This is a genomic window from Geodermatophilaceae bacterium NBWT11, from assembly GCA_014218215.1.
Taxonomy (GTDB): Bacteria; Actinomycetota; Actinomycetes; order Mycobacteriales; family Geodermatophilaceae; genus Klenkia.
In genome coordinates, this window is sequence record CP043652.1 from 459,163 (window position 1) to 515,860 (window position 56,698).

Sequence of the window (56,698 nt, forward strand, 5' to 3'; positions counted from 1 at the left end):
CCTACCGATGCCTTCGCCAACTTTCCACTCCCTGCCATGACCCCCCGCTTAGAGGCGGCGGGACGGACCCTGGTTGACACGAGGTCGCAGATAATGCAAGATCGCGAAATTGGCGTCACCAAACTCTACAACTTGGTCAACGACCACGCGGTGAGCAGCGACCTTGCCGTCGATCAACTGCGGAGCGCGATTGTGGAGGTCGACTACGCCACGGTGGCCGCTTATGGGTGGGACGATCTACCATTGAGCCATGGGTACGACAACAGCACGGAAACCCAACATCGTTTCACCATCGATCCCATCGCAAGGCTTGAGATATTAGATCGATTGCTTGAGGAGAATCATTGTCGGGCCGGTGTTCTGCGCGGCGAAATCGGTCAACAGCCGGTGATTTTTGGTGAGTAGCGCACCGTCGGCTTACGTTCGTGCAGGGCTTGCCAATCTGCTTCAGCAGGAATTGCTAGGCCCAAGAGGTGATCCTGACGAGGAGATCTCAGCGAGCCCTCGTGCCATGTACGCCGTCGGCGGGCTTGCGCCAGTCACCATCGACCCCGCGATCGCTCGTCAGCAAGTTGATGCGGAGGCGGCGTTAAGCCAGGGAGCCGATGGCGCGCCGATGCAGGCGATCAGTGATGTGGACCCGGAGCACTTCGGTCAGCCTGGCGTCCCCGTGCCGACTGACGAAGACGTCGCGACCGCGGACTCCGATGACGAAGAGGACACCGGCCCGAAGGGAGCCCTGACGCATCCCTCGTCGATGGGACTGCGGTTTCAGGTGCCCGTCGATGTCGGCACGCTCGTCGTGATCGCCGCGTGGGGCCGCTACGAGAGCTTCCAGCGCCTGAACGAGGAGACCGGCAAGAAGCGCACGTGGTTCCGGCGCACGCCCTTCGAGTTCCCCAAGGAGCTCGACCTGGGAGGCACCACAGCCAGGCGAGCGGACGTTCTCGACCTCGACACCGACGTCACTCTTCGCGTCGAGGTCTTCCCGCTCGGTGACCGACTGGTCGTCGAGCTGGCGCTCAGCAACGACCGCGTCACCGGTACCGACGCCCCGCCCGGAGACTGGCTGTTCCAGACGAAGCTGACCGTCACGGCGAAGCACGGTTCGGCGTGCTTCTTGCCGAGCCGCGACGTCCTCGAGCCCGGCTACCGGGAGCCCGACGAGGAGCGGCAGCGCCTCGACCTGCAGTACAAGCACAAGCTTGAGTACGCCGTTGGCCGCACCTGCTCGGTCGACTGGGACGAGGTCTCCGAGACCCGCCGCGCTCGCCAGGTCACGACCACGTGGCTGCCGACGGCCGACGTCCCGCAGACCGTCGCCGGTGATGCCGGCGACACCGTCACGTCGATGCGCGTTCTCGCCGAGATCGACGCCGGGAAGATCCGCCGGGCGCTCGAGCCGATGATCGCCGGCTACGCGACGTGGCTCGCCGGGGACCAGGAGCTGGCTGCCGCCGCGCTCCCCGACCACCTACAGCAGACCGCGACCGAGGCAATCGCCGAGGCAAAGGTGGTGGCCTCTCGGCTGGAGGCTGGGTTGCTGCTGCTGGAGAGCGACCCGGACACGCTGACGGCCTTCCGGTTCATGAACCAGGCCATGCGCAACCAGCGCATTCGCTCCCAGGTCGCCGCCGCACGAGCGGCCAAGGTGGGAGTTACGATCGAGCAGGCACTGGCCCAGGTCGAGGCCAGGGGCGACAGGGCCGCCTCGTGGCGGCCGTTCCAGCTCGCCTTCATCCTCATGCAGCTGCCGGCGCTGGTGGACCCGACCGATCCCTATCGGAGCGGCGACGACTCCCGCGTCGAACTGCTCTTCTTCCCCACTGGTGGCGGCAAGACCGAGGCCTACCTCGGCCTAGCAGCCTTCACCTTCGCGATCCGGCGTCTCCAGGGAACTGTCCAGGGCGAGGACGGGGAGCTGGACGGCGGCGACGGGGTCGCCGTCCTCATGCGCTACACGCTGCGTCTGCTGACCTCCCAACAGTTCCAGCGCGCGGCCGCGCTCGTGTGCGCGGCGGAGCTGATCCGCCGGGAGGACGAGATCACCTGGGGCACCGAGCCCTTCCGCATCGGGCTCTGGGTCGGCAGCAGCGTCAGCCCCAAGCGCTACGCCGAGGCCGAGGCGCAGGTGAAGCTGGCCAAGTCCGAGGACGGTCGCGCCCACGGCCTCACAGTCCTGCAGATCAAGCGCTGTCCGTGGTGCGGGACGCCGATCGACCCGAAGCGCGACGTCGACGCCGTGGCCACCACCCAGCGGATCCACGTCCACTGCGGCGACCGCGACGAGGAGTGCCCCTTCTCCACACGCGGGCCTGACGACGAGGGCCTGCCCATCCTCACCGTCGACGAGGAGATCTACCGGCACCCGCCGACGTTCCTGCTCGCCACCGTCGACAAGTTCGCCCGGCTGGCGCGTGAGGGCGAGGCGGCGAGCCTCTTCGGCTACGTCGCCGAGCGCTGCCCCCGCCACGGCTACCGCCACCCCGACGCGCGCGGCGACTCCTGCAAGGGCCAGAAGCACAACGCCGTCACCAAGGGCGGCATCACCTACCCGGCCGTCGACGTCGAGCCGGTGTCACGCCTCCGCCCGCCGGACCTGATCATCCAGGACGAGCTGCACCTCATCACCGGAGCACTCGGCACCGCGGTCGGCGTCTTCGAGAACGTCGTCGACGTGCTCTGTTCCTGGTCCAGGGACGGCGATGCCGTCCTTCCGCTGATCATCGCCTCCACGGCGACCGTCCGGAAGGCCGAGGACCAGGTCCGCAACCTGTACGGACGAGGCGTCGATGTCTTCCCGCCGCAGGTGCTCGACGTCCGGCAGACCTTCTTCTCGAGGGAGCTGGTGGTCACCGAGGACGACCCGGGGCGGAAGTACCTCGGCGTCTGCGCGCACGGCATCCGGCTGACCCTCGCCGAGATCCGCATCGCCGAGGTGCTCCTGCTCGCCGGGCAGATGCTGCTCGACGAGCACGGCAAGGCGGCCGACCCGTACTTGACGTCGGTCGCCTACTTCAGCGCGACGCGAGAGCTCGCCGGCATGCGGCGCTACCTCGACGACGACGTCACCACCCGCGTGTCCGGCAGGACTGAGCCGTTCCCGCGCCGCACCACGGACTTCTCCCGCCTGGCGATCGGGGAACTGACCTCGCGCATCTCGGCGTCGGAGATCGGGGCCACGCTGGACAAGCTCTCTCTGGAGTTCAACCCGGAACGCTGGAGCACGAACGGCAAGAAAGCGTTCGCCGAGGCCATGCAGGCCGGCAAGGTCAAGGGCGGGTACGACGAGCGGCCGTACGACTTCGTGCTGGCCACGTCGATGCTGCAGGTCGGTGTCGACGTCCCCCGCCTGGGCCTGATGCTCGTCGTCGGCCAGCCCAAGAACACCGCCGAGTACATCCAGGCGTCGTCCCGCGTCGGTCGTGATCCGTCCCGCCCCGGGCTGGTCGTGTCGCTGGCCAACTGGTCGAGGCCGCGGGACATGGCGCACTTCGAACAGTTCCGGCACTACCACGAGACGTTCTACGCGCAGGTGGAGGCGCTCAGCGTCACCCCGTTCTCCGAGGCCGCTCTCGAGCGAGGGCTCATGGGTGTGCTCGTGAGCGCGGCCCGGGTGATGGACGTCGGCCGGCCGAAGTCGCTGTCCCCCGAGCTCGGCGCCGGCCGGATCATCGACAGCGCGCAGCGCCTGGACGAGGTCATCGAGCGGCTCACCGAACGGGCAGCACGTGCCTACACCGAGCCGGACTTCGACGAGCGGGTACGTGCCAAGCTGATCCAGCGCAAAGACCGCTGGCTCGAACGTGCGATCGAGGAAGGCGGCGGCCTCGTCTACGAGCGTTCGACGGACAAGACCCAGGTGACCAGCCCGCTGCTGATCAGCCCCGAGGTACGGACCACCACGGCCTCCGAGAAAGTCTTCGTCGTCGCCAACTCGATGCGCGAAGTGCAGCCGGAGATCAATCTACTGGTCAGCCCGAGCCCGAGTCATCTCGCTGCCAAGGAGCCCGTCGACGCTCCCGGTTGGACCTTCCATCCCCCCGCCGAGGAGGACGCATGACCACCGTGTCGGACGACCCGACCGCCGTTGACGACTCCCCCTCTCCCGACGCCCCCGAGGCGGCGGTGGCCACCGTCGAGCAGGAGCTCGACCCGATTGCCGACGTCGAGACCAACAAGCCGAAGAACCGGGCAAAGGTGGGCGCCGTCCGGCCCTCTGCACTGCTCTACACGCAGGGCATCGGCTCGACGGTCGACCTGCCGCACCTGTCGGTCATGCCGCACGGACTCGACGACTGGGAGCGCATCTACCGCCGTCGACCCACCCCACCGGAGACCATCGTCGAGCCCCGCCTGCTCCAGGTCGTCCAGGCGCACCTGGGCAAGACCATGCACGAGCTGCGCAAGCCCCCGTGGGCGTCCGCCGAGATCGGCCAGAAGGACTCGGCGACCGACCTGGGGATTCCCGGGCGCGTCTTCCCCCAGTGGCTGCGGTGCACCGGCTGCGGACTGCTCGGGCAGGTGTCGGACGGTGCCAGCTTCGAGTACCGGAACACCAACCCGTTCCGGCCGGACCAGGCGGAGTTCCTGCACCTCAAGTGCACTGGCTGGTCCAAGGGCGGCACGGTGAAGCGCAAGCCGCGAGACCGCACCGCAGTGCCTGCCCGCTATCTCATCGCGTGTCAGAAGGGGCACCTCGACGAATTCCCCTACGTCGCCTGGGTGCACCGGGGAGCGGCGTGCCCGTCCGCTCCCCGACCGCGGCTCCGCATGCAGGAGTGGAAGAGCAACCTCGGTCCGGATGTCCGGATCACCTGCCAAGCGTGCAAGGCCTACCGCGGCATGCTGGACGCGACCACTCGCGCAGCCGCCGCGAATCTGCCTCGCTGCCGCGGGCGACACCCACACCTCGACGCCTTCTTCAAGTGCCAGGAGCAAGGAAGGCTCATGCTGCTTGGCGCCGCCAACCAGTGGTTCTCGAACACGGTGAGCGCCCTGGCCCTGCCGCGCGAGGACGAGGCGTCGGCATCCGAACTGGCCCCGGCCATCGCCTCCCTGCCCAAGAAGGTGCTGGACGGCGTCCATGGTCCCGAGAGCCTGGACCTGTTCAAGCAGCTCGCGGCCATGAATGGCCTCGTCGGCCTGGACGACGTCGACGACGCCGTCCTCTGGGAGGCCTTCCAACTCGCGACCGGACAATCGACGACCGCGGACGACGCCGAGCATGCGGCCGCCCGACGCGATCCGCGGACTCTGCTGGCGCCCGAGTGGACCGTGCTCAGCGACCCGTCGAAGTTCACCAAGTACAGCGGCTCCCCTGACTTCAAGGCCGCGTCTCGCGACGTGGCTGCCGAGCTGGACCCGCTCGTCACCGGCGTCGTCGCCGTCGAGCGGCTCAAGAAGGTCAACGCCTTCATCGGGTTCACCCGGATCGACGCCTTCGACCGCATCGACGACGCCTCCGACCGCGTTGCCCCTCTCACCCGCACTGGCCAGCCGTCGTGGGTGCCGGCCACAGAGGACCGTGGGGAGGGCGTGTTCATCCAGTTCGACGAGGCGCGCGTCGCCAGCTGGGAAGCCGACGTGCTGGGCCGTCCAGTCTGGCAGCGCTACCGAGAAGCGCACCGGCTCAACTTCCTGCGCCGGACCAGCAAGACCGCAGCGGAGATCGATCCGGACGGCCGCTTCCCGTCCCCGCGCTACTGGGCCATCCACACGCTCTCGCACCTGCTGATCCGCGAGATGGCGATGTCCAGCGGGTACGGCTCGGCCAGCCTGACCGAACGTGTCTTCGCGTGGCCCGGCAACGACGACGCCCCACCGGCGGCTGGAGTGCTCGTCAGCACGACGTCCTCGGACAGCGAAGGCACGCTTGGCGGCCTCGTCGAGCTGGCCAAGCCGGCGAAGCTGCAGAAGGTCGTCCTGGACGCCCTCCGCCGCGGTACCCGCTGCTCGTCGGACCCGATCTGTTCGCACCGAGCGCCAGGCGGCAAGGAGGACTTCCTGCACGGGGCGGCTTGCCACTTCTGCCTGTTCGTCAGCGAGACCAGCTGCGAGCGGACGAACCGCTTCCTGGACCGACGGATGGTCCTCGACCTGGTCGCCGACCCGAGCACCTGGACGTCCGGGCTGTTCGCCGAGCTGTGCGAGGAGGACGCCGGATGACGGCCGCCGCCGACCTGGGCGCCTTCCTGACCAAGGACGAGGCGAGGCGGATCGGCGGATCTCTCGACCTCGGCCACGGACTCCTCCACCAGGCCGTCAAGAGCGTCCACGCGGATCGTCGTGAGCACGCGCTCGAGCTTCTCCACGCCGCGCTCGGAAATCTCGCAGGGGACGTCCGCGCCCTGTCAGTTGTGCTGACGGCCTTGAGCGGGGTCCCGCGCGCCGCTCGACCGCAACTGGTGTGGACGTCCCCGAGCCTGCCGCACAGTGAAGGCCGCACGACCTTGGCCGCGTCGCAATTGATCAACGAAGCACAGTCCTACGTCTACGCCGCCACCTATTCGGCGACCATGGGTTCGTCGTACGTGGCGGCGCTCCGGGAGGCGGTCGGCCGCGGCGTCGCGGTGACCCTGGTCGTCGACCAGGCGCGGCAAGCGAAGACAGCCACCGCACTCGCCGGAAAGCTGTCAGGCGCCCGCATCTGGACGATGGCACCGCCTGAGGTGGGTGTGTACGCCATACAGCACGCGAAGATCGTGATGGTCGACGGGCTCGCGGCACTCATCACCAGCGCGAACTTCTCGTCCGCCGCGGCGGAGGCGAACCTGGAGTGTGGCGTCCTGTTGCGCGACGCCTCCGTGGCTTCGTCGATCAAGATTCACCTCGACCAGCTGCGCGAGAGCCACTTCTTGGTGGACTACACAGCCTGACCCAGGTGGGGACGCGCCGTCGACCGAGCCTCCGCCGTGGAACGCTGTGATCGTGATGGCGAGGACCCCCCAGCCCGGCCCGCACCCCGGGTCCTCCAGTGCCGAGATGTCTCGGCGTATGAGTGCTGTCAAGAAGCGCGATAACGGGCCCGAGATGGCCGTCCGTCGATTGCTTCACGCTGCCGGTCTTCGCTACCGAGTGACTTGGCCGGTTCCGGGCCAACGCCGGAGAACGATCGACATCGCCTTCACCCGCGCACGGCTCGCCGTCTTCATCGACGGATGCTTCTGGCACGGGTGCCCCTTGCACGCGACCTCGCCGAAGGCCAACGCAGCCTGGTGGGCCGAGAAGATCTCGACCAACCGAACCCGTGACGCGGACGTGACCTCGCAACTGGAGGACATGGGCTGGACAGTGCTGCGCTTCTGGGAGCACGAGGTGCCGGAGGACGTCGCGTCGGCCATAGTCGGGCGGCTCACAGCCCCCGATGGGGCGGCGAGATCAGGGGGCTGAGAGCACCACGTGCTCGTCGAGTGCCGACATGAAGTCCCCCGAGTAGCGAAGACTGCTGCGCAGGAGCCGGTCGCGGAAGCCCTTGGTCGCTCTGTGCGACAGGGGCTCTTGACCGTGAGTTCGGAGGACGTCGGCCAGGTGCTGGTAGCCAGCCAGCGGCGATCGTGGCCACTCGGAGACCCGGACGTCCCATCTCTGCTCTGCGTGACTGCACGCGGCCTTCGGCCAGACAGTCCCGTCGACGTGTGGCTTCCTGTCCGGACTGGCGGCCGACCCACCGGCCTCGAGCATGCCTTCCCCGATCCATCGCGCTACCGGGACGCTGACGGCGTTGCCCACCAGCTTCCACCGGTCGCGGGTCGGCGCGTTCGCGGTCCACCCGGCGGGAAACCCTTGGAGTACCTCCGCGGCCTCGATCGACGGGCGCACGATGCACGTTCCCGGCTCGCTGTCGCACATCCACACCGCTGGCGGGCTGGGGATGCTGACGGTCGTAGATCCCTTCAACGTCGGCACGGCGTCGATCGCCCACCCGACGCCGCGATTGCCCTCGGTCCAGTAGAAGCCGTATGCACTGTCCCGCGCGGCTCCGGAGGCTGCGCCGTCCGGATCCTCGGACGGCACGTCGTCGCGGAAGAGGACCGCCGCCGGGTCGTGTATGCGGGATGCGAGCAAGTACACGCGCTTGCGGCGCTGCGGCAGCCCGAAGGAGCGGGAGTCGATGGTGCGGTAGGCCCATGCGTAGCCAGCGGCCTCCAGAGAAGCGGTGATCTCTTGGATCGCCGCGCCCCGGCCGAGGCGGAGCATGTTCGGAACGTTCTCGATCAACACCCACTCGGGGCTGGCCTTACGGAGAAGCTGGAGCACGTGACGGATCAGGCCGGAGGCCAGGCCTTCCAGACCTGACATACGGCCTGCTTGCGACAAGTCGGTGCAGGGGAAGCCGGCGGTGACGATCGTGGCGTCGCGCAGGTCCCGCAGTCCGACGACGTCGCCGTTCAGATCGGCATCCGCGAAGTGGTGAGCCAGGACGGACCTCGCGGAGGGCCACCACTCGAAGAGATCGGACGGCTCGTCGATGCCCGCCTGCTGGAGCCCGAGCTCCATGCCGCCGACCCCGGCGAACAGTCCGAGGATCGAGTGAGCCACGACGTGCACCCTCCCACGGCGAGCCCGAGCCGCGCTGCTTCGCCACATGCGACACGGCTGCTCCAGCCTCCGTGTCGCAGAGTCCCCCCGTGCTTGCTGAACAGCTCGGATCAGTAGAGGCTCCGCCCGTGACCGGATCAGTATCGGAGCGGTACGTCAGGGCAGCCGCTCTCGACTGGCTGAGGGATGTGACCCTCGACGGCACCATCCCGGTCACCCGCGCTCAGCTGCGGGACGACTTCCGCATCGCCGGCGACCGGTTCCCGCTGGTGGACGCTGGGCGTGGAATCCGGCGCCCGAGAGGGTGGTCGTCGGCACTGAGCATCCTGACGGCGGCGCCGGAGGGTGCGCCGTCCCGCCCGTACGACGACTCGGAGGGCGCGGACGGGCTGCATCGGTACAAGCTCCGCCGGGATCAGCGAGGCGCTGCGGAGAACGAGGGACTGCGTCGCGCGATGCTCGAGCAAGCGCCGCTGCTGTGGTTCTACGGCATCCGGCCTGGCATCTTCCAAGCCATCTTCCCGGTCTACCTGATCGGTGAGGAGCAGGAGTTGTCGCAGTTCGTCATGGCGCTGACGGAGGAACAGCGCCAGGTGCAGCCGGGCAGTCGCGTCGAGGAGGCGCTGCGGAAGTACCTGATGACGATGACGCGCAGACGCCTGCACCAACCGGTGTTCGCCAGCCAGGTGATGGTCGCCTACGAGACTCGGTGCGCCGTCTGCTCGCTGAACCATCGGGAGCTGCTCGACGCTGCTCACATCATCCCCGACTCGCAACCCGGCGGGGACGCCGTCCTCCCGAACGGTCTGGCGCTCTGCAAGCTCCATCACGCCGCCTACGACCGGAACATCCTCGGTATCCGTCCTGACTACACGGTCGAGATCCACCGTCGACTGCTCGACGAGGTCGACGGCCCGATGCTGCGCCACGGTCTCCAGGAACATCATGAGCGGCCGCTGATGACGCTGCCGTCAGCCAGACGGGAACGGCCAGACACGGACCGGTTGATGGAGCGCTATGCACAGTTCCGCGCGGCTTGACCTGGGAGGGCGTTGCCCAGCCACCGACCTCATCGGTTCGGAGCGTCTGCTGACTCCCTGACGCCCAATCGCGTCTGCAGGCGACTGCGCAGGAGACCCTTTCGGATCTCGTAGAAGTCCATGAACCCGGTGACGTCTTCCGGGAGGGACCCGAGATCGTTCTGCTCGACATAGGCCGCCCTCTTCTCCGCAGACTCGAATGCATGATCGAGCCAGGCCGCCGGCAGGACGGCTTGCTTCTCGATGTTCGCCAACCCCTGGAGCAACTGCAGGTTGGGCAGACGGTCGACCGCATCCATGAAGACGTCGAGATGCTGTGGAGTTACCCCTGCTTCGGCAAGCCGCTTGCGGGTGAACCTCGACCGGGGGAAGACATGATCCTCGTGGAAGACCTTGCTGAGGTCGAGGCCCGGGTACAGCATCGCGAGCACCGGGAAGGTCCTCTGGCCGCCGTACTTCAGCTCGAGCAGCTCGTCGATCTCCGTGGCCTCGAACTCCAGAGACTTCCCGATAGCAGCCATCTCGGCCTGGATCGACGCAACGGGGAAGGTCCCGCCGTCGTGGGCATCTATTGCCTGCCGTATCCGGGTCAAGGTCGTGTCGAGGCCCGATCCCCAAATTCCCCGCTTCATGAGCGATCTGTTGATCCAGGCTTGCAGACGGGCTCGATCCTCTGCGCTCGCCGTCGAGTCGAGGTAGGCGTCATCGAGGTTCTTCGACGCGATGAAGTAGGCCACCGGGATCACGACGCTGTGCGCGGTGAGGCTCCGCGTGGACAAGCCGAGGCGACTCAGCAGCGTCGCCGCCCGCAGGAGCGCGGCCCTGGTGGTACCCCAGGCGGCCTCGACCTTCTGCATGTTCTCCCGCGTGAAGTTGGAGACACGGAAGCGCAGATCAACCCCTGCGACCATCAGAGCGGTCTTGAGGACGACGTCCTTAGAGAAGGAAAACTCGCGAGATCCGCCAGTGTTCAGTTCCTGCACCAGCGCGCGGACCTCTTCGCGAGCGTCGTGTTCTTCCCACTGGTTCGTCGCCATGGACAACAAGAGGTCCGAGTAGGAAAGAGTCGTGCCGCCGCTGTTGACCCTGACGAAGATGTCCAGGACCTTGTCTGCGTCCTGAGACCCTTCCAGGTAGTAGTTGATAGGTTGCTTGACCCGCAACGCCTCGTAGAGCTCGTACAACCGGTTGTAGGCACCGGTTCCGTTGAGGTCGATTCCCCGTGCGGCCAGGGCATTCATCAGCGCGGGCCCAGCGTCCCCGAGGCTGAACACGTCGCCGACCCTGAACCACTTGGCCGGCTCCCCGTCGAGCGGCTTCGCCTCTTGGTCGGCGAGGAACCGCAGGTCGTAGCGAAGCGACAGGTCGCCGTGGTCTGGGTCTTCGAGGAGGTTCAGGTAGAGCCGCTTCTTCGGGAAGGCGTCGGGGCTGTTCCACCAGGCGTACTTCTTCTTCTCCGCGTGGCTCCCGTAGACAGCGATGTTGAGCGCTGTGAGCCGCTGCTGGCCGTCAAGGATCGCTACCGTCGGCCGTCCTGAAGGGACCGTCGCCTTCGATGCGAACGGGTGGTCCCGTTCGTGGAAGTCGGTCAGGAAATCGTAGAACACGTAGTCCGAAGCGGTAGTGGCCTCGACCTCCCAGAACAGGAAGGACCCGATCGGATAACCACGCATCAGGCTGTCCATCAGCTGACGGATCTGGTCCGGTCCCCAGACGAACTCCCGCTGGATAGCCGGCAGCAGGTACCGCTTCTCATGGATGCCCGAGAGCACGTCCTGAACGGTCACTGGTGTCTGGAAGGCCATTGGTTCCCCCGGTTTGATCGGAGCGTTCGACCTACGCCGTCGTCCGCGCTCATCTCGTTCGCTGATGTAGTCGAAGTCGACCATAGGGGACTCCGCCTCGGGACTCAGGCTGAACGCTCAACGCTTGTTCCGGCCCGAAAAACCGACCATCGCTCGCCCCTGCGGGCAGTGCTCAGCAGCCGCGCTTCGAGCGCAGCGGGGCAGGGCGGGCTGAGCTTGACGCCGCGCGACCGGGCGTGCGCATGTCGGCGCCCTGACGCCTCGACGCCTCGACGCCTGGACGCCTGGACGCCTGGATCTAGGCAAGTTGACAGCAGCACTATCGATAGTAAGATTATCGATTATGCGGATTGCAGAGCTGGCGGGGGCGAGCGGGGTGAGTGCCACCTCGATCAAGTGGTACGTCAGCGAGGGCCTGCTGCCCGCCGGCGAGCGCACCGGCTACAACCAGACCGAGTACACCGAGGACCACCTCACCCGCCTGCACCTGATCCGCAGCCTCATCGAGGTCGGCGGGCTCAGCGTCGCGGCGGTGAAGGACGTCCTGGCCGCCACGGACGACCCCGACCACCCCTTCGGCAACACCCTGGGCATCGCGCAGGCCTCGCTCCCCCGGGTCGCGACGCCGCCGTCCGAGGAGTCCCTGCACCAGATCCGCGAAGCGGCGGACGCGATGGGCTGGCAGGTGCACGACGGCAACCCCGGACTGCCCGCGGCAGCCGCCGTCCTCGACCGGTACAGCGCCCTGGGTCGCGGCGACCTCGCCGCCACCTTGCCGAACTACCTCCGCGCCGCCGAGATGGTCGCCGAGGCCGACCTCGACGCCGTCACCAAGAACCTCGACCAGGGGCCGGCGGTGGCGGCGCAGACCGTCGTTGTCGGCACCGTGCTCGGGGACGCCCTGTTCGCTGGACTCCGCCGCATGGCGCAGGAGAACGAGTCCGTCCGCCGGTTCGCACCCACCCCCGGGAGCCCCACATGACCGCCGTTCTCGATCGCCCCGCCGTCCGGACCCTCAACCGGCCACTGTTCGGGCTGGCTGCCCTCATGGCGGCCACCGCCGTCGTCACCGCCGCGCTGGCGGTGGTCGACCCGGTGCAGATCACCGGCAGCAACGGCTGGTTCAAGCCGCTGAAGTTCTCGGTCTCCATCGCCGTCTACGCCCTCACCCTGGCCTGGCTGCTGAGCCTGCTGCCCGAGCGCCGTCAGCGGCTGGGCCGGCTCGGTGCGTGGGTCGTCGTCGTCGCCATGGTCGTGGAGATGCTGGTCATCACCGGCGCCGTCGCGGCCGGCACGACCAGCCACTTCAACATCTCCTCCCCCACCGCGACCGCCCTCTGGGCAGCCATGGGGACGGCGATCGCCGCCGTCTGGCTGGTCACCCTCGTCGTCGCGGCCCTGCTCTGGCGACTGCCCGACGCCGACCCCGCCCGGCGGCTCGCCATCCGGGCCGGGCTGGTCATCGGACTGGCCGGCATGGCGGTGGCCTTCTTCATGACCTCGCTGACCAGCGCCCAGCTCGACGACTTCGCCGGGGTGGCCGGCGCGCACGCCGTCGGGGTCGCCGACGGCGGGCCGGGCCTGCCGTTCCTCGGCTGGTCGACCGTGGGCGGGGACCTGCGGGTGCCGCACTTCGTCGGCATGCACGCCCTGCAGGTGCTGCCGCTGCTCGCCCTGGGGCTGGAGCTGCTGTCCCGTCGGATCCCCGCGCTGCAGGCTCCCGACGCTCGCTACCGCGTCGTCGCGATCGCCTCGGTCGGGTTCGCCGTCCTCGTCGTCCTGCTGACCCTGCAGGCGCTCGCCGGCATCCCGGTCACCGAGCCGCTGGGGTTCCTCGGCTGACGGGTCGTCAGCGGCCGGCTGCCTTCGCGGCCTCGCGCCAGCGCCGGCGTGCGTCGCTCACGTAGCCGTGCAGCGGGTGGGCGGTGTTGTCGGCCAGGTTGAGCGGCGGCTCCAGCTCGGCGATGACTGCGGCCTCCACCGTCCACGGCTCTGGGTGCTCGGCCCAGGTCAGCTGCAGCGTCTGGGCCATCCACTCCGACAGCGCCAGCTCGTCCCGGTTCACCAGCACCGGCCGCGAGGTCCAGCGGCTGCGCCAGCCCTGCTGCTCGCTCAGCAGCGCCGCCAGCGACCGGCGGAGCGTCGAGGAACCCGTCGTCCCGCGGATGTGGTTGCCCACCACCCGCGAGCGCAGCGTCGCCTGCGAGGTCGGCCCGCTCGGCGCGATGCCGATGTACAGCAGCTGCACCGGGGCGCTCGGGTGCTTGGGTCCGGAGACCCCGGGCAGCGCACCGAACCGGCCCCACCAGGCGTAGAGGCCGGGGACGGCCGGCACGGCGGTCGGCGCCTCCGTGACCGGTACGGGCTGTGCGTGCAGAGCTCTGACGACGGCGTCCACGGCGTCAGTCAACCCGGCCCGCCGGGAGCACCGCCGACTCGACTGCTCCTAGGCTCCGTGCATGGCCACACCGCAGCAGCCCCGCCCCCTGCCCGTCCGGGTGCTCGGCGGCCTCGGCGTGCTCGGCATGGCCAGCCCGCTGGTCTGGGTGGTCGTCCTCGCGGTGCTGTGGCTCGTCGCGCGTGACCGGCTCAACGGGGGCCTGGTCTTCTACGTCTTCGGCTCGACCCTGCTGGCGATGATCGTCGGGGTGCTGCTGTTCGCCTGGGCCGACCGGCTCGACCAGCGGCGCCTCCACCCGGACGGTGGAGCTCGCGCGGACGACAGCGAGGTCGACGGGCAGTCCTGAGCAGCACCGCTCCTCGGGCAGCGGGACCGTGGGGGTGTCCCCGCGGGGACACCCCCACCCCCGTCAGCGGTAGACCAGCGACCCGTCGTCCAGGTCTGCGCCCGGCAGATCGTCCTTCTCCACCGCGTGCTCCTGCAGGCCCAGCCACGGCTCGTGGTCACCCTGCTTGGGCATCAGCTGCATCGACCGCGCCAGGTAGCCGGGGTTGAAGTTCGCCGGGTCCACCCACGGGCCGAGCGTCATGTCGCCGTCCTCGGGCCGGAGCTCGGGGACGACGGTGCTCGCACCGTGCGTGCTCATCTCGCCGAGCAGCCGGCAGACGACGTCGCTGATCATGTCCGCCCGCAGCGTCCAGCTGTGCCGGAAGTAGCCGAACACGTAGACCAGGTTCGGGATGCCGGTGAACATCATCCCGCGCCAGGTGACGGTGTCGGCGAAGTCGACGGGCTTGCCGTCGACGGCGAAGGCGATGTCGCCGAACACCGACAGGTCGAAGCCGGTCGCGGTGACCACGATGTCGGCCTCGAGCGTCTCGCCGGAGCTGAGCTTGATGCCGTCGCGGGTGAAGGTCTCGATGGTGTCGGTGACCACCGAGGCGCTGCCGTCCTTCAGCGCGTCGAACATGTCCCCGTCGGGCAGGACGGCGATGCGCTGTTGCCACGGCCGGTAGGTCGGGTTGAAGTGCTTGTCGATGTCCATCCCCTCGGGCAGCAGCGGGCGCATCGACTCGATGAGGAACGTCCGCAGCTCCTCGGGCTCCTCGAACGACATCCGGGTCAGCTCGTTCATCTCGGTGATGTAGGCCCGCCGGAGGATCTCGTGCGTCCACTCCTCGGGGGTGTCCAGCCCGCGCAGCGTCGTCGCCAGCTCGTGGGTCTTGGGCCGGGCATAGAAGAACGTGGGCGAGCGCTGCAGCATCGTCACGTGCTTCGCGGTCTTCGCGATCGCCGGGATGAGCGTCGCCGCCGTCGCCCCGGAGCCGATGACGACCACTTGCTTGCCGGTGTGGTCGAGGTCCTCGGGCCAGGTCTGCGGGTGCACCACCTGCCCCTGGTAGTCGTCGATGCCGGGCCACTGCGGTGTATAGCCCTGATCGTGCTTGTAGTAGCCCGGGCACATCCACAGGAAGTCCGTGGTCAGCCGGCTCTCGACACCGCTCGCGACGTCGGTGACGTCGACGGTCCACCGCGCCTCGGACGACGACCACTGCGCCGCGGTCACCCTGTGCTCGTAGGAGATCTTCGAACCGAGCTTGTTCTCCTCCACCACCTCGTCGAGGTAGGCGAGGATCTCTGTTGCCGTCGCGATCGAGGGCCCGCGCCAGGGCTTGAAGCGGTAGCCGAAGGTGAACAGGTCGCTGTCGGAGCGGGCGCCGGGGTAGCGGTGCGTCCACCACGTGCCGCCCTTGTCCGGCAGCGCGTCGAGCACCCGGAAGCTGCGGTCGGGGAACCGCTCCTGCAGGTGGTAGGCGGCCCCGATGCCGGAGATCCCCGCCCCCACCACCAGGACGTCGACGTGCTCGGTGGCCGTGCTCTGCTCGATGGTCGTCACGTGCGGTTCCCCCTCGGCTGTGGCCCTGCCCCGCCGCCAGGCCCGGTTGTGATCCAGGTCTCACGCTCCACTTCCGAGACCCGCTTGTCCACCCCCTGTCGGCGCGTCAGCGCAGCCGGGCCGCCTGCCGGGCCAGGTGATCCCGCTCGGCGGTGTTCGTCGCGACCCGGACCGCCTCCGCGTACAGCTCCGCTGCCCGGACACGGTCGCCGTCCGCCTCGTGCAGGTGCGCGGCCACCGCGGCATACCGCGGCAGGGCGGGGTCCAGGGGCGCCAGCGCCGCGAGCCCGGCCCGCGGCCCGTCGGCCTCGCCGACCGCGACCGCCCGGTTGAGCCGGGCGACCGGGTTGCCGGTCAGCGCGACCAGCTCGTCGTACCACTCGACCACCTGCACCCAGTCGGTCTCCGCGGTCGAGGGGGCGTCGGCGTGCAGCGCCGCGATCGCGGCTTGCGCCTGGTACTCCCCCAGCCGGTCCCGGGCCAACGCGCCCTGCAGCAGGGCGACCCCCTCGGCGATGAGGACCGTGTCCCACAACGACCGGTCCTGATCAGCCAGCGGCACCAACGACCCGTCTGCGACGAACCTCGCCGGGCGCCGAGCGGTATGCAGCAGCATCAGCGCCAGCAGCCCGGCCACCTCGGGGTGGTCGATTGCCGCGTGCAGCTGCCGGGTGAGCCGCACCGCCTCGGCGGCCAGGTCGACGTCCCCGGAGTGGCCTTCGGTGAACACCAGGTACAGCACCCGCAGCACGGTCCCGACGTCGCCCGGGGTGTCCAGCCGGGCGCCGTTGATGGTCCGCTTCGCCCGGCTGATCCGCTGCGCCATCGTCGCCTCTGGCACCAGGAACGCCGCCGCGATCTGCCTCGTCGTCAGCCCGCCGACCGCGCGCAGGGTCAGCGCCACCGCCGAGGACGACGACAGCGACGGGTGCGCGCTGAGGAAGTAGAGCTACAGGGAGTCGTCGGTACCGGGCACCTCGCCCGGCTCGACGTCCACCGTCTCCTCCCGGCGCCGGCGGGCCGTCTCCCAGCGCTGGGCGTCCAGGAACCGCCGCCAGGCGACGGTGACGAGCCATGCGCGCGGGTCGCGCGGCGGGTCGTGGGGCCAGGTGCGCAGCGCCTCGACCAGCGCGTCCTGCACGGCGTCCTCGGCCGTCGCGAAGTCCAGTCCGCGGCGGATGAGGACGCCGAGCACCTGCGGCACCAGCGCCCGCAGGTCCGGGCTCACTCGGTGACGGTCGGCGCCTCGGACATGAACGGGCGCAGCTCGAGCCACTCGTGGATCGGCTTCCCCCCGGCACCAGGCGCCGCCGACAGCTCCGCGGCCAGCTCCAGCGCGCGGTCGTAGGAGTCCACGTCGATCGCCATCCAGCCGGCGATGAGGTCCTTGGTCTCGGCGAACGGGCCGTCAGTGACCGGCGGCTTGCCCTCCCCGTCGAACCGCACCCAGGTGCCCTCCTGGGCGAGCGCCTGCGCATCGACGAACTCGCCGTTCTCCTGCAGCCGGGCGGCGAAGTCGTTCATGTACTGGATGTGCGCGGTGACCTCGTCGGTCGTCCACTCCCCCATCGGGACGTCGTTGCTGGGAGCCGGGGCGCCGCGGTAGTGCTTGAGCAGCAGGTACTTGGCCATGAGGTGTCCTCCTCGGTCGCGTGCGGCCCATCCTGGTCGCCTCCACCCCTGGGACGGAACCGATGGGCCATCCTCGACACGCAGGCTCCCGCCGACACCGAGGACGTGCCCGTGCCCACGGTCGACCAGCACCTCGCCGAGCTCCAGCACCCCCGGGCGGACGACGTCCGGGCGCTGCGGACGGCGGTGCTCGCGCTCAGCCCGGACATCACCGAGCAGGTGAAGTGGAACGCGCCGAGCTTCGTCGTCGACGGGGTGGACCGGGTGACCTTCCGGCTGGCGCCTCGCGACCTCTTCCAGGTCGTCCTGCACCGGGGCACCGCGATGCGGGACGACGCCGCGACGTTCGTCTTCCACGACCCGACAGGGCTCGTGCGGTGGGCCGCACCCGACCGCGGGGTCCTCGACCTGACCGCCCCGGGTGCGTACGCCGAGCGCCGGGACGCCGTCCTCGGGCTGATCGGGCGCTGGATCCGGGCCTGAACCCAGCGGCTCCCGCACCGGGGCCGTCTACTGGACCCCATGCCCTCCCGCAGCGTCCTCGTCTCCGGCGCCAGCGTCGCCGGCCCCACCGCAGCGTTCTGGCTCGCCCGCGCCGGGTTCGACGTCACCGTCGTCGAGCGCACCGACGCCCTGCGCGAGGAGGGCCAGAACGTCGACGTCCGCGGCGCCGCCCGCGAGGTGCTGCGCCGGATGGGCCTGGAGGACGCCGCCCTCGCCGCCACCACCGGCGAGCAGGGCACCGCGTTCGTCGACGACCAGGGCCGCGACGTCGCCGCCTTCCCCGCGGGCACCGACGACACCAGCGGGCCCACCGCCGAGCTCGAGATCCTCCGCGGCCGGCTCAGCGAACTGCTGTACGAGCACACCAAGGCTGACGTCACCTACCTGTTCGGCGACCAGATCGCGAGCCTCCAGCAGGACGCCGACGGGGTGGACGTCGTCTTCGCCTCGGGCCGCGAGGAGCGCTTCGACCTCGTCGTCCTCGCCGAAGGCGTCAACTCCCGCAGCCGCCGGCTGGTCTTCCCCGACGCCCGCAAGGACCACCTCGGCATGGTCATCGCCTACCTCACGATCCCGCGCCAGGACGACGATACCGACTGGTGGCGCTGGTACGTCGCCGGCAAGGGCCGCGGGGTCAACCTGCGCCCGGACGACGTGGGCAGCATCCGCGCCTCGGTGAACCTGATGACCGACGTCCGCGGCCTGGACGAGCTCGACCGGGACGGCCAGGTCACCGTGCTGCGCCGCGCCTTCGAGGACGCCGGGTGGGCCGCGCCGCGCATCCTGGCCGCCCTGGACGACGGTGCACCGTTCTACTTCGAGGACCTCGGCCAGATGCACCTGCCCAGCTGGACGGCGGGCCGGGTCACCCTGCTCGGCGACGCCGCCTGGTGCGCCACCCCGGTCAGCGGCATCGGCACGACGCTCGCGCTCACCGGCGCCTACGTCCTCGCCGCCTCGCTCGCCGCGACCGAGGACCACCGCGCCGCACTGGCCGACTACGAGGCGACGATGCGGCCGTTCGTGGACAAGGGCCAGTCGCTCCCGCCGGGCACCCCGGGCCTGGCCAACCCGCAGTCCCTCGCCGCCCGCCGGGTGCTGTGGACCGTGCTGCGCGCCGTCGCCAGCCGCCCCGCCCAGCGCCTCGGCGCCCTGGCCGGCCGCTTCTCCCCGCCGGCCGACGAGTTCGAGCTGCCCCCGATGCCCGCCCGGTGACGCCCGTGGTCAGCCGGCGAGCTCCGCTCGACGGGTACGCAACAGGTCGGCCAGCCGGGCCGTCGCGGCGTCGTCGAAGCCGATCTCCCCGACCCGGTCGATCCACGGCTCGACGGCGGTGACGATCCGGTCGAGCGACCGGTGCACCACCCGCTCGGGCAGCCCCCAGCGCTGTGCGGCGTCCAGCCACCACCGGCGGCCCAGCCGGTTGGCCCGCCCGTACAGCGGGACGGCCATCGGGTCGGTCCAGCCCGTGTAGGGCTGGGTGCAGAGCAGGTCGTAGGCCGGGGTCACCTCCCACAGCCCGTCGGGCGCGGCCCGCATGGACAGGTTCTTGCCGTGCAGGTCCCCGTTGCCGATGAGATAGCTGACCGCGGCGGTCTCCAGCACCCGGCGCAGCGCCAGGGGGCGGGAACCGCCGGCCTGCTCGACGGCGTCGGCGAGAGCGAGCGCGGCCTCCTGCAGGGTGATCCGGTACTTCGCGGCCGGGTAGCGGCCGAGCACCTGGCAGGCGTCCTCCTGGGGCAACCGCCGGACCGGTGCACCGGGGACGACGACCCGGTCGAACCGCTCCACCAGCAGCCCGGAGCGCCCGGCCGCGTCGGTGAGCAGCCGGTGCGCCGGCACGGGCAGCCCGCAGGCTGCCGCCAGGGACAGGAAGAAGTGCTCGTTGGCGACCAGCTGCGGCCAGCCTGGCGGGTCGAGCTTGAGGATGGCCGGCCCGGCCGTCGTCCCCAGCGGTGTCGACATCACCGCCGCCGACACCTTGACCTGCACCCCGGGCAGCGCGACCCGGTCCAGCGCGGCGGGGTCGGCGGAGGTGGCCCGGGCGAACAGCGCGGTGAAGTCCACGTCGGGGGCGGCGGTGTCCAGCAGGGGCTCGGGGTCGACCGGGGCCGCGCCGTGCGGCAGGACCCGGACGTCGCCGATCGCATCGGCCCCGACGAGGAGCAGCAGGGTGAGGTGGTCGTCGGCCGACGTCCGCGCGCCGCTGGTCAGTGCCTGCAGTCGGGCACCCTCGGGCAGCAGACCGGCGAAGAAGGGCGGGACCGATCCAGATCCGGCGCGGACGGGTTCCCCGGTCAGCGGCAGGGAGAAGGCCACGGGGCGGGCGTCGGGGTCAGCGAGGTGGGCGGCGTCGTAGCTGAAGACGACGTCGTCGCCGTCCCGGCGCAGCTGCCCGACGAGCCGGCCGCCCTGCAGGACGTCGGCCACCTCGACCTCACGGGGGTCGCTCACCGGGGCGCCACCGTCGGGTCGAGCAGCAGGACCTCGCGGGCCGACCGCAGTGCCGGGCGGGGTCCGACGCCCAGCCCCAGCCCGAGGGCCTCCAGGACGGCGAGCGCCACCACGAGGGTGACCGTCTCCCGCCCGGCTTCGAGCCCGCGGACGGAGGAGACCCCGACACCGGAGAGGTCGGCCAGGTCGAGCTGGGTGAGGCCGAGCTGCAGCCGCCGGTCCCGGACCAGCTCGCCGGCCTCGGCCAGACCGCCGGTGGTCAGCCGCTGACGACGACGGGGAACGGACACGAGGCTCCTGTCGTCGGTAGAGCAGCGATAGCGGGCCAAAGGGCCCACGGGGGATATCGGCATCACCTTATCGCTGCTTTAGCAACGAACAACGACCATCCAGCTCGATCACGCTCCGATCACGACCTTGTCGTTGCTCCAGCAACGCCGGAACCACCGACGCGCCCGGGTCGTCCTCACCGCATGCGCACCCGCCTGCTCGCCGCCGTCCTCGGAGCGGGGCTCGTGCTCACCGCCTGCGCCGAGCAGAGCAGCGGCAGCCCGGCTCCCCGGGTCCAACTGCCCACCGGCGCCGACGACCTGGTGCTGCGGATCGCCTACACCGGCGGCTACGTCACGCCGACCACGACGGTGAGCCGGTTGCCCCTGGTCGCGGTCTACCGGGACGGCCGGGTGTTCAGCGAGGGCCCGGTGACGGCCATCTACCCCGGCCCGGCGTGGCCCAACGTCCAGGTCGGCCAGCTCGACGAGGCCCAGGTGCAGCGGATCGCCGAGGCCGCGATGGACGCCGGGGTGGCCGACACCGCCGACCTGGGCTCCCCCGGCATCGCCGATGCCCCGACCACGGTGTTCACCCTGGCCACGGCCGAGGAGACGTTCACCCGCGAGGTGTACGCGCTCCGGGAGGGGACCTCGGGCCCCGGTGTCACCCCCGAGCAGCAGGACGCCCGCGCCGCCCTCACCGAACTGCTCGACGAGCTGACCAGCTCGCAGGACCCGACCACCGCCTACGAGCCCGCCGCCGTGGCCGCGATCGCCGAGCCGTACCTCCCGCCCGAGGACGCCACGCTCACCCGCGACCCGGCGGCCTGGCCCGGCCCGACGCTGCCCGGCGACCCGGTCGGCCCCGGCATCGGCTGCGTCGTCGCCGGCAGCGAGGTCACCGCCGCCGCGCAGGCCGCCGACACCCTGACCCCCTGGACCAGCGAGGGGCAGACCTGGACCGTCACCTTCCGGCCGCTGCTGCCCGGCGAGACCGGCTGCGCCGACCTGGGCTGAGGCGTGGCGCCCGGGCGGCGACCGTCCTACGGTCCACGGGCATGGCGACCGAGCTGACCCCCGAGGTCCGGGACTGGCTGCTGGACGGCGACCCGGCCATCCGCTGGCAGGTGCACCGCGACCTGCTCCGCTCCCCCGCCGAGGTGGTCGACGCCGAGCGCGCCCGCGTCGCGACCGAGGGCTGGGGCGCCCGACTGCTCGCCCTGCAGGGGGACGACGGCCAGTGGGCCGGCGGCGCCTACTTCCCGGACGACGCCACCGCGGCGACCGAGCCGGGCCAGCCGTGGACGTCGACCGCGCACGTCCTGGAGCTGCTCCGCCGCTTCGGGCTGCCCCCGGAGGCCGCGCGGGAGGCCCTGGCCGCGGTGGCCGAGCACTGCCGCTGGGAGCACGACGGGCAGCGCTTCTTCGACGGCGAGGTCGAGCCCTGCATCAACGGCATGACCCTCGCCGTGGGCGCGTACTTCGAGCAGGACGTCACCGGGATCGCCGCCCGGCTCGTGGCCGAGCAGCTGGCCGACGGCGGGTGGAACTGCGCGGTGGAGACCGGGTCGACGCGGTCGTCGTTCCACACCACGATCGCCGTCCTCGAGGGGCTGCTGGAGTTCGAGCGCCGCACCGGTGACGCGGGAGCGAGGGAGGCACGGCTGCGCGGGCAGGACTACCTGCTGCAGCGCCGGCTGCTGCGCAAGGCCTCGACCGGCGAGCTCATCGACCCGGACTTCACCACCCTGGCGTTCCCGCCGCGCTGGTACTTCGACGTCCTGCGGGCCCTGGACCACCTGCGCGACGCCGGCACGTTCCTCGACGAGCACTGCCGGGAGGCCGTGGAGGCGGTCGCGGCCCAGCAGGGGGACGACGGCCGCTGGCTGTTGGCCCACGCCCACCCCGGCCGGGTGCCGTTCGAGCTGGAGCCCGTCGGAGCGCCCAGCCGGTGGAACACCCTGCGGGCGCTGCGGGTGCTCGCCTGGTGGGAGGGCCGCTAGACGCCGATGTCCTCGTTCCACAGCGCGGGCTCCCGGGCGATGAAGTCGGTCATCAGCGCGATGCACTCGGCGTCGTCGAGCACCACGACGTCGACCCCGCGCGAGCGGAGCAGGTCCTCCCCGCCGATGAACGTGCGGTTCTCCCCGATCACCACCCGCGGGATGCCGTAGAGCAGCACCGCGCCGGTGCACATGTCGCACGGCGAGAGCGTGGTGACCATCGTGGCGCGGGCGTAGACCGAGGCCGGGAGCCGGCCGGCGATCTCCAGGCAGTCGGTCTCCCCGTGCCGGATCGCGCTGCCCAGCTGCACCCGCCGGTTGCGGCCGACGGCGAGCACCTCGCCGTCCACCACCAGGGCTGCGCCGATCGGCACCCCGCCCTCGTCCCGGCCCAGCCGGGCCTGGGCCAGAGCCGGTGCGAGGAGCTCGCTCACACGCCCAGGTGGGCCAGCGCCTGCTGGAGCAGCACACTCTGCCCGTTGGCCAGCTCGGACATCACGGTGGGCTCGCGGACCTCCTCCGGGGAGAACCAGGTGAGCTCCAGGGCGTCCTGCTGCGGCGAGCAGTCACCCTCCACCGGCACCACGTAGGCCAGCGACACCGCGTGCTGGCGCGGGTCGTGGAACGGGGTGACGCCGGGGGTCGGGAAGTACTCGGCGATGGTGAACGGCTGCGGCGCCGGGGGCACCCGCGGCAGCGCGAGGGGGCCCAGGTCCTTCTCCAGGTGCCGGATCAGCGCCGTCCGCACCCGCTCGTGGTAGAGCACCCGGCCCGAGACCAGCGCCCGCTTGATCTGCCCGTCCTCCCCCGCGCGCAGCAGCAGGCCGACGCCGGTGACCACGCCGTGGTCGTCCACCCGCACCGGCACCGCGTCGACGTAGAGGATCGGCAGCCGCTCGCGTGCGGCGTCCATCTCCTCGCGGGAGAGCCAGCCGGCCTGCGTCGCGGTCGTCACGTCGGTCATGGCCACTGTCTATCCGATGCGCACGCCGACGGGGCGTCGGGGCTGTGTGACGCTCGACGACACGACTCGTCGGACGCCCGCGTACCGGTTCTCGGCGTCTCCCGTGTCAGGATCCCCGCCGTCGCCGTCCACGGGGGAAGGCGACGACCAACGGGGGAACCACCATGCGCCGCACCGTCCTGCCTGCCCTGCTCGCGCTCGCCGTCCTGGCGGGGTGCTCCAGCGACCCGGAGCCGGCGGCCGCACCGGCCAGCACCCCTGCGGCAGCCACGACCACCGAGGCCCCGGCACCGGCGCCCGCTCCCGCCCCGGCGCCCGCCCCGGTGACGACGACCGCGGCACCCACCACGGTGGCCGCCCCCACCGTCGACTTCGCCATGCCCTCCCTCGTCGGCCTGGACCTGCAGACCGCCCAGGACACCATCCAGACCTTCGGCGTCTTCCTCTCCGTGTCCCACGACCTGCTCGGGTCGCGGAACCAGGTGCTGGACTCGAACTGGATCGTCTGTGACCAGAACGTCGCACCCGGCCAGCAGGTCACCGGGGACGTCGAGGGCGGGATCGACCTGGGCGTGGTCAAGCGCGAGGAGACCTGCCCCTGACGGGACGGCGCGGCCTGCCAGGATCTCCAGCCATGACCGGCGACGACGAGCTCCACCGGCTGTCCATGACCGTGCTGATGACCCCGGACATGAGCAACTTCTCCGGCAACGTCCACGGCGGGCAGCTGCTCAAGCTGCTGGACCAGGTGGCCTACACCTGTGCCAGCCGGTACAGCCGGAACTACGCGGTCACCCTCAGCGTCGACCAGGTCGTCTTCCGAGAGCCCATCGCGGTCGGCGAGCTGGTCACCTTCCAGGCCAGCGTCAACTACACCGGCCGGACGTCGATGGAGATCGGCATCCGGGTCACCACCGAGGACCTGCGCGCCGGGCAGGTGCGGCACACCAACAGCTGCTACTTCACGATGGTCGCCCTCGACGGGGACCGGAAACCCGTCGAGGTCCCCCCGCTCGTGCCGGCCACCGACGACCAGCACCGCCGGCACGCCGCCGCGCTGGCCCGTCGGGAGCTGCGCCGGGAGATCGAGCGCCGCGGGCAGGAGATCCGCCGCACCGGCTGACCACCCGACCGGGTGGTCCCGGCCGTGCGGGGTGCAGGACGACGTCCCGGCTGCCGAGGACCTCAGGGTGACCGCCCCCCGCACCCACCGCGCGCGGGCACTGCTCCCCGTCGCCCTGGCCGGGGCCTCCCTCGCCGCCACGGCGGTGTCGCTGTACACCCCGGCCCGACCGGCCGCGATGCTCACCGCCTGCGGGCTGGCCACCGTCGCGCCGCTGGTCGGGATCGCGCTGCACCGACCCGCCCGGCGGGTGCCCTGGCTGCTGATGAGCCTCATGCTCGGCACCTGGACGGTCTCCTTCGCCGCCACCTCGGTCCAGCTCGCCCTGGACACCCAGCTCGCCGGCACAGTGCTCGCCCTCGTGGTGGTCGGGCTGATGTTCGACGTGCACCGCCGGTCCCCCCGCTCCCCCCGCCCGGTCAGCCGCCGCGAGACCTGGGGACGACGGGCCGACCTGGTCGCGGTGATCACCGTGATGGGCCTGGCCGCGGCGCAGGCCGTACGGGCCGCGACCGCCGTGGACGCCCCGCCCAGCGCCTGGTGGTCGCCGGTCGACGTCGTCCTGGCCTGCCTGCTGTTGCGCTTCCTGGCCTCCCGCGCGGAGCTCGGCCCCAGCACCAAGCTCTTCGTGCTCGCCGGGGTCATCGCCTGCGTCTACGACGCGGTCGTGGCCAACACCGGCACGCACCTCGTGCTGCTGCCGCACCCGCTGAACAGCCTGTGGGCCTTCGCCTCGACGGTCTTCGTGGCCGCCGCGGTGCACCCCAGCATGCGGACGGCGTACGCCACCAGCCGGATGCCGCGGATGCGGCCGGAGTCCGGTCGGGTGCTCGGGCTGGTGCCGCTGGTCGTGGTGCCGTGCGTGCTGGCCAGCTTCGACCCCGCGGGCCGGCTGCCCACCTGGGTCTACCTGGTCAGCGGCGCGTTCCTGGCCGGTGTCGCCCTCGCCCGTGGCGCCCAGGCGCTGCACACCAGCGAGCAGCGCGCCCGGCACGACCCGCTCACCGGGCTGGCCAACCGCCGCGGGCTGCAGGACGCCTTCGACGCCCTCGTGCTGACCCCCGTCGCGGCGGGCGCGGTCGTCGGCCGGCTCGCCGTGCTCGACGTCGACGACTTCAAGCACGTCAACGACACGTTCGGTCACGAGACCGGTGACCGGCTGCTGGTCGCCGTCGGCCGCCGGCTCGCCGAGGCCGTCGCCGGCCACGGGACGGTCGCCCGCTCCGGCGGCGACGAGTTCGTGCTGCTCCTCGCACCCGGGGCACCCCTGCCCGAGGACCTGCTCGAGCGGGCGTTCCTGCAGTCCTTCGTCCTGGACAACGGGTTGCGCGACCAGGCGTTCACGGTCCGGGCGAGCTCGGGGTGGGTCGACGTGCGCACCGACAGCGAGCTCACCCACGCCCTCGCCGACGCCGACGTCGCCCTCTACACCAGCAAGGACACCGCCCGGGGGACGACGACGCGCTTCGCCCCGCTGCAGCGCACCGCCGTCCTCGGGCAGCTGGCCCTGGCCGAGGACCTCCGCGCCCTGGTGCGCGGCGACCCCGCCGCCGGGGAGCTGGTCCTGCACTTCCAGCCGCTGGTCGCACTGCCCGACCGCACGGTCCTCGGCCACGAGGCGCTGCTCCGCTGGGCGCACCCCACCCTCGGGGTGCTGGGCCCCGACGCGTTCCTGCCCCTCGCGGAGTCCCAGGGCCAGGGCGCGGCCCTGGACAGCTGGGTGCTGCAGCGGGCCTGTGCCGCGGCCGCCGGGTGGGCCACCGCCGGGTCGGACTGGACGGTCAGCGTCAACCTGGGCCGCTCGTCGATGGTCGACCCCGACCTCGCCCGCCGGGTGCAGACCGCCCTGGACGCCACCGGCCTCGCCCCGGAACGGCTGCACGTGGAGATCACCGAACACGACCAGTTGCCCGCCGAGGCCGGGGTCGGACCGCTGAGGGTGCTCGCCGACGCCGGCGTCGGCGTGCACCTGGACGACTTCGGCACCGGCTACACCTCGCTGGCCTACCTGCAGCGCTACCCGGTGTCAGTGCTCAAGCTCGACCGCTCGGTGACCGGCCTGGACGCCTCGCACGGCCTGCTCGCCGGGGTCGTCGCGCTCGCCGACGCCCTGGGCATCACCGTGCTCGCCGAGGGCGTGGAGACCGACGCGCAGTGCGCCCGGCTGGCCTCGCTGGGGATCGACCGTGGGCAGGGCTGGCTGTTCGGCCGGCCGGTGCCGCACCCGCAGCGGGTCGCGGCTGCGGTCTAGCGGTCCCGCGGCACCCGACGGTCCCTCCGGCGGTCACCGACGAGGAACGCCACCACCACCAGCTCGAGGACGACGACCACCCAGCCGGTCGTCACGGCCCGGTCGGGCGTGCGCGGCCACTTCGTGCCCCCGTCCGGGTCGGCCACCAGCTCGGGGGCCAGCACGCCGAGCGGGCCGATGACGAACAGCCCGACCACCAGCGGCGCCGTCACCAGGACCGCGCTGGCCTTCCACCACCGGTCGTGCGTGCGCGGGTCCGCGAGCGGGAACAGGAGCCCGGCCAGCCCCCAGCACAGGAAGAGGCCGCGGACGAGCACGTCGGACAACCGCTCGGCGGGCTCGGCCAGGGTGAGCCACCCGCCGGCACCGAGGAGCACCATCCCGACGACGGCGCACACCAGCCGCCCGCGCAGGCCCATCGGCTCGGGGCTGGGGCGACGCACCGGTCCATCCTGGCCCGGCGTGGGTGAGGATGCCGGGCATGGACGCCTTCTACCTCCCGCTGGGCGGGAACCGGTTCGCCCCGACGGTGGCCACCGAGAGCCCGTGGGACGGCGAGGCCCAGCACGGCGGCCCGCCCTCGGCGCTGCTCGCCCACCTCGCCGGTGCGGCGAACGGCGGCCAGCAGGTCGCCCGGGTGTCGGTGGACTTCTTCGGCGCCATCCCCCGTCGCGAGCTGACCGTCGGGGTCTCCCCCGTGCGGCCCGGTCGGCGGATCGACCTCACCGAGGCGGTGATGACCGTGGAGGGCCGGACCGTGGCCGTCGCCCGGGTGTGGTCACTGGCCCCGGGCCCCACCCCGCCCGTGGTCACGTCGCTGACCCCACCCCCGCCGGTGCCGTCCGAGGGGTCCCAGGTGCTGCCGCAGCTCACCGACTGGGGCTACGGGCGGGCGCTGGACTGGCGGTACACGGCAGGGGCGGCCACCGAGCCGGGTGCTGCCGACGTGTGGACCCGGGTGCGCATCCCCCTGATCGACGGGCAGGAGCTGACCGGCACCGACCGGGTGCTCATCGCCGCCGATGCCGCCAACGGCATCTCCGCAGAGCTGCCCATCGACTCGTGGCTGTCCATCCCGCCGGGGATGACCGCCCACCTCGTCCGCGAGGCCGAGGGCGAGTGGGTGCACCTGTCCTGCCGCACCTCGATCTCCGCCACCGGCCTGGGCCTGTGCACCGGCGTCCTCGCCGATGCCCGCGGCGTACTCGGCGAGGTCTCCCAGCCCCTGCTGGTCCGCGCTCGGTAGCGCTGCGTGGCGGTCCTCCCCCGGCTGTCGTGACCCTGTGTGTGACCTGAACGACATGTGCCGAACAGCGGACCCACAGGTGTCGGAAACAGGCGCGCGGCACGCGGGCCGTTCCGAGACCCAGCGGTCAGGGTGACGGAGAACGTCCACCACCTCACGGGGAGCAACCCACATGCGCACTCGCACCCTCGCCGCCGGCGTCCTCGCCGCCGCCACGATCTCCATCGGCTTCACCGGCACCGCGTCCGCGGCAGCTGACCGGGACTGCCCCGACTTCGCCAGCCAGGCCGACGCCCAGGCTGCCTTCGACGCCGTCCCCGGCGACCCCGAGCGCCTCGACGCGAACAACAACGGCGTGGCCTGCGAGAGCCAGGTCTACCCGGCCGGCACGGCGCGCTCGGCCGGTGCCGGCACGGCCCCCCAGGTCACCGTCGTCCCCTCCGGTGGCGTCGCCGCCGGTGACGGGTCGTCGTCGGACGCCTCTGCGCTGCCCTACGTCCTCGGCGGCTTGGCCTTCGTCGGTGCCGGTGGCGCCGCGTTCGCGTCCAAGCGCACCTCCCGCGCCACCGCCTGAGCACCCCGCACCTCCTCGTGCGGCACCGCGCACCCGCGAGCGACCGGCCGGACCCGATCGAGGTCCGGCCGGTCTCTCCCGTGCGCATCGTCGGGCTGTACCCCCCACCCCTGGTCCCGGTGGAGGTCGAAGCCCCCCACGTCACCCGGTACGGACGACGGCGGACCAGCAGCTCCAGTGCCTGGGCCGGCGCCTCGGCGCTGCTCGCCGCCGCCGGGGTGGCCGCCGTCGTCGTCCTGCCCTCGTCGGGAGACCCGGCGCCGGCGCGGCTCGACCAGCCGGTCGCCGTCGTCGCCGCCCCGGCCCCGGTGGCCCAAGCGCCTGCTCCCGTCGTCCCGGCGCCGGTCGTCGAGACGGCTGCGCCGATCGCCCTGCAGCTGACCCCCAGCACGCCCACCCGGGTGCAGATCCCGGCTCTCGGGGTGACCTCGTCGGTCATCGACCTGGGCCTGGAGCGGGACGGGTCGATGGAGGTGCCCGGCGGCGCCTACCCGGTCGGCTGGTTCGACGGCAGCCCGACCCCGGGCGAGCTCGGGCCCTCCGTGCTGGCCGGGCACGTCGACTGGTCCGGTGAGCCCGGCGCGTTCTACGGCCTGCGCGAGCTGCTGCCCGGTGACGAGGTCGTCGTGGACCGCGCCGACGGCACCCGGGCGGTCTTCGTCGTCGACGCCGTCGAGGAGCACCCCAAGGACGAGTTCCCCTCCGACGCGGTCTACGGCGACATCGACCACGCCGGGCTGCGCCTGATCACCTGCGGCGGCTCCTTCGACGAGGACACCGGCGACTACCTGGACAACGTCGTCGTCTTCGCCTCGCTCGTCAGCGGCGGCTGAGCGGGGCGGCGATCTCCCAGAGGTGACCCGACGGGTCGGCGAAGGCCGCCGTCCGGATGCCCCAGGGGCGGTCCTGCGGGCCGTTGGTCAGGGCGACGCCCAGCTCGGCGAGGGTCACGCAGACGGCGTCGACGTCCTCGACGCCGACGGTGAGCAGGAACCGGTGCCCAGACGGCGGGGCCACCTCGCCCGGCGTCACCAGCTCGGGGGCCTCGGTCGACTGCAGCAGGTTGACGATCACGTTGCCGAGGTCGAAGGCGGTCGAGACGTCGTCCTCGTGCACCACGGGGCGGTCGAAGACGGCGGCGTAGAAGGCGCGCGAGGCGGCCAGGTCCTCGGTGAACAGGGTGATCGCGTCCAGGTCCTGCAGCGGCACGGGTGCTCCTCGGGGGTGGGACGGCGGGGTGTCGGAGGGGTGACCGGGTCACGGGGCGGGACTCATCGCCGAGGGGGCACTAAACTCGGTTGCACACCGAGCCATTCGTGTTCGAACGACCGTGAAGGCTCTCTCCTTGGCCCTGATCGCCTGCCCGGAATGCTCCTCCGAGGACATCACCGGCACCCCCCAGCCCGACAGCCGTCTGCTGATCCACTGCGCCGACTGCGGCCACGAGTGGCTGCGCGGCGAAGCCCGCCGCGACCCGGCCCGTCCGCACGTGCGTTCCGTCGACACGCTGCAGGGTGAGTTCCCCTCGGCAGCCGACGTCCGGCCCGACGTCCGGGAGCGGATCACCGCCCTCGAGGCCGAGTACATCGCCCAGAAGCCCGACGCCGACCCCGACGTCGAGGGCTTCGCCAGCCGCTACCGCGAGCTGTTCCAGAAGGAGAACCTCTCCTCGGCCAGCCCCGAGGCGCTGCTGCACTTCGCCACGTCCACCACGCTGGCCAACCCGGGCAACACCTCCGGGTTCACCCGCGCCTGGAAGACCGCCGGGGACGACAAGGCCGCCGACGGCGTCCGCGCCTCGATCGACCACCTGCTGTACGGGCCGGAGAGCCTGCGCGTGGAGGACCGGCTCACCCAGCTCGTCGAGGGCAAGAAGGGCCTGGGCTTCCCCTCCTTCAAGGAGCCGATGCTGACCAAGGTCCTGGCCGTCGTCGAGCCCGAGCGCTTCCTGCCGCTGCTGCGCTACAGCGCCGCCGCCGACGGCAAGAAGGAGATCGCCAAGGACGTCTTCGGCCTCGACCTGCCCCCGGTCGACAAGTCCTCCTTCACCGCCGGCCGCGTCGCGGTGTGGAGCAACGACCTGCTCCGCTCGCTGGTCGGTCTGGAGAGCCCGCAGGAGGCCGCGGCGTTCCTGCGCTGGGCCAAGGTCCGCCCGACCGGCTGACCCCCCGCCCCGGCCGGACCCTCAGCGGTCCGGCCGGGCGAGCACCAGCACGCGCTCCACGAGGACGGCGGCGATCTCCGCCGGGTCGGGATCGGGTCCGAACACTCCCCAGAGGTCCGACAGCACGCCCCCGGCCGACGACCGGGCCAGCTCGCCGGACACGGCCTGCTCGACGCGAGCGCGGCCGAACAGCCCGCCCAGGAACACCACCGGGCGCAGCACCCCCCGCCCGGTGACCCGCACCCGGGCACGCAGCCGCCAACGGTCGCCCTCGGGCTCGACCCAGAGCCGCAGACTGCCGGCGCCCCGGCGGAACGACCCCGATGCCGTCACCTGGGGACGGCGGTCCTGCCGCGGCGGGAGCCGGTCGAGCTGGACCGCGGCCTCGCCGTCGACCGGGCCGTCGGCGAACCGACGGCCCGCAGCGACCACCCCGGACGCCCGCACCACCACCGCCCGGGCACTGCCCGGGTCGGCCAGCTCGACCTCGACCTGCACCCCGTCGAGGTGCACGACCACGGCCACCTCGGCCCGGGTGTCGGTGCGCAGCTCCACGACCACCGGTGTCGCACCGGTCGCGGCCCGGGCGGGCAGCCAGCGCCGGTACCAGGCGTTCACCGCGGCGCGGTCCCCCCGCCGGCGCAGCCCGAGGAGCTCCCGCTCGGCCTCGACCGGGATCTCGGTCGCCTCGGCCTCGGCCCGGGTGGGCGCCGGGGGCACCGTCAGGGCGTAGCGGGTGCCCGGCCGCGGGTGCACGCCGGTCACCTGCACCCCGGTGCAGCGCCGGCCCCAGGCGTCCACCGGCGCACCGTCGACGACCGGCACCGCCCGGACAGCGGTCAGCAGGTGCGGCACCACCCGGCGCAGCAGGTCGACGTCGGTCAGCGGCAGGACGGTCGCGGTGGCCTCGAGTCGCATCGGGCCACCCTGCCAGTCAGCGCGGGACGGGGATCCAGTCGGTCGCCGTCCGCAGCGGGCCCTTGAGCACCTTGCCGCCGGCGTTGCGGGGCAGCGGGCCGTCCAGCACCCGCAGGAACTGGGGCACCTTGAAGTCGGCCAGCCGCTCCCGGGCGAACGCGGCCAGCTCGGGGGCGTGCAGCGTCGTCCCCGGGCGGGCCAGGACCACCGCCCCGACCTTCTCCCCCATCACCGGGTCGGGGACGCCGACCACGGCGACCTCCAGCACGTCGGGGTGCTCGGCGAGGGCGTTCTCCACCTCGACGGAGTACACGTTCTCCCCACCGCGGTTGATCATGTCCTTGGCCCGGTCGACGATCCGGACCAGGCCCTCGGCGTCGATCGAAGCGAGATCACCGGTGTGCAGCCACCCGTCGACGAAGGTCTCCGCCGTCCGGGCCGGGTCGCCCCAGTAGCCGACCGCGACGTTCTGGCCGCGCACCAGCAGCTCGCCCACCCCGGTGTCGGGGTCGGGCCGGTCGACGGCGACGTCGACCACCGGCGCCGGGAAGCCCACCGAATCGGCGTGCGCGTCGGTCCAGGCGTCGGGCAGGAAGGTCGCGAGCGCGCTGGTCTCGGAGAGGCCGAACCCGTTGCCCAGCCGGACGCCGGGGAGCGTCGTCCGCAGCCGGTGCACGAGCTCGGGGGCCATCGGGGCGCCGCCGTAGGACAGCGCGCGCACGCTGGACAGGTCGGCGGTGCCCACGTCGGGGTGCCGGAGCACCAGCTCGTAGATCGTCGGCACGCTGGTGAGCAGGGTGACCCGGTGCTCGGCGACCGCGGCCAGGAAGGTCTCGGGCCGGAAGCGCGGCATCAGCACGGTCGTGCCGGCCATCAGCACCTGGGTGACCATCTGCGAGCAGCAGCCGGTGACGTGGAAGAGCGGCACCGAGATCAGCGAGACGTTGACGACGTCCGGGTCGAGCTCGCGGCAGCGCTCCACGTTCTCCGCCGAGGACAGGAAGCACTCCTGGGTGAGCATCGCGCCCTTGGGCCGCCCGGTGGTGCCCGAGGTGTAGAACAGCGCCGCCAGGTCGGTCGCGGCGGGGTCGGCCGGCTCGACCGGCTCGCCGTCGGGCAGTTCGCCGATCGTGACGACGGCGCCGGAGTCGGTCTCGATGAACGCGCGCTCGGCCGGTGCCAGCCGGGTGTTCAGCGGGACGACGACGGCCCCGGCCAGCTGGGCGCCCCAGAAGCCGAGCATCCAGGTCAGCCCGTTGGGGTGGGCGATCGCCACCCGGTCCCCGGGCTGCACACCCTGCGCGTCCAGGCCCCCGGCCACCCGGGCGGCGCCGTCCCACAGCTCGCGGTAGGTGACGGTGGGACCGTCCAGCTCGATGACGGCCGTCCGGTCGGGGTGGGCCGCCACGGTGCGGGCGAACCCGCGCACCAGGTTCTGCTCCAGCCCGGTGTAGCGGGCGATGCCGTCGGCACCGCGCTCGATGCCGCTGTCGTCGAAGACCACGTCGCTCCCGTTCCCGGTGGCGCCGTCGCCACCTCGTTGCATCCTGCACCCGCCCCCTGTGAGCTCAGCGGAGAGCCAGCACCCACTGGCTTTCACGTGTCCTGTTTGACAAGATTCCGGTATCGGAAACGGGGGCTGAGACCGATGACCGTTCTCTATCGGGCCATGTGGACCGACGACCGGGTCGACGCGTCGGACGAGCTGTTGGCGGCGTTTCAGGCTTGGTTCACCAAGAAGACCCGCGGGCTGCGTCTCGAAGACTCCGCAACCGTCTCAGCAGCACTCCAAAAGCCCGAACTACACGTTGAGGGAACCCTCCGGCGCGCGCGATACGACTCCTCGATAGCGGTGAAAGCTGCTCTCGTTGAGATCAACCCTGCCGGGGAAAGATGGCAGACGACGCTAAACTGTTGGACCGCGGACTCTGAGGCAGGACGGACGACCTGGGCATGGGTTGACGTCGAAGCCGAAGGTCCATCGGGAATGGCGCACGTGACCATTGCTGCCCCAACGGTTGTTAACGAAATGCTGGGCGATGGGTTCAACACCCGATGCGGCCCGGTACCGCTCCTGGCTCTGCCCCGGTATTTCGTCGGCTCACAAGGCGGCGAAGCGCTCGCGGAAATACTGAGCGATCAGGAACGCAGCATCCCCGCCCTGGTCATGAGTCTGTACCCGCCGGTAGCCAGCCGCTTCACGCCGGCGTCCCGCTTCCAATTCGAGGACGTCGCGCTTTTCACGGCTCGCCGATTAGCGGGCGCGGTGCCCGTCTTTGTGGTTGATGAGGCCGCATCCGATGCGCTCTCTTCTGCATTGGGTCGAGATCACGGCGTCTGGGGGGCGAGTTGCCGGGTCTATCAACCCCTCTTGGATCCCGCACGCGGCACCCCGTGGCTCCATCCGCTCGTCAAGCCAGATCGGTATCTCACCGACCGGGCCCGAGCCAGCAAGATTGTGATGGCTGCTGTCGGAGCCAGCATCACGACACGGAGGCCTCCAGCGTCTTACGTGGGTGCTAAGAGCCTGCTGGATGCCGATAGATCAGAGGGTGAGAGCTCTGAATGGGTACGCATCTTGGAGGAGGAGAATACCGCGCTTCTGGGGCGCATGAATGAGGTACAAGCCTCGCTGCGCGCCGCTGAAGATGGGCATCTTGGAGCAACTGCAGACTTTGAAGCGGAGGTAGAGCGCACCACTTCGCTCACGGAACGGTTGGATGCAGCCGTTCGCACGGTCAGCCTTCTGCGGTCGCGGCTAACAGAACTCGCCGAGGACGATTCTGCTTCTCTGACAGCCCCCCTCTCATCGCTTCCGGACAAGGCAGGAAGCTCTCAAGAAGCAGTGGATCTTGCGCGCGCCCATCTGTGGGCAACTCTTGTCGTACATCCCGACGCTTGCCGCGACTTAGACCACCTGGACACAGCAGTCGAGGGTCCCTCCTGGGGTCAAAAGGCGTGGGATGGTTTTCGCGCCTTAGCCGCTTACGGAGAGCACCTAGCGTCCGCCGAAACATCGATGGACTTTTGGAATTGGTGCTTGCGTTCTCAGCACCCAAGAGTATGGCCGGCGACCGACAAGCATCTGGCAATGGTCGAGTCGCAATCCGTACGGCAGAACAAGAGGATGGCCTCACAACGCATGCTGCCCGTCCACCGCGACGTGTCTCCATCGGGAGTGGTGAGCATGGAGGCACATCTCAAGATTTCTACCGGGGGCGGCATGCTCGCTCCTCGGATCTACTTCAAGGCTTCACAAGAACTTGGAAAAGTGTTCGTCGGCTACTTCGGCCCGCACAAACACATGTCCAACACGAAGACCTGAGGCCCAGTTCTCATCCGTCGGATAGCACCGCCCAGCCGTGCGCGGGCAGCCTGCCGCCGTCGATCCGTCCGGCGAGCACCGCACCGGCGGCCGGGACGGTGGCGGGCTCGTCGGCCAGGTTGAGCGCGACGATCAGGGCCTTGCCGTCGGCCTCGGTGCGGTAGACCAGCTGCAGGTTGGTCAGGTGCTCGGTCGTCGTCCGGGCGTGGTGCAGCCAGCGGTGCCGACGGCGCAGCCCGATCAGCTCCTGGTGCAGCGCGAACACCGCGCCGCCCTCGACGGACAGCGGGTCGGCGGGGAACTCGGGGCGGATCGCGTCGTCGCCACCGACCCGGTCCTCCTTGATCCCGTGCCAGCCGAACTCGTCGCCGGACCACACGGCGGGGGTGCCGCCGACGGTCGCCCAGACCACCAGCGCGTGCGGCAGGTGCTGCTCACCGACCTGGTCGACGATGCGGGTGACGTCGTGGTTGCCCACGAACGTCCACGGCACGAACGCGTCGAGGAACCCGTCGTGGCGCTGCAGGGCGTGGTCGAGCTCGAACAGGTTGCCCTCGGCGATGCCGTGCCAGAGGCCCTGCCACAGCTCGTACTGGGTGACCGCGTCCATCGTCGACGCCTCGATGATGCCGGCGTAGTCGCCGTGGATGACCTCACCGACCACGTAGACGTCGGGGAACCGCTCCCGGACGGCGGGCAGCACCTGCGCCCAGAACTCCGGCGGGACGGCGTAGGCCGCGTCCAACCGCCACCCGTCGATGCCGCGCTCGAGCCAGTGGATCATCACGTCGACGACGAACTGCACGACGTCGGGCTGGGCGTGGTCGAGGGCGACGAGCTGCCCGTGGCCCTCGAACACCTCGGGCTCGCCGTCGGGACCGCGGCGGATCCAGTGCTGCTTCGTCGGGTCGGTGAAGGCGGCGTGGCTGCGGCCGACGTGGTTGAACACGCCGTCCAGCAGCACCCGGACGCCCTTGGCGTGCGCAGCGTCGACCAGGTCGCGGAGGTCCTGCTCGTCGCCGAGCCGACCGTCGATGCGCAGGTGGTCGGTGGTGTCGTAGCCGTGCGTCTCCGCGGCGAAGACCGGGCCCAGGGCCAGCCCGTTGGCCCCGAGCGCGACGGCGTGGTCGAGCCAGCCGGCGATCCGGGACAGCCGGTGCGTGGTGGCCTGCTGCGCGTCCCGTTCGGCGCCGACGAACCCCAGCGGGTGCACCTGCCACCAGATCGCGTCCTGCACCCAGTCGGGCACCCGTGCCTCCTCGATCGCCGTCAGTGAGTTCGACTCAGTAGGATACGCCCCGTGCCCCGGACCGACCGCCGACCCCGGACCCGGCAGGACCCCGCCGTCCGCCGGGCCGAGATCCTCGCCGTCGCCACGGTCCTGTTCGGCGTCCGCCCGTACCCGGACGTCGCGGTCACCGCGATCGCCGAGCGGGTGGGGGTCTCCGAGGCGCTCGTGCTGCGCTACTTCGGCACGAAGGGCGAGCTGTACACCGCCGTCGTCGAAGCAGCCCTGGCCCGGCTGCAGGCCGAGCACGAGGCCGCCGACGCCGCCCTGCCGGCCGGCACTCCCCCGATGTCCCGGGTCGCCCGCTCGATCGAGGTCTACCTGGACGTCGTCGCCGCGGCCCCGGTGGGCTGGTCCGCCCCGCTGCGCGGAGAGGGCGTCCCGGCCGCCGACCGGCTCCGGGCACAGGCGCTGACCGGCTACGTCGACCGGCTCGCCGACGTCCTGTCCGTGGACCCCGCCGGCCCGGCCGGCCTGGCCCTGCGCGGCTACCTGGGCTTCCTGGAGTCCGCCTGCCTGGCCTGGGCCGACCGCGGTTGCCCGGCGTCGTCCCGCCCCGCCCTGCTCGCGATGTCCCTCGACGCCCTCCAGGCCGCCCTGGAGGCCGCCCTCTGACGACGAGAAGCGCGGCGGTCTCAACGGGTGTGTGCAACGGCCTCGTTGAATGCTTCGGCGGGAGTCTTCCAGTCCAGGGTCTGTCGGGGTCGGCCGTTGAGTCGTGCGGCGATGGCGTCGAGGTCGTGCTGGGTGAAGGCCGTGAGGTCGGCGCCCTTGGGCAGGTACTGGCGGAGGAGGCCGTTGGTGTTCTCGTTGCTGCCCCGCTGCCAGGGGCTCTTGGGGTCGCAGAAATAGACGTCGACGCCGGTGGCCACGGTGAACTGTGCGTGGGCGGCCATCTCCTTGCCCTGGTCCCAGGTCAGGGACCGGCGCAGCTGGGCTGGCACCCGCCTGATCGCTGCGGCCAGAGCCGGGTGGACCTGCTCGGCCTTCTTGCCTTCCGGTAGCGCCACCAACGCCACGAACCGGGTGGTGCGCTCCACCAGGGTGGCCACTGCACTGGGCAGCTTGCCCAAGACGAGGTCGCCCTCCCAGTGCCCGGGGACCGCCCGGTCGGTGGCCTCGGCGGGTCGTTCGGAGATCGGGACCATCCCGCGCAGCTGCCCACGCCCGGAAGGCAACTTGGCCCCGCGCGGGTGCCGGGTCGCCCGACCGGTGCGCAACGACCGGGTCAACTCACGGGCCAACCCGCCCCTGGCCTGCACGAACAAGGTCAGGTAGATCGTCTCGTGGGAGACCCGCATCGCCTCATCGTCGGGGAAGTCCACGACCAAGCGTGACGCGATCTGCTGCGGTGACCACTCCAGGGCCAGCCCACGCTGCACCTCCGCGCGAAGCCGCCCGTCGATCGCCAGCTTCGCCGGCTTGGGTCGCAGCGCCCGACGATCGGCCGCGGCATCGGCTGCTGCGGCCCGGTAGGCCTCCCGCCCGCCGTTGCGGGCCAGCTCCCGGCTGATCGTGGAGGGCTCCCGCCCCAACACACGCGCGATCGCCCGCACCGACGCCTCGGCGGCGATCCCGCGGCTGATCTCCTCCCGCTCGACCACGCTCAACGCCAGCGGCCCCCGCCGCCGCGCTACCGGCCGTCTGCCACCACACGCCGTGACATGCCGGTGCACCGTGGCATGCGACAGCCCCAATGACCGGCCGATGCCACGCAGTGACTCACCGGCCCGCCATCGCGCCCACAACTGATCCTGCTGCTCCACCGACAACCCCGACGACCTCACCGGACCACCCCTCAGACCACGACACCGTGATCATCTGCAGAGGCTGTTGCATCCACCCGTTGAGACCGCCGCCCTTTTCGTCAGCTCGGCTGACGGGAAGGGCGCTTCTCGTGCGGGGTGGTCAGAGGCCGACCGAGTCGGCCCCGAAGGCGGCCTGCTCCGGGGTGTAGCCCTCGAAGACCAGCTGGTCGATGAGCCCGGACCGGGAGAACGAGGTGAACTCCAGGTAGCTCTCCGCCGACCCGGCCGCCTGGGCGTTCCAGTCGACCGTGACGGTGTCGGCCGCCCAGGTGGCGTCAGCGGTCGAGTACCCCTCGTACTCGAGCTGGCCGATCAGGCCCGTGCGGGAGAAGTTGGTGAAGTCCAGGTAGCTGTTCGCCGCGCGGAGTGCGTTGGACTGGCTCACGGACACGTCCGGCACCGGTGCCGGGGCCGGCGCGGGAGCGACCGTGGTCGTGGGCGCAGGCGCCGGCGCGACCGTGGTGGTCACCGGTGCCGGAGCGGCCTCGACGACATCGGTGACCGGCGGCGGCGGGACCACCGAGGAGATCGGCGCCGAGGACGACGAGGACGTCGCTGCGGAGGCCGTCGAGGACGGACTGGTCTCGGTCGGTCCGTTCACCGCCGAACCGATGATGCCCAGGCCCAGGACCACGGCAGGGATCACGACCCGCTTGCGCTTGAACCACGGCTTGGCACCCGGCACCTGCGGTGCAGCGGGAGGCTGCCCGGGACCCGTGTACTGCCCCGGGGGCGGGAACTGCGGGGGCGGAAACTGCGGGGGCGGGAACTGCTGCCACGGGACACCGTTCTGCCCGTAGGCCGCCGTGGGGAAGTCCCCGGTCGGAACCGGCCCGTGGTACGGACGTCCCGGGTCCGGCTGTCCGGACGGCTGGTGGAACGGCGGCTGCGTCATTCTCGGTTCTCCCCGTGGCTGAGCCGTCGCTCACCGACGGCTGCCGAACCGTAACGTCACGTATCCGAAACCCAAACAGGCCAGAAGTGACGAAGCGCGGGCCCTGTGTTGGGTGATCGTCCAGTACCGGGTTGTCCCCTAGCGCGAGCTCCCCCACGACGAGAAGCGCCCTTCTCGTCAGAAGTCCTGACGAGAAGGGCGCTTCTCGTGCGGTGCCGGGTCAGACGGCGGAGGTGAGGGCGGCCCAGGGGTCGTCGCCGGCGACGGCGGCGCCGAGGACGCGGGCCCAGGTGAGCTCGTTGCCGGCCTCGTCGCGCCAGGACCACATGCGCTTGGTGAGGTGGTGCAGCCGGTGCTCCTCGGTGAACCCGATGGCGCCGTGCACCTGGTGGGCCTGCCGGGCGACCACCTCGACGGCGGCCCCCGCGCGCACCTTGGCCGCGGCGGCTGCGAGCTCGAGGGGCTCGCCCCGGTCCAGGCGCTGGACGGCGGCGTCCACCAGCGCCGACACCGCTGTCACCTCGCCGGCCATCTCGGCCAGCTGCATCTGGATGCCCTGGAACTTGGCCAGCGGGCGGCCGAACTGCACCCGCTCCCCCGCGTACTGGCCTGTCCAGGCCAGCACGGTCTCGGCGGCGGCGGACAGCTGCACCGCCCGGGCCAGGGCGTACCGGGCCCGGACGTCGTCGGCGAGCGGCCCGACCTGCGCCTGCACCCCGTCGAACACGTAGGACCCGCGGGGCTCCCCGGCCAGGTTCGCCGCGTCCGTGGCGTCGAGCCCGGAGACGTCGACCAGCGCGAGGACGTCGCCGTCCGGCCCGGCGGCGACCACGGCGAGCCAGTGCGCGACCCCGGCCCAGGCGACGTCCGTGGCGGTGCCCGTGAGCAGGCCGGAGCCGTCCACCTGCACGGCCCCGGAGACGGCGATCGTCAGCGGCTGCGACGGGTCGGGCAGCGCGAGGCCGGCGGCGAGCACCGCGGGGCCGGCGACCAGCAGCTGCTCGGCGACCGGCACCGCCCCGGCGCCCGCGGCCAGGGTGGCGACGACGGCGACCGCGTCGGCCAGCTCACCGCCGGAGCCGCCGGCCTCCTCGGGCAGACCGACCCCGGTCAACCCGGCCTCGGCCAGGTCGGACCACAGGTCGGCGCCCCAGCGACGGTCGGGGGTCAGCTGGGTGGGCTCGTGGCCGGTGAGGATCTCCCGGACGGTCTGGACGACCAGGTCCTGGTCGGAGCTCATCGCAGACCCAGCCCGCGAGCCACGATCCCGCGGAGGATCTCATTGGTGCCCCCGCGCAGCGTGTAGCCCGGGGAGTGCAGCTGGGCCTCGGCCAACGCCCTCGCGAGCGGGTCGGGTGAGTCCAGCGACGCGGGCACGTCGACCACCTTCCGGATCTCCTCGGCGACGTCGCCCTCGAACGTCGTCCCGACGTCCTTGACCAGGGCGGCGGGGATGTCGGGCAGCTCGCCGCGGTCCAGCGCGGCGGCGATCCGCAGCGACAGCTGGCGCAGCGACAGCAGCCGGGCCGAGAGCCGGCCCACCGTCGCGAGCTCGGCCGGGGACGACGCCCGGCGGGCGAACTCGGCGAACAGCGGGAAGGTGGACAGGAAGCGCTCGGGCCCGCTGCGCTCGAAGGCGAGCTCGGCGGTCACCTGGTTCCAGCCGGCGCCCTCCTCCCCCAGCAGCATGTCGCCGGGGATGACGACGTCCTCGAAGACGACCTCGTTGAAGTGGTGGCCGCCGTCCAGGATGCGGATCGGGTTGATCGTGATGCCCGGGGTGGAGAGGTCGACCAGCAGCTGGCTCATGCCGGCGTGCCGGTTGGCCGAGTCGGCGGGCGCGGTACGGACGAGGGTGATGGCGTAGTGGCTGTGGTGGGCGTTCGACGTCCACACCTTGGCGCCGTTGACCACCCAGTCGCCGTCGGCGTTGCGCTCGGCCTTGGTGCGGATCGACGCCAGGTCGGAGCCGGAGTCGGGCTCGCTCATGCCGATGACGAAGAAGCACTCACCGGCGGCGATCTTCGGCAGGATCTCCCGGCGCTGGGCCTCGGTGCCGTAGCGCAGCAGGTTGGGGCCGGACTGCCGGTCGGCGATCCAGTGCGCGGCCACCGGGGCACCGGCGGCCAGCAGCTCCTCGGTGACGGCGTAGCGCTCCATCGCGGTGCGCTCGTGACCGCCGTACTCCTTCGGCCAGGTCATCCCCAGCCAGCCCTGCTCGCCGAGCTTCTTGGAGAAGTCCGGGTCGACACCGGACAGCCAGGTGTCCACGTGGGTCTCGAAGGAACCGGCGGCGAGCTCCTTGGCCAGGAACTCGCGCACCTCCAGGCGGACCCGTTCGGCGGCCTCGGAGGTGGGCGCGGGGGCGAGCGTCAGTGTCGACGGCATGTCGCCGATGGAACCACGCTGGCACTCACCGCACCGTGAGCAGCATCGGCCCCTTCGGCTTGGGGATCGGGATCGGGGAGATGACGACGCCCGCGGCCGGGTCGGCCGACACCCGCCGGGTGGCCAGCAGCCGGGCGACGATCGCCTTCACCATCACCTCGGCGACGTGGTTGCCGATGCACAGGTGCGCGCCGCCGCCGAAGGGCACGAAGAGGTGGCTGTGCTGCTTGTGCTCCTCCCGTCCGGGGGCGAAGCGGTCGGGGTCGAAGGCGGCCGGGCGGGTCCACCAGTCGGGGTGCCGGTGCAGCGCGAGGCTGGAGACGCTGACCCCGGTGCCCGCGGGCACCGCCACCCCGTCGATCTCGACGTCGGCCAGCGCGCGGCGCGGGGAGAACGGCACCGGCGGGCTCAGCCGCAGCGCCTCCGACATCGCCCGGGAGGTGTGCACGAGCCGGCCGTGGTCCGCGGGAGTGACCGGGGCGCCGTCCAGCGCGCGCACCTCCTCGGCGACCCTGTCCTGCTCGACCGGGTGCAGGGCCAGCTGCCAGAGCAGCACCGCCAACGTCGAGGTGGTGGTGTCGTGCGCGGCGAGCATCAGGAACACCACGTGGTCCACCACGTCGTCGACCGGCAGCAGCGCGCCGTCGTCGGTGGGTGGCGTGGGCCAGCCGGGAGAGCAGGTCGCCGCGGGGCTCCTCCCGGCGCCGGGCGGCCACCAGCTCGCCGAACACCCGGGTCAGCTCGGCCCGGCCCTGCAGCCCGCGCCGGTACGGGGTGCCCGGCAGCGGCACCCGCAGCGGGGTGACCGCCGCAGCCACGGCAGCCTGGAACGCCCGGTTGACCCGCTCGGACTGCTTCCCCAGCGACACCCCGACGAACACCTCGGCTGCGATGTCCAGGGTCAGCCGCTTCATGAACAGGTAGACGTCGACCTCACCGTCCGGGAGGGCGCGCAGGTGCCGGTCGGTGACGTCGTGGATGGCGTCGACGTAGCCGGTCAACGCGGCCCGGCTGAAGGCCTGCTGCATCACCCGGCGGTGCCGGTGGTGGTCGTCGAAGTCGCGCAGCATGAGCCCGTTGCGGAAGAGCTCCCCGATGGTGTTCGACCAGCCGCCCTCGCTGGAGAGCACCTTCCCGGGGTCGAGGTAGATCTCCCGGGTGGCCTGCGGCGTCAGGAAGGTGACGCCCTCGCGGCCCAGCACCCGGGTGCGGAAGACGTCGCCGTGCCGCAGCCGGTTGCGCTCGGTGAAGCCGGTGGCGTCCCGGACGAAGGACAACGTGTGGCCGACCAGCGGCCACCCCCGGTCACCGGGGACGTGCGCGAGCGGGTCGACCACGGAGCACCTCCAGCACGCCGCGTCGTTGCGACGTGCCCCGGACCCTAGGGCCGGCGCAGGACGGCGTCGACCAGGTGCGGGCCCGGCTCGGCGAACGCGTGCCGCAGCGCCTCGGCCAGCTCGGGGCCGGTGGTCACCCGCACCCCGGGCACGCCCATCCCGGCGGCCAGGGACACGAAGTCCAGCGCCGGTGAGCCCAGGTCGAGCAGCCGCCCGGCCCGCTCCCCGCCGGCGGTCGCCCCGACGTTCTCCAGCTCGCCGGCCAGGATCGCGTAGGCCCCGTTGTCGCAGACCAGCACGGTGACGTCGAGCTGCTCACGGGCCATCGTCCACAGCGCCTGCAGGGTGTACATCGCCGAGCCGTCGGCCTGAACGGCGAGCACCGGCCGGTCGGGGCAGGCGACCGCGGCACCGACGGCCATCGGCAGACCGTCGCCGATCGCCCCGCCGGTCAACGACAGCACGTCGTGCCGGGGTGCGCCCGCGGTGGCCGGGAAGAGACCGAACCCGCTGGTCAGCGACTCGTCGACCACGATGGCCCGCTCGGGCAGCACGGCCCCGACGACCGCGGCGAGCACCTGCGGGTCCAGCGCCCGGTCCGGGACCGTCGGCACCGACGCCGGCGCCAGCACCGGGTCGGCCCCGACCCGGTCGGCCAGCTCGGTGAGCGCCGCGAGGGAGGACTCCCCCGGCTCGGTCAGCACGTGCACGGCGCAGCCCTCCGGCACGAAGGAGCCCGGGGTGTCGGGGTAGGCGAAGAACGCCACCGGCGCCGGCGCCCCGACCAGCACCAGGTGCGCCACGTCGGCCAGTGCCGCGAGCGCCGGGCCCGGTGGGTAGGGCAGCTTCGGCACGTCGGGCAGACCGGCGCCGCGGGCCATCCGGGCCGGGAAGGTCTCCGCCATCAAGCGGGCGCCGGTGCCGGCCGCGACCCGGGCCGCGGCGTTCAGAGCCTCGGCGTCCAGTGCGTCCCCACCCAGGAAGAGCACGGTGTCCGGGCCCAGCGGCAGGTCGGGGACGGCGACCGAGCGGGCCGGCCGGTCGGGTGCGGCCACGCCGACGGCACCGCCCTCGGACCAGGAGACGTCGGCGGGCAGCACCAGGGTGGCGACCTGGCCGCGGCGAGCCGCGGCGACCGCGTCGGCGACGTCGTCCCCCACGTGGGCGGTGGTCAGCGACCGGCGCCACCAGCCGACCGCGCCGGCGAGGGCGTCGAGGTCGGACTCCAGCGGGGCGTCGAGCCGCTTGTGGGTCCGCGCGTGGTCGCCCACCACGTTCACCAGCGGGGCCCGGCCGCGACGGGCGTTGTGCAGGTTGGCCCAGCCGTTGCCCAGCCCCGGTCCCAGGTGCAGCAGGGTCGCCGCGGGCTTCCCGGCCATCCGGGCGTAGCCGTCGGCGGCACCGGTGGCCACGCCCTCGAACAGCGTGAGGACGGCGCGCATCTGCGGCACGTCGTCCAGTGCGGCCACGAAGTGCATCTCCGAGGTGCCGGGGTTGGCGAAGCAGACCTCCACCCCGGCGTCGACGAGCGTGCGGATGACTGCCCGGGCTCCGTTCACGCCCGCACCCTGGCACCTCGCACCGTCGTCCGCCCAGTGGTGGGATGAGCGCGACGCCCGGGCACCGCCGCCCGGACGCAGATCCCCGGAGGTACCCCGTGACCCACCGCCTCGTCGTGACCTACGGCCAGCCCACCGACCCCGCCGCCTTCGACGCGCACTACCGCGACGTGCACGCCGGACTGGCCCAGGCCATCCCGGGCCTGCAGCGCTTCACCATCGGGCACGCCGAGACCATGGACGGCACCCCGTCGCCGGCCTACCTGGTCGCCGAGCTGGACTTCGAGTCCGCCGAGGCGATGGCCGCCGGGATGTCCTCGGAGGCCGGCACCGCCGCGGGGGCCGACGTCGGGACCTTCGCCACCGGCGGGGCGACGATGGTGCACTTCGACGTGCAGGACCGCACCGGCTCCTGACCTGCGGGCGGCGGCGGGCAGTGGTCCTGCCGCCGCTCCGGTCGGCGCACGGGGCCGCGGGCGCGCACACTCGGGCGACCCCGAGGAGCCCCATGAGCGACACCCGTACGGAGCTCGGCGACGGGGACGCACCCGTCGAGGACGAGGTCGGCGAGGCCTTCGAGCGGATCGTCAGCGAGGGCGCCCAGCGCCTGCACCGCAGCTGGCGCGAGGTGCTCACCACCGGCCTGGCCGGCGGCCTGGAGGTCGGGGTCGGCGTGCTGGCCTACCTGGCCGTGCTGGCCGAGACCGACAGCCACCTGCTGGCCGGCATCGCCTTCGGCATCGGCTTCATCGCGCTCCTGCTGGCCCGCAGCGAGCTGTTCACCGAGGGCTTCCTGGTCCCGGTCACCGCCGTGGTCGCCAAGCGGGCCAGCGTGCGCCAGCTGCTGCTGTTCTGGGGCGGCACGTTCGCGGCCAACCTGGTGGGCGGCTGGATCATCGCCTGGCTGGTGGTGCAGGCGCTGCCCGACCTGCGGGCCACCGCGATCGAGTCCGCGGTGCACTTCGTGGACGCCCCGCTGACCCTGCAGTCGGTGTGCCTGGGCGTCCTGGCCGGCAGCGTGCTGACGCTCATGACCCGGATGCAGCACGGCACCGACTCCGACGGCGCCAAGATCGTCGCCGCCGTCGCCGGGGCGTTCCTGCTGGCCGGGCTGCAGCTGTTCCACTCGGTGCTGGACTCGCTGCTGGTCTTCGCCGCCCTGCACGCCGGGGCACCGTTCGGCTACGCCGATTGGCTGGCCTGGCTCTGGTACACCGTGCTGGCCAACATGGCCGGCGGCCTGCTGGTGGTCACCCTGCTCCGGCTGGTGCGCAGCAAGGACCTCATCGTCGACGAGCGCGCCGAGGTCGACGCCGGGCGGTGATGATGGGCCGGTGGCCCAGCCGTTCGTCCTGCCCAGCGCCGGGCCCCATCCGCTCCCGGCCGACGTCGCCCTCGCCGCCGTCCGCGGGTACCAGCAGGGGCTGCGCCCGCTGCGCTTCCGCCCGCCCGGTGACCGCGGTGGGCGGTGGGTGGAGGTACCGGCGTTCGGCTGGGCCCGCTGCGACCTGCTGCCCACCGGCACCGACGACGCCGACCTGCTCGCCGCGGAGGGTCTGCACGGCCGGCTCGACCCGGCCGGCTGGGCCGCCGCCGCGGACGCGCTCACCCGCCTGCGCCCGGTCGTCGACGCCGCCGTCGACCGGGCCGCCGGACGGGCGTTCGGGGACCTCCCGGACGACGAGGTGTCGGTGCTGGGGGAACCCGGCACGGTCGGCGCCGCCCTCCGCGCGGTCCAGCAGGAGCCGCTCTTCCCCCACGTGAGCGCCGCACTGCACCACCGGCACCCCGACCTGGTGCCGCACGTCGACCGGGTCACCCGGCTGCAGCTGCTGCCGCACCTCGAGGAGGGCGACAGCGACCTGCACGCCGTCGTCCACCGGGAGCTGCGCGTCAACGCGGGTCCCTTCGCCGACCTCGCCGCCGCGACCGGGGCGACCCCGCTGCGGCTGCACGACGTGCTGGTCTGGCTGTCGGGCTCCCTGCGGCTGACCCACGCCGTCGCGCTCGGCCGACGAGGGGCACAGTGGTGACCATGCCCCTGATCACCACCCGCTTCACCGCCACCAGCACCGCCGACGACGTCGTCGAGGGCCTGGACCTCACCGGCACCCGTGTCGTCGTCACCGGCGGGGCGTCGGGCATCGGCCTGGAGACCGTCCGCTCGCTGGCCAAGGCCGGCGCCGAGGTCACCCTCGCCGTCCGCGACACCGAGGCCGGCGGCCGCGCCGCCCAGGACGTCGTGGGGACGACGGGCAACACCACGCTGCGCGTCGCCCGCCTCGACCTGGTCGACCTGGACTCCGTCGCGGCCTTCGTCGCCGACTGGGACGGCCCGCTCGACCTGCTGATCAACAACGCCGGCGTGATGGCGCTCCCCCAGCTGACGCTGACCGACCGCGCCTGGGAGACCCAGTTCGCGACCAACCACCTCGGGCACTTCGCGCTCACCGTGGGCCTGCACGACGCGCTCGCCGCCGCCCCGGACGGCGCCCGGATCGTGTCGGTGTCCAGCACCGGACACCTGCGCTCCCCCGTCGTCTTCGACGACCTGCACTTCGCCGAGCGCGAGTACGACCCGTGGTCGGCGTACGGGCAGTCCAAGACCGCGAACGTGCTGCTGGCCGTCGAGGCCACCCGCCGCTGGGCCGACGACGGCATCGTGGCCAACGCGCTGATGCCCGGCGGGATCATGACCAACCTGCAGCGGCACGTCTCCCAGGACGTCCTGGACGGGTGGGAGAAGGCCCAGCGCGAGGGCACGGTGACCTTCAAGACCCCGCAGCAGGGCGCGTCCACCACCCTGGTCGCCGCACTCGCCCCGGAGTTCGCCACCGGCGGGCACTACCTGGAGGACGGCAACGAGTCCCCCACGGTGGCCGACGACGCCGAGGCCCGCAGCGGGGTGCGGGAGTACGCGCTGGACCCGGCGAACGCCGAGCGCCTCTGGGAGGTCAGCACCGAGCTGGTGCAGGAGCGTCCCGCCGACGAGTGATCCGCGGCGTTCGGGCTGCGCACCCACTGCGCAGCCCGCACGCTCGTCGGGTGAGCAACGAGAACGGTTACGTCGAGCCCGGCAAGTCCTTCGAGCGGGACACCAACTACATCGAGGACCGGATCCTGGCCGACGGGTCCCAGGGCTGGCCGGTCGAGGCCGACCGCTACCGCCTCGTCGTCGCCCGGGCGTGCCCCTGGGCCAACCGCGCCACCATCGTGCGGCGGCTGCTCGGTCTGGAGTCCGCCTTCTCGATGGGCATCACCGGGCCCACCCACGACAAGAACAGCTGGACCTTCGACCTCGACCCCGGCGGCCGCGACCCGGTGCTGGGCTACGAGCGGCTCCAGGAGGCGTTCTTCGCCCGCGACCCGGAGTACCCGCGCGGCATCACCGTGCCGGCGATGGTCGACCTGCCGACCAAGGCCGTGGTCACCAACGACTTCGCCCAGATGACGCTGGACTTCTCCACCGAGTGGACCGCGTTCCACCGCGACGGCGCGCCCGACCTCTACCCCGAGCACCTGCGGGACGAGATGGACGACGTCATGAAGCGGGTCTTCACCGAGATCAACAACGGCGTCTACCGCTGCGGGTTCGCCGGCTCCCAGGAGTCCTACGCCAGCGCCTACGACCGGCTGTTCACCGCCCTGGACTGGGTGAGCGAGCGGCTGGAGACCCGTCGCTACCTGATGGGCGACACGATCACCGAGGCCGACGTCCGGCTGTTCACCACGCTGGCCCGCTTCGACGCCGTCTACCACGGGCACTTCAAGTGCAACCGGCAGAAGCTGGCCGAGATGCCGGTGCTGTGGGGCTACGCCCGGGACCTGTTCCAGACCCCCGGGTTCGGCGACACCACCGACTTCCCGCAGATCAAGCGGCACTACTACGTCGTGCACGCCGACATCAACCCCACGCAGATCGTGCCGGTCGGCCCGGACACCTCGAACTGGCTCACCGCGCACGGCCGCGAGGAGCTCGGCGGCTCCCCGTTCGGCGACGGCACCCCGCCCGGCCCGGTCGCCGCCGGCGAGGAGGTCCCGGCGTCCGAGGGCGCTGGAGGCTCGACCTCGTACTGAGCCACCCGACGCTCTGACCCTCCAGAGCGGGGTCAGAGCGCCGGGGCGGGGCTCAGGCCCGGCTGCGCCGACCGGCGGCGACGGCTCCACCACCGGCGAGCAGCAGCAGCGCCGCGACGGCGCCCAGGCCGCCGACGGAGGCACCCGTGTCGGCCAGCTGCGGCGGGGCCGCGGGACCGCCGGCGACCGGGCCGGGTGCGGGCGAGGACGTGGGTGTGGGCGCCGGAGCAGGGGCCGCGGACGGGAAGACCTCGGCCGCCGCACCCAGCCGCAGGAACACCGTCTCCCCGGTCGCGTCGGACACCCCGTCGTTGTCGGTGACGGCGTACAGCTGCCCGTCCCCGCCGATCGCCAGGCCCTCGACCTTCTCCTGCACCCACCCGTTGCCCGCGGCCAGCAGCGGCAGCAGGTCCACCGCCAGCGTCTTGGGCGCGATCGGCAGCGGGGCACCGGTCGCCGCGGGGGTCACGCCGGCCAGCTCCACGGTGTAGACCCGCTTGACCGCGGCGAACACTCCGGGCCGGTCGTCCCGCTCGACCACCGCCAGGGTGTCGGCGTCCACCGCGACCACCTCGGAGACGCCCTCGGCGGAGCCCGCCGGCGGGGTCTCCTGCCGGTACCCGACCCAGCTCCAGGTGCCGGTCGCGGTGTCGTAGCGGCCCAGCCGGCTGACACCCTCCGGGTCGCCGGTCGCCGTCGTCTGCAGCGCGACCCACAGCACCTCCGGTCCGCCGCCGGGCACGACCGTCACGCCCTCGAGGCCCCGGTTGCCCAGCTGCACCTCGGCCGGCAGGGCCACCCGCTCGGCGACGACGCCCGCGGCGTCGAGCCGGACCAGCTCGTTGGGCAGCTCGTCGTCGGCGTTGCCCTCGCTGACCACCCACCAGCCACCGTCGGCCCGGGCGGCGATGCCCTCCAGGTCCAGCGGGGTGTCGGAGGTGACCGGGAGGGAGGCCCGGACCGTCGCCGGGGTGGTCGTGGTGTCGATGGTGGTGATCGTGGCCGGGGCGTAGGCGGAGTCGCTGACCCCGTTCAGCAGGCCGGGCGAGCCGGGCACCGCGGTCAGCCCGGACAGCGCGCCCCAGGCGACCGGCGGGTCACCGGGCAGCGAGGCGATCGTCGGGAACGACGCGGGCCCCGCGCCCAGGGAGTACAGCTGCACCGAGGCCCGGACGTCGTCCTCGGGCACGTCGGTCTCGCTGGAGACGACGAACAGCCCGCGCGCGGGGATCGGCAGCAGCCCCTCGGGGCCGTTGGTGGTCGGCAGGGTCTGCCGGTACGCGGGCTCGGTCGGGTCGCTCATGTCGTACACCGCGACGAAGTTGCCGCGCTCGCTGCCGACGAAGGCGTACGGGACGCCGCCGTAGGTGCCGAAGGACAGCCCCTCGGGCTCGACGCCCTTGGCGTCCGACCGGCTGTCCGGGTAGAGGCCGAGCTGGATCGCCAGCCGGTCGAGCTCGTTGCCCGAGTCGTGCACGACGTCCCCGGTCGCCGTGTCGAACACCGTCCAACCGCGTGTGCCGCCGACCAGGTCGCCCTCGTTGGCGGTGGCGAGCAGCCCGTCGCCGACCCAGGCGATCGCGTCGGGCTCGCGGGGGGCGTCGACCACGGTGCCGGTGGGGTCGATCGAGTCGTCGTCCTTGGTGTCCACGCCGGTGACGGTGACGGTGCCGGCGTCGAAGGCCCGTACGGTGCTCGCCGCCAGGTCGGTGGCCGGAGTGATGACGGCGAGGGCGTTGTTCTCCTGCAGGCTCAGGGCCAGCGTGCCGTCGGGGGCGAACGCGACGTACTCCGGCTCGGGGTCCGTCGCGCCGTAGGCCCCGATGTCGGTCAACGCGTCCACCAGGTCCACCGTCGCCGGCGTCCAGCCGGCCACCGGGCCGGTGACGTCGAGCAGGGTCAGCGTGCCGGCGGGGAGCTGCGGCAGCTCACCGTCGGCGACGTCCTCGTCGCGCTGGTTCTCCATCGCGATGGCGACCAGACCGCCGTCGGCGCGCAGCGCGATCGAGTCCGGCTGCCCGCCGAGGTCGATCTCCCGGACGACGGTGCGCGTGGCCGCGTCGAGCACCACGAGCCGGCCGGAGGGGGTGGCGAACGCACCGTCGGTGTCGTCCACGCAGACCAGCACCAGGCCACCGCGGTACACCACCGAGGTGGGCTCGCCGCCGACGTCGACCACGCCCCGGCCGACCGGGGCCGACGGGTCGCTGACGTCGAGGAACCCGACGAAGCCGTTGGCCGCGTCGGTGTAGGCCACCGTCCGCCCGTCCGGGCTGGCCGCGGAGATCTCGGCGACCGCCTCGGCGTCCGGTCCGAGGCCGGAGTTCTGGAAGACCGGGTAGGTGGCCGTGCGGGTGAACAGGTCACCGGGGCGGCGCCGGCCGACGGCGCGGTGAGCGCGGCCGTGCACGCGGCCAGGGCGGTGAGGGTGAGGAGGGCGCCGCAGCGGCGGCGGGGGGAGGTCACGCCGGGCGACGCTGTCAGCGGGAGGTGACCCGGCGGTGGCCGACAGGTGGCCGGGAGTCAGCGGCTGTGCGTCCGCTGAGGGGTCAGTCGCTCCCACCGCCGCCCCCGCCGCCGTCCGAGCCGCCACCGCCACCGTCGGACCCGCTGCTGCTCCCGCCGTCCGAGGCGAAGGACCCGCCGCTGCTGAAGTCGTGGCCGCCGTGCCCGCTCGACCCGCCGTCGTGCCGGCCGTCCGCACCGCCGTCCCCGCCCCACACCCCGCCGACGTAGCCGTAGGACACCGACGTGTCGCCGTAGTACAGCCCCTGGTCCCGTCGTCCCGTGCGCCGCCGGCGGCCACCCGCCGAGCGCTTCCCGGCCCCGGCTGACGTGCGCACGAGCAGCACCGCGGCCAGCAGCGTGATGGCGAGGAAGACCGCGGCCAGCGCCCCCGACCCGGTGCTCCCGTCGACGAACAGGCTGATCGTGACCACGGCCATCAGGGCCGCCACCACGAACAGGACGACGGCGACGACGATCCCCAGCACGCGCATGCCCGCACCCTGCCGGGTACGGCTCAGTCCAGCAACGGCGCGAGCACCGCCGCACACTCCCGGGTGGCGTCCAGGTACTCCACCGGGACCACCCCGCGCGTCGAGGTGACCGCGACGGCGGCGACCAGCAGTCCCCCAGCCCCCCGCACCGGCACGGCCAGGCAGCCCACCCCGGCGTGCAGCTGACCGACCTGACCGGCGAAGCCGTGCGCCCGCACCTGCGCCAGGCAGGCCTCGACGTCGGCCGGCCGGGTGGGGGTGGCGTCGGTCAGCGCCTCCAGCCGCCCCGGGTGGTGCACGGCCTCGCGCCAGTCGTCGGCCTCGGCGAGCACGAGGTGGCCCACCGCGCTGGCGTGCAGGTGCCCCTCCACCAGGGCCGGGGAGGCCAACGGCAGGTCGGGGTCGACGTCGGCGCAGCGCACCGTGGGCCCGGCGACCAGCACCAGGTGCACCCCCGCACGCACCCGGCCGCGGAGGTCGGCCACCGCCCGGCGGGCCGCGGTCGGCACCCGGGCCGGCGCGATCACCCCGGCCAGGCCGGCGACCTTGGCGCCGAGGGCGAAGCCGTGCAGGTCGGGCAGGCGGACCAGGTACTCCTCCCCCACCAGCAGGTTCAGCAGCCGGTACGTGGTGGCCGGGGGCAGCCCGAGGCCCTCGGCCACCTCCTTGGCGGTCACCCCCGCGCCGGCCCGGGCCACCTCCTCCAGCACCGCCAGCGCCGAACGCACCGCCTGCGGTTGCCGCCCGGTGACCCCGCGGTCGACCGCGGTCACCGGCGCACCCCCTGCCCGGGCAGGAGGGAGGACGCGGTGGCCTGGTCGTAGACGCCGACCCGGGCCAGCCGCCCCGGTGCCCGCACGCGCAGCACCGCCCAGAGCAGTGGCCCCGGGAGCCAGGCCAGCACGAACACCAGCACCGTCAGCCCGCCACCGGACCACGACGCCCCCGCCACCGCGAGCACCAGCACCCCGGTGGACAACGCCGTGGCCGTGGCGGCCCCCACCAGGACCGGGCGGGTGAGCTCGCCGATCCGGCGCAGGAACAGCGGCACCGCTGCGGCGGCGAGGGCGTAGGCCACCACGTACCCCAGCGCGCTGACCGTCAGGGAGGCGGCCAGCACGTCCCGCGGCCGCGCCCCGCTCGCCAGGGCCACCGCCGGCACCCCGACCAGCACCGGCAGCACCACGGCCAGGGCGACCGCGGGGGTGTCGAACCGCCGGTGGGTGCGGCCCAGCGGGGCGGGCAGCACGCCCTCGCGCGACATGGAGAACAGCACCCGGCTCAGCGCGTTGGTCGACCCGGTGACGCAGGCGAAGAAGGACGCGGCGATGCCGGCGTCCAGCAGCCGGGACAACGCGCCCAGACCCTCGGCGTCGGCCAGCTGGGCGACCGGGACGTCGCTGGTCAGCACCTCCACCGGCGCCGCCCGCAGCAGCACCACCTGGGCGGCCCCCGCGGCCAGGAACAGGACCCCGGCGGCGACCGGGGTCCACAGCACCGCCCGGGGGACGGCGACCAGCGGCCGGCGGGCCTCCACGCCCAGCGTCGCCGCGCTCTCGAACCCCATGAACGCCGCCACCGCCAGGACCACCCCGGTGGCGACCCCTCCGGGGCTGACCGGTCCGTCGACCACGGCGGCACCGGTGCCGGTGCCGCCGGGCCCCGACAAGTGCGCCACGAGCAGCACGCCGAGGACGACGACGACGACCGCGATCGACACCACCTCGATCGCCAGCGCGACCCGGGCCGAGAGCTGGATCCCGCGGACCGTGGTGAGGGTGGCCAGCGCACCGATCGCCACCGCGAGCAGCGCCAGCACCCACCCGGCCGGCCGGAGCCCGGTGAAGGACGTCAGGTAGGCCACCGACCCGACCAGGGCCGACATCGCGACCGCGGCGTACCCGACCACCAGCCCCCACCCGCCCAGCAGCGCCCCGGCCGGGCCGAGCCCCTTGGCGGTGTAGCTGTAGACCCCGCCGACCGCGGCCATCCGGCGCGCGACGTGGGTGAGGCACCAGCCCACGAGCACCACCAGGGCGGTGCCGGCCAGCAGCACCGGCAGCGTGGCCGCCCCGGCCTGCACCATGACGATCGAGGGCACCGCGACGACCGCCGCCGAGGGGGCGAGAGCGCTCACCGACTGGGCGAGCACCTCGACGAAGCTCAGCCCGCGGCGGCGCAGACCCGCTACGGGTGACCGGTCGGGCAGTCCGTCGAGCGTGGCACGCTGGGACACGGTCCTCCTCGGGCGGTGCGCAGGCGAGCCGGGCGAGGCCGGACTGGGGGCGCAGCGTAGTCAGCCGCGAAGCCGGTCGGGTGTCCACCAGCGTGTCCCCGAATGAGAATCGGGGACGACCGGTGTCCCGTTCGGTGTCACGGGGATGTTGCGCACAGATGACGGGCGTGTAACCGGCATCACGGTCGGGCGGGCCAGTCTCGGCAGCCACACCCGCCGTCGACCCCCAGGAGCCCCCCGTGGCCACCGTCTCGGACCCCGCACCACCCGGAAGCACCGCGACACCCGACGGGCACCGGCTCTCCGGGAAGCTCGGGGTCGGTGCCATCGTGTTCATGGTCGTCGCCGCCGCCGCGCCGCTCACCGTCGTCGCCGGCACCGTCCCGATCGGCATCGCCGCCGGCAACGGCCCCGGCTTCCCCGCCACCTACCTGGTGTCGGCGATCGTGCTGGCGTTCTTCGCCGTCGGCTTCACCGCGATGACCAGGCACGTGCCGAACGCCGGGGCCTTCTACTCCTACATCGGCGTGGGCCTGGGCCGCGGCTGGGGGCTGGGCAGCGCGCTGGTCGCGCTGGTCAGCTACGTGACGGTGCAGGGCGCCGTCTACGGCTACATCGGCTTCGCCCTCGGTGGGCTGGTCGAGTCCTACGGCGGTCCGTCGCTGCCGTGGTGGCTGTGGACCTTCGTCGTCCTGGGCATCACCGGGCTGCTGGGCTTCCGGCACATCGAGCTGTCCTCCAAGGTGCTCGGGGTGCTGCTGGTCGCCGAGGTGGCCATCGTGCTGCTGCTCGATGCCGTCGTGGTCGGGAAGGGCGGCACCGACGAGGGCCTGTCGACGGCGTTCCTCAACCCGTCCGAGGTGCTCTCCGGGGCACCGGGCCTCGGGTTGATGTTCGCCATCGCCGGGTTCATCGGCTTCGAGGCGACGGCGATCTTCCGGGACGAGGCCCGCGACCCCGACCGCACCATCCCGCGCGCCACCTACGCAGCGCTGGCGATCATCGGCGTCTTCTACACCCTGAGCGCCTGGGCCGTGGTCAGTGCCTGGGGCGACAGCGGGGTCGTCGCGGTGGCCGCCGCCGACCCCGGCAACATGCTCGTCATCACCGCCCAGGAGTACCTGGGGACGGCGGCCGGCGACGTCCTGCAGGTCCTGTTCATCACCAGCCTGTTCGCCGCGGTGCTGAGCTTCCACAACGTGCTCAGCCGCTACTTCTTCTCCCTGGGCAACACCGGCGTCGTCCCGGCCTCGTTCGGCCGCAGCCACGGCAAGCACTCCTCGCCGCACGTCGCCTCGCTGGTGACCAGCGTGGTGGGCGCCGTCCTCATGGCGGTCAGCGCGATCGCCGGGCTGGACCCGGTGCTGGAGGTCTTCACCTGGCTGGCCGGCATCGCCAGCGTCGGCATCGTCGGGCTGATGCTGCTGGCCTGCATCGCCGTCCTGGTCTTCTTCCGCCGCACCGGGGTCGACCGCCGTCCCTGGCAGACGCTCGTCGCACCCGCCCTCGGCGTGCTCGGGCTCATCGCGATCCTCGTGCTCCTGGTGGAGAACCTCCCGCTGCTGATGGGCGGCTCGACCGCCCTCGGCGTCGGCGCCGGGGTGCTCCTGCTCGTCGCCCTGGCCGGCGGGTTCGTCCTGGCCAAGGCCCGCCCGTCCGCCGCCCGCGACCTCGTCCGCGCCACCCGCCCCGACGCCCCCCAGATCTGAGGAGACCGACCATGACCACCACGGAGAACCGCACCACCGCCACCCACCCGCTCTCCCGGATGTCGGCCGAGGAGGTCGACACCGCCCGCTCGATCGTCACCGACGCCGGCCTGGTGCAGCCCAGCACCGTGTTCGTCTACGTCGGGCTGGAGGAGCCGCACAAGCGCGACGTGCTGGAGTTCGTCCCGGGCGCGCAGGTCGAGCGTCGGCTGCGCCTGCTGCTGTTGGACCGGGCCACCGGCTCCGGGCGCGACGTGCTCGTCTCGGTCACCGCGGGCACCGTCGTCCGGGACACCGAGATCGACGGCGTCGCCGACGGCCAGGTGCCGATCACCGACGCCGAGTTCGAGGCCATCGAGCCGATCCTGGCCACCGACGAGGGCTGGCTGGCCGCGATGGCCAAGCGCGGGCTGGACGTCGCCGACGTGCGCGCGGTGCCGCTGTCGGCCGGGTCCTACTTCCCCGAGGAGCACGGCCACCGCGTCGTCCGGGTGCTCGGCTTCCACCAGGCCGACCCGCAGGACCTGCCGTGGGCGCACCCGGTGGACGGCGTCGTCGCCTACGTCGACATCACCCGCGGTGTGACCACGGCGGTGCACGACCACTTCGACCTGCCGGTGCCCGCCGAGCGGGCGTCGCTGGAGGGCACGCCGCGCGACCTGAAGCCGATCGAGATCACCCAGCCCGAGGGCCGCTCGTTCACCGTCGAGGACGACGTCGTCCGCTGGGCCGGCTGGGAGTTCCGGGTCGGCTTCGACGTGCGCGAGGGCCTGACGCTCAACCAGCTGTCCATCGACGGCCGCTCGGTGGTGCACCGCGCATCGATCGCCGAGATGGTCGTGCCCTACGCCGACCCCTCACCGGTGCGGTTCTGGCAGAACTACTTCGACACCGGCGAGTACCTCTTCGCCCGGTACACCAACTCCCTCGAGCTGGGCTGCGACTGCCTGGGCGACATCCAGTACTTCGACGCCACCATCGCCGACGAGACCGGGGCGCCCCGGGTGATGCGCAACGCCATCTGCCTGCACGAGGAGGACTACGGCGTCGGGTGGAAGCACACCGACATGTTCACCGGGATGGCCGAGACGCGGCGCTCGCGCCGGCTGGTGATCAGCTTCTTCACCACGATCGGCAACTACGACTACGGCTTCTACTGGTACCTCTACACCGACGGCACGATCCAGCTGGAGTCCAAGGCCACCGGCGTCGTCTTCACCTCGGCCTACCGCGGCGAGGAGCACCCCTACGCCACCGAGATCGCCCCCGGGCTGGGCGCCCCGTTCCA

Annotated in this window: 52 protein-coding genes and 4 pseudogenes (2 of these 56 running past the window's edge); 29 read left to right on the plus strand and 27 right to left on the minus strand. The window is 72.3% G+C overall.

Annotated elements, in window-relative coordinates:
- From F1C76_02160 to F1C76_02180, 5 genes and pseudogenes are all read left to right on the plus strand, one after another.
- Nucleotides 1–405, plus strand: partial view of an SAM-dependent DNA methyltransferase gene (locus tag F1C76_02160; GenBank protein ID QNG35567.1) — the 3' portion only. Its footprint begins 3,618 nt before the window's first position; the window shows 405 of its 4,023 coding nt (coding positions 3,619–4,023); its start codon lies beyond the left edge, outside the window; the stop codon is at nt 403–405.
- Nucleotides 398–4,063, plus strand: a complete 3,666-nt coding sequence (locus tag F1C76_02165; GenBank protein QNG35568.1) for a helicase — start codon at nt 398–400, stop codon at nt 4,061–4,063. The genes F1C76_02160 and F1C76_02165 overlap by 8 nt, the downstream gene beginning before the upstream one ends.
- Nucleotides 4,064–4,128: 65 nt before the next feature.
- A pseudogene (locus F1C76_02170) lies at nt 4,129–6,105 on the plus strand (hypothetical protein).
- Between the two features lie 59 nt (nt 6,106–6,164).
- Nucleotides 6,165–6,878: a hypothetical protein gene (locus F1C76_02175; protein QNG35569.1), complete on the plus strand. Its 714-nt coding sequence runs from the start codon at nt 6,165–6,167 to the stop codon at nt 6,876–6,878.
- A gap of 106 nt (nt 6,879–6,984) precedes the next feature.
- On the plus strand, nt 6,985–7,392 hold the full coding sequence (locus tag F1C76_02180) for a very short patch repair endonuclease (protein QNG35570.1): 408 nt from the start codon (nt 6,985–6,987) through the stop codon (nt 7,390–7,392).
- Here F1C76_02180 and dcm read toward each other — a convergent pair.
- Entirely contained in the window at nt 7,381–8,589 is a 1,209-nt protein-coding gene (dcm, locus tag F1C76_02185) for a DNA (cytosine-5-)-methyltransferase (GenBank protein ID QNG35571.1), read from the minus strand. The two genes, F1C76_02180 and dcm, sit on opposite strands and share 12 nt — an antisense overlap.
- 407 nt (nt 8,590–8,996) lie before the next feature.
- Here dcm and F1C76_02190 point away from each other — a divergent pair, with 407 nt between their 5' ends.
- Nucleotides 8,997–9,581 (plus strand): HNH endonuclease, encoded by a 585-nt coding sequence (locus F1C76_02190; protein QNG38946.1) that lies wholly within the window; start codon nt 8,997–8,999, stop codon nt 9,579–9,581.
- A gap of 29 nt (nt 9,582–9,610) precedes the next feature.
- Here the strand turns inward: F1C76_02190 and F1C76_02195 are convergent, their stop codons facing one another.
- Nucleotides 9,611–11,386: a DUF262 domain-containing protein gene (locus F1C76_02195; protein QNG38947.1), complete on the minus strand. Its 1,776-nt coding sequence runs from the start codon at nt 11,384–11,386 to the stop codon at nt 9,611–9,613.
- Nucleotides 11,387–11,729: 343 nt separating this feature from the next.
- Between F1C76_02195 and F1C76_02200 the strand changes: the two genes are divergently transcribed.
- Nucleotides 11,730–12,368, plus strand: a complete 639-nt coding sequence (locus tag F1C76_02200; protein ID QNG35572.1) for a MerR family transcriptional regulator — start codon at nt 11,730–11,732, stop codon at nt 12,366–12,368.
- Complete coding sequence (locus F1C76_02205) at nt 12,365–13,228, plus strand: hypothetical protein (protein QNG35573.1); 864 nt, start codon at nt 12,365–12,367, stop codon at nt 13,226–13,228. Before F1C76_02200 ends, F1C76_02205 begins: the two co-directional genes overlap by 4 nt.
- A 7-nt stretch (nt 13,229–13,235) precedes the next feature.
- Here the strand turns inward: F1C76_02205 and F1C76_02210 are convergent, their stop codons facing one another.
- A complete protein-coding gene (locus tag F1C76_02210) occupies nt 13,236–13,784 on the minus strand; it encodes a GIY-YIG nuclease family protein (GenBank protein QNG35574.1) in 549 nt (182 codons plus the stop codon).
- Nucleotides 13,785–13,845: 61 nt separating this feature from the next.
- On the opposite strand from F1C76_02210, the gene F1C76_02215 reads away from it, so the two are divergent.
- On the plus strand, nt 13,846–14,133 hold the full coding sequence (locus F1C76_02215; protein ID QNG35575.1) for a hypothetical protein: 288 nt from the start codon (nt 13,846–13,848) through the stop codon (nt 14,131–14,133).
- Between the two features lie 63 nt (nt 14,134–14,196).
- Here F1C76_02215 and F1C76_02220 read toward each other — a convergent pair whose 3' ends face one another.
- The 3 genes and pseudogenes from F1C76_02220 to F1C76_02230 all read right to left on the minus strand — a co-directional run bounded on the left by F1C76_02220 (nt 14,197) and on the right by F1C76_02230 (nt 17,316).
- Nucleotides 14,197–15,684 (minus strand): NAD(P)/FAD-dependent oxidoreductase, encoded by a 1,488-nt coding sequence (locus F1C76_02220; GenBank protein ID QNG35576.1) that lies wholly within the window; start codon nt 15,682–15,684, stop codon nt 14,197–14,199.
- Nucleotides 15,685–15,790: 106 nt separating this feature from the next.
- Nucleotides 15,791–16,912: pseudogene (locus tag F1C76_02225) on the minus strand (RNA polymerase subunit sigma-24).
- Nucleotides 16,909–17,316, minus strand: a complete 408-nt coding sequence (locus F1C76_02230) for a hypothetical protein (protein ID QNG35577.1) — start codon at nt 17,314–17,316, stop codon at nt 16,909–16,911. The pseudogene F1C76_02225 and the gene F1C76_02230 overlap by 4 nt, the downstream one beginning before the upstream one ends.
- A 105-nt stretch (nt 17,317–17,421) precedes the next feature.
- On the opposite strand from F1C76_02230, the gene F1C76_02235 reads away from it, so the two are divergent.
- Nucleotides 17,422–17,799: a DUF1801 domain-containing protein gene (locus F1C76_02235; GenBank protein QNG35578.1), complete on the plus strand. Its 378-nt coding sequence runs from the start codon at nt 17,422–17,424 to the stop codon at nt 17,797–17,799.
- 39 nt (nt 17,800–17,838) lie between these two features.
- The gene (locus F1C76_02240; protein QNG35579.1) at nt 17,839–19,035 is read left to right on the plus strand and encodes an FAD-binding monooxygenase; all 1,197 of its coding nucleotides are present in this window, start codon (nt 17,839–17,841) and stop codon (nt 19,033–19,035) included.
- A gap of 9 nt (nt 19,036–19,044) precedes the next feature.
- On the opposite strand, the gene F1C76_02245 is transcribed toward F1C76_02240, so the two are convergent.
- Together F1C76_02245 and F1C76_02250 are read right to left on the minus strand one after the other, a co-directional pair.
- Complete coding sequence (locus F1C76_02245; protein ID QNG35580.1) at nt 19,045–20,274, minus strand: type II toxin-antitoxin system HipA family toxin; 1,230 nt, start codon at nt 20,272–20,274, stop codon at nt 19,045–19,047.
- On the minus strand, nt 20,271–20,564 hold the full coding sequence (locus F1C76_02250) for a helix-turn-helix transcriptional regulator (GenBank protein ID QNG35581.1): 294 nt from the start codon (nt 20,562–20,564) through the stop codon (nt 20,271–20,273). The genes F1C76_02245 and F1C76_02250 overlap by 4 nt, the downstream gene beginning before the upstream one ends.
- Nucleotides 20,565–20,747: 183 nt before the next feature.
- Between F1C76_02250 and F1C76_02255 the strand changes: the two genes are divergently transcribed.
- Together F1C76_02255 and F1C76_02260 are read left to right on the plus strand one after the other, a co-directional pair.
- Nucleotides 20,748–21,563 carry a hypothetical protein gene (locus tag F1C76_02255; protein QNG35582.1) on the plus strand — a complete coding sequence of 272 codons (816 nt, stop codon included), beginning with the start codon at nt 20,748–20,750 and terminating at the stop codon, nt 21,561–21,563.
- Nucleotides 21,564–21,604: 41 nt separating this feature from the next.
- Nucleotides 21,605–22,549, plus strand: a complete 945-nt coding sequence (locus F1C76_02260; protein QNG35583.1) for a hypothetical protein — start codon at nt 21,605–21,607, stop codon at nt 22,547–22,549.
- Here F1C76_02260 and F1C76_02265 read toward each other — a convergent pair.
- From F1C76_02265 to F1C76_02275, 3 genes are all read right to left on the minus strand, one after another.
- A complete protein-coding gene (locus tag F1C76_02265) occupies nt 22,546–22,983 on the minus strand; it encodes a nucleoside deaminase (protein QNG35584.1) in 438 nt (145 codons plus the stop codon). The genes F1C76_02260 and F1C76_02265 overlap by 4 nt on opposite strands.
- Nucleotides 22,980–23,513, minus strand: coding sequence for a DUF4916 domain-containing protein (locus F1C76_02270; GenBank protein ID QNG35585.1), 534 nt, complete (start codon nt 23,511–23,513; stop codon nt 22,980–22,982). The genes F1C76_02265 and F1C76_02270 overlap by 4 nt, the downstream gene beginning before the upstream one ends.
- Before the next feature lie 106 nt (nt 23,514–23,619).
- Nucleotides 23,620–23,892, minus strand: coding sequence for a hypothetical protein (locus F1C76_02275; GenBank protein QNG35586.1), 273 nt, complete (start codon nt 23,890–23,892; stop codon nt 23,620–23,622).
- On the opposite strand from F1C76_02275, the gene F1C76_02280 reads away from it, so the two are divergent.
- From F1C76_02280 to F1C76_02290, 3 genes are all read left to right on the plus strand, one after another.
- On the plus strand, nt 23,891–24,115 hold the full coding sequence (locus F1C76_02280; GenBank protein QNG35587.1) for a hypothetical protein: 225 nt from the start codon (nt 23,891–23,893) through the stop codon (nt 24,113–24,115). The genes F1C76_02275 and F1C76_02280 overlap by 2 nt on opposite strands.
- Before the next feature lie 32 nt (nt 24,116–24,147).
- Nucleotides 24,148–24,636, plus strand: coding sequence for an acyl-CoA thioesterase (locus tag F1C76_02285; protein ID QNG35588.1), 489 nt, complete (start codon nt 24,148–24,150; stop codon nt 24,634–24,636).
- Nucleotides 24,637–24,703: 67 nt separating this feature from the next.
- Nucleotides 24,704–26,887: a bifunctional diguanylate cyclase/phosphodiesterase gene (locus tag F1C76_02290; protein QNG35589.1), complete on the plus strand. Its 2,184-nt coding sequence runs from the start codon at nt 24,704–24,706 to the stop codon at nt 26,885–26,887.
- Here F1C76_02290 and F1C76_02295 read toward each other — a convergent pair.
- On the minus strand, nt 26,884–27,330 hold the full coding sequence (locus tag F1C76_02295) for a hypothetical protein (protein QNG35590.1): 447 nt from the start codon (nt 27,328–27,330) through the stop codon (nt 26,884–26,886). The two genes, F1C76_02290 and F1C76_02295, sit on opposite strands and share 4 nt — an antisense overlap.
- Nucleotides 27,331–27,359: 29 nt before the next feature.
- On the opposite strand from F1C76_02295, the gene F1C76_02300 reads away from it, so the two are divergent.
- From F1C76_02300 to F1C76_02310, 3 genes are all read left to right on the plus strand, one after another.
- Nucleotides 27,360–28,133, plus strand: coding sequence for a thioesterase family protein (locus tag F1C76_02300; protein ID QNG38948.1), 774 nt, complete (start codon nt 27,360–27,362; stop codon nt 28,131–28,133).
- A gap of 172 nt (nt 28,134–28,305) precedes the next feature.
- Nucleotides 28,306–28,707 carry a hypothetical protein gene (locus F1C76_02305; protein QNG35591.1) on the plus strand — a complete coding sequence of 134 codons (402 nt, stop codon included), beginning with the start codon at nt 28,306–28,308 and terminating at the stop codon, nt 28,705–28,707.
- A gap of 80 nt (nt 28,708–28,787) precedes the next feature.
- A complete protein-coding gene (locus tag F1C76_02310; protein ID QNG35592.1) occupies nt 28,788–29,540 on the plus strand; it encodes a class F sortase in 753 nt (250 codons plus the stop codon).
- Here the strand turns inward: F1C76_02310 and F1C76_02315 are convergent.
- The gene (locus F1C76_02315) at nt 29,527–29,916 is read right to left on the minus strand and encodes a VOC family protein (protein QNG35593.1); all 390 of its coding nucleotides are present in this window, start codon (nt 29,914–29,916) and stop codon (nt 29,527–29,529) included. The genes F1C76_02310 and F1C76_02315 overlap by 14 nt on opposite strands.
- 121 nt (nt 29,917–30,037) lie before the next feature.
- Here F1C76_02315 and F1C76_02320 point away from each other — a divergent pair, with 121 nt between their 5' ends.
- A complete protein-coding gene (locus F1C76_02320; protein QNG35594.1) occupies nt 30,038–30,871 on the plus strand; it encodes a hypothetical protein in 834 nt (277 codons plus the stop codon).
- Nucleotides 30,872–30,892: 21 nt separating this feature from the next.
- Here F1C76_02320 and F1C76_02325 read toward each other — a convergent pair whose 3' ends face one another.
- Both F1C76_02325 and F1C76_02330 read right to left on the minus strand, forming a co-directional pair.
- Nucleotides 30,893–31,789 (minus strand): hypothetical protein, encoded by an 897-nt coding sequence (locus F1C76_02325; protein ID QNG35595.1) that lies wholly within the window; start codon nt 31,787–31,789, stop codon nt 30,893–30,895.
- A 16-nt stretch (nt 31,790–31,805) separates the two neighbouring features.
- Nucleotides 31,806–33,335: a long-chain fatty acid--CoA ligase gene (locus F1C76_02330; protein ID QNG35596.1), complete on the minus strand. Its 1,530-nt coding sequence runs from the start codon at nt 33,333–33,335 to the stop codon at nt 31,806–31,808.
- A 102-nt stretch (nt 33,336–33,437) separates the two neighbouring features.
- On the opposite strand from F1C76_02330, the gene F1C76_02335 reads away from it, so the two are divergent.
- Nucleotides 33,438–35,114: a hypothetical protein gene (locus F1C76_02335; protein ID QNG35597.1), complete on the plus strand. Its 1,677-nt coding sequence runs from the start codon at nt 33,438–33,440 to the stop codon at nt 35,112–35,114.
- A 10-nt stretch (nt 35,115–35,124) separates the two neighbouring features.
- Here the strand turns inward: F1C76_02335 and F1C76_02340 are convergent, their stop codons facing one another.
- The gene (locus F1C76_02340) at nt 35,125–36,363 is read right to left on the minus strand and encodes a DUF3459 domain-containing protein (GenBank protein QNG35598.1); all 1,239 of its coding nucleotides are present in this window, start codon (nt 36,361–36,363) and stop codon (nt 35,125–35,127) included.
- Between the two features lie 42 nt (nt 36,364–36,405).
- Between F1C76_02340 and F1C76_02345 the strand changes: the two genes are divergently transcribed.
- The gene (locus F1C76_02345) at nt 36,406–37,017 is read left to right on the plus strand and encodes a TetR/AcrR family transcriptional regulator (protein QNG35599.1); all 612 of its coding nucleotides are present in this window, start codon (nt 36,406–36,408) and stop codon (nt 37,015–37,017) included.
- A gap of 20 nt (nt 37,018–37,037) precedes the next feature.
- Here the strand turns inward: F1C76_02345 and F1C76_02350 are convergent, their stop codons facing one another.
- The 7 genes and pseudogenes from F1C76_02350 to F1C76_02380 form a co-directional block, all read right to left on the minus strand.
- Nucleotides 37,038–38,189 carry an IS30 family transposase gene (locus tag F1C76_02350; protein QNG35600.1) on the minus strand — a complete coding sequence of 384 codons (1,152 nt, stop codon included), beginning with the start codon at nt 38,187–38,189 and terminating at the stop codon, nt 37,038–37,040.
- Nucleotides 38,190–38,310: 121 nt separating this feature from the next.
- Nucleotides 38,311–39,105: a hypothetical protein gene (locus F1C76_02355; GenBank protein QNG35601.1), complete on the minus strand. Its 795-nt coding sequence runs from the start codon at nt 39,103–39,105 to the stop codon at nt 38,311–38,313.
- Between the two features lie 220 nt (nt 39,106–39,325).
- Nucleotides 39,326–40,345, minus strand: coding sequence for an acyl-CoA dehydrogenase (locus F1C76_02360; protein QNG35602.1), 1,020 nt, complete (start codon nt 40,343–40,345; stop codon nt 39,326–39,328).
- Nucleotides 40,342–41,493, minus strand: a complete 1,152-nt coding sequence (locus tag F1C76_02365) for an acyl-CoA dehydrogenase (protein ID QNG35603.1) — start codon at nt 41,491–41,493, stop codon at nt 40,342–40,344. The genes F1C76_02360 and F1C76_02365 overlap by 4 nt, the downstream gene beginning before the upstream one ends.
- A 25-nt stretch (nt 41,494–41,518) precedes the next feature.
- Nucleotides 41,519–42,112 carry a cytochrome P450 gene (locus tag F1C76_02370; GenBank protein QNG35604.1) on the minus strand — a complete coding sequence of 198 codons (594 nt, stop codon included), beginning with the start codon at nt 42,110–42,112 and terminating at the stop codon, nt 41,519–41,521.
- A gap of 190 nt (nt 42,113–42,302) precedes the next feature.
- Nucleotides 42,303–42,830 (minus strand): annotated as a pseudogene (locus tag F1C76_02375) (cytochrome P450).
- A 44-nt stretch (nt 42,831–42,874) separates the two neighbouring features.
- A complete protein-coding gene (locus tag F1C76_02380) occupies nt 42,875–44,389 on the minus strand; it encodes an acetolactate synthase large subunit (GenBank protein ID QNG35605.1) in 1,515 nt (504 codons plus the stop codon).
- 98 nt (nt 44,390–44,487) lie between these two features.
- On the opposite strand from F1C76_02380, the gene F1C76_02385 reads away from it, so the two are divergent.
- The 5 genes from F1C76_02385 to F1C76_02405 all read left to right on the plus strand — a co-directional run bounded on the left by F1C76_02385 (nt 44,488) and on the right by F1C76_02405 (nt 48,466).
- On the plus strand, nt 44,488–44,805 hold the full coding sequence (locus tag F1C76_02385; protein QNG35606.1) for an EthD family reductase: 318 nt from the start codon (nt 44,488–44,490) through the stop codon (nt 44,803–44,805).
- A 92-nt stretch (nt 44,806–44,897) separates the two neighbouring features.
- Complete coding sequence (locus F1C76_02390) at nt 44,898–45,713, plus strand: formate/nitrite transporter family protein (GenBank protein ID QNG35607.1); 816 nt, start codon at nt 44,898–44,900, stop codon at nt 45,711–45,713.
- Nucleotides 45,714–45,723: 10 nt separating this feature from the next.
- Nucleotides 45,724–46,422: a hypothetical protein gene (locus F1C76_02395; GenBank protein QNG35608.1), complete on the plus strand. Its 699-nt coding sequence runs from the start codon at nt 45,724–45,726 to the stop codon at nt 46,420–46,422.
- A gap of 2 nt (nt 46,423–46,424) precedes the next feature.
- On the plus strand, nt 46,425–47,384 hold the full coding sequence (locus F1C76_02400) for an SDR family NAD(P)-dependent oxidoreductase (protein ID QNG35609.1): 960 nt from the start codon (nt 46,425–46,427) through the stop codon (nt 47,382–47,384).
- 50 nt (nt 47,385–47,434) lie between these two features.
- A complete protein-coding gene (locus tag F1C76_02405; protein ID QNG35610.1) occupies nt 47,435–48,466 on the plus strand; it encodes a glutathione S-transferase family protein in 1,032 nt (343 codons plus the stop codon).
- Between the two features lie 52 nt (nt 48,467–48,518).
- Here F1C76_02405 and F1C76_02410 read toward each other — a convergent pair.
- The 4 genes and pseudogenes from F1C76_02410 to F1C76_02425 form a co-directional block, all read right to left on the minus strand.
- Nucleotides 48,519–50,932: pseudogene (locus F1C76_02410) on the minus strand (alkaline phosphatase).
- A gap of 83 nt (nt 50,933–51,015) precedes the next feature.
- Nucleotides 51,016–51,465, minus strand: a complete 450-nt coding sequence (locus F1C76_02415; protein QNG35611.1) for a hypothetical protein — start codon at nt 51,463–51,465, stop codon at nt 51,016–51,018.
- 23 nt (nt 51,466–51,488) lie between these two features.
- Nucleotides 51,489–52,238, minus strand: a complete 750-nt coding sequence (locus tag F1C76_02420; GenBank protein ID QNG35612.1) for a helix-turn-helix domain-containing protein — start codon at nt 52,236–52,238, stop codon at nt 51,489–51,491.
- Nucleotides 52,235–53,617 carry an APC family permease gene (locus F1C76_02425; protein ID QNG38949.1) on the minus strand — a complete coding sequence of 461 codons (1,383 nt, stop codon included), beginning with the start codon at nt 53,615–53,617 and terminating at the stop codon, nt 52,235–52,237. Before F1C76_02425 ends, F1C76_02420 begins: the two co-directional genes overlap by 4 nt.
- Before the next feature lie 419 nt (nt 53,618–54,036).
- On the opposite strand from F1C76_02425, the gene F1C76_02430 reads away from it, so the two are divergent.
- Nucleotides 54,037–55,410: an APC family permease gene (locus tag F1C76_02430; protein QNG38950.1), complete on the plus strand. Its 1,374-nt coding sequence runs from the start codon at nt 54,037–54,039 to the stop codon at nt 55,408–55,410.
- An 11-nt stretch (nt 55,411–55,421) separates the two neighbouring features.
- Nucleotides 55,422–56,698, plus strand: partial view of a primary-amine oxidase gene (locus tag F1C76_02435; GenBank protein QNG35613.1) — the 5' portion only. The gene runs 631 nt beyond the window's last position; 1,277 of the gene's 1,908 nt are visible here — the first part of the coding sequence; the start codon lies at nt 55,422–55,424; its stop codon lies off the right edge, out of view.

What these genes read in the sequence shown, in the direction of transcription:
- F1C76_02175 (QNG35569.1), top strand. Translation starts at nt 6,165, where the DNA reads ATGACGGCCGCCGCCGACCTGGGCGCCTTCCTGACCAAGGACGAGGCG.
- F1C76_02180 (QNG35570.1), top strand. Translation starts at nt 6,985, where the DNA reads ATGTCTCGGCGTATGAGTGCTGTCAAGAAGCGCGATAACGGGCCCGAG.
- dcm (QNG35571.1), bottom strand. Translation starts at nt 8,589, where the DNA reads ATGTGGCGAAGCAGCGCGGCTCGGGCTCGCCGTGGGAGGGTGCACGTC.
- F1C76_02190 (QNG38946.1), top strand. Translation starts at nt 8,997, where the DNA reads ATGCTCGAGCAAGCGCCGCTGCTGTGGTTCTACGGCATCCGGCCTGGC.
- F1C76_02195 (QNG38947.1), bottom strand. Translation starts at nt 11,386, where the DNA reads ATGGCCTTCCAGACACCAGTGACCGTTCAGGACGTGCTCTCGGGCATC.
- F1C76_02200 (QNG35572.1), top strand. Translation starts at nt 11,730, where the DNA reads ATGCGGATTGCAGAGCTGGCGGGGGCGAGCGGGGTGAGTGCCACCTCG.
- F1C76_02205 (QNG35573.1), top strand. Translation starts at nt 12,365, where the DNA reads ATGACCGCCGTTCTCGATCGCCCCGCCGTCCGGACCCTCAACCGGCCA.
- F1C76_02215 (QNG35575.1), top strand. Translation starts at nt 13,846, where the DNA reads ATGGCCACACCGCAGCAGCCCCGCCCCCTGCCCGTCCGGGTGCTCGGC.
- F1C76_02230 (QNG35577.1), bottom strand. Translation starts at nt 17,316, where the DNA reads ATGGCCAAGTACCTGCTGCTCAAGCACTACCGCGGCGCCCCGGCTCCC.
- F1C76_02240 (QNG35579.1), top strand. Translation starts at nt 17,839, where the DNA reads ATGCCCTCCCGCAGCGTCCTCGTCTCCGGCGCCAGCGTCGCCGGCCCC.
- F1C76_02255 (QNG35582.1), top strand. Translation starts at nt 20,748, where the DNA reads ATGCGCACCCGCCTGCTCGCCGCCGTCCTCGGAGCGGGGCTCGTGCTC.
- F1C76_02260 (QNG35583.1), top strand. Translation starts at nt 21,605, where the DNA reads ATGGCGACCGAGCTGACCCCCGAGGTCCGGGACTGGCTGCTGGACGGC.
- F1C76_02270 (QNG35585.1), bottom strand. Translation starts at nt 23,513, where the DNA reads ATGACCGACGTGACGACCGCGACGCAGGCCGGCTGGCTCTCCCGCGAG.
- F1C76_02280 (QNG35587.1), top strand. Translation starts at nt 23,891, where the DNA reads ATGCCCTCCCTCGTCGGCCTGGACCTGCAGACCGCCCAGGACACCATC.
- F1C76_02275 (QNG35586.1), bottom strand. Translation starts at nt 23,892, where the DNA reads ATGGCGAAGTCGACGGTGGGGGCGGCCACCGTGGTGGGTGCCGCGGTC.
- F1C76_02285 (QNG35588.1), top strand. Translation starts at nt 24,148, where the DNA reads ATGACCGGCGACGACGAGCTCCACCGGCTGTCCATGACCGTGCTGATG.
- F1C76_02300 (QNG38948.1), top strand. Translation starts at nt 27,360, where the DNA reads ATGCCGGGCATGGACGCCTTCTACCTCCCGCTGGGCGGGAACCGGTTC.
- F1C76_02305 (QNG35591.1), top strand. Translation starts at nt 28,306, where the DNA reads ATGCGCACTCGCACCCTCGCCGCCGGCGTCCTCGCCGCCGCCACGATC.
- F1C76_02325 (QNG35595.1), bottom strand. Translation starts at nt 31,789, where the DNA reads ATGCGACTCGAGGCCACCGCGACCGTCCTGCCGCTGACCGACGTCGAC.
- F1C76_02330 (QNG35596.1), bottom strand. Translation starts at nt 33,335, where the DNA reads ATGCAACGAGGTGGCGACGGCGCCACCGGGAACGGGAGCGACGTGGTC.
- F1C76_02335 (QNG35597.1), top strand. Translation starts at nt 33,438, where the DNA reads ATGACCGTTCTCTATCGGGCCATGTGGACCGACGACCGGGTCGACGCG.
- F1C76_02355 (QNG35601.1), bottom strand. Translation starts at nt 39,105, where the DNA reads ATGACGCAGCCGCCGTTCCACCAGCCGTCCGGACAGCCGGACCCGGGA.
- F1C76_02360 (QNG35602.1), bottom strand. Translation starts at nt 40,345, where the DNA reads ATGAGCTCCGACCAGGACCTGGTCGTCCAGACCGTCCGGGAGATCCTC.
- F1C76_02365 (QNG35603.1), bottom strand. Translation starts at nt 41,493, where the DNA reads ATGCCGTCGACACTGACGCTCGCCCCCGCGCCCACCTCCGAGGCCGCC.
- F1C76_02390 (QNG35607.1), top strand. Translation starts at nt 44,898, where the DNA reads ATGAGCGACACCCGTACGGAGCTCGGCGACGGGGACGCACCCGTCGAG.
- F1C76_02400 (QNG35609.1), top strand. Translation starts at nt 46,425, where the DNA reads ATGCCCCTGATCACCACCCGCTTCACCGCCACCAGCACCGCCGACGAC.
- F1C76_02415 (QNG35611.1), bottom strand. Translation starts at nt 51,465, where the DNA reads ATGCGCGTGCTGGGGATCGTCGTCGCCGTCGTCCTGTTCGTGGTGGCG.
- F1C76_02430 (QNG38950.1), top strand. Translation starts at nt 54,037, where the DNA reads ATGGTCGTCGCCGCCGCCGCGCCGCTCACCGTCGTCGCCGGCACCGTC.